At 64.9% G+C, this 41,443-nt stretch carries 39 protein-coding genes (1 of these 39 running past the window's edge); 19 read left to right on the top strand and 20 right to left on the bottom strand.

Annotated elements, in window-relative coordinates:
• The 4 genes from KBI52_RS25175 to KBI52_RS25160 form a co-directional block, all read right to left on the bottom strand.
• A partial coding sequence (locus KBI52_RS25175; protein WP_210812113.1) for an ATP-binding cassette domain-containing protein occupies window positions 1-209 on the bottom strand: 209 nt, incomplete at its 3' end.
• Window positions 210-215: 6 nt separating this feature from the next.
• A complete protein-coding gene (locus tag KBI52_RS25170; RefSeq protein ID WP_210812112.1) occupies window positions 216-1,535 on the bottom strand; it encodes an amino acid ABC transporter permease in 1,320 nt (439 codons plus the stop codon).
• A gap of 8 nt (window positions 1,536-1,543) precedes the next feature.
• On the bottom strand, window positions 1,544-2,755 hold the full coding sequence (locus KBI52_RS25165; RefSeq protein WP_173950351.1) for an amino acid ABC transporter permease: 1,212 nt from the start codon (window positions 2,753-2,755) through the stop codon (window positions 1,544-1,546).
• Between the two features lie 136 nt (window positions 2,756-2,891).
• Entirely contained in the window at window positions 2,892-3,911 is a 1,020-nt protein-coding gene (locus tag KBI52_RS25160) for an amino acid ABC transporter substrate-binding protein (protein WP_173950350.1), read from the bottom strand.
• A 231-nt stretch (window positions 3,912-4,142) separates the two neighbouring features.
• Between KBI52_RS25160 and metC the strand changes: the two genes are divergently transcribed.
• Window positions 4,143-5,339, top strand: coding sequence for a cystathionine beta-lyase (metC, locus tag KBI52_RS25155; RefSeq protein WP_210812111.1), 1,197 nt, complete (start codon window positions 4,143-4,145; stop codon window positions 5,337-5,339).
• A 23-nt stretch (window positions 5,340-5,362) separates the two neighbouring features.
• Here the strand turns inward: metC and KBI52_RS25150 are convergent, their stop codons facing one another.
• From KBI52_RS25150 to KBI52_RS25140, 3 genes are read right to left on the bottom strand one after another with little or no spacing between them, the layout of a single operon-like run.
• Entirely contained in the window at window positions 5,363-5,728 is a 366-nt protein-coding gene (locus KBI52_RS25150) for a lipid-A-disaccharide synthase N-terminal domain-containing protein (protein WP_173950348.1), read from the bottom strand.
• Window positions 5,728-6,462 carry a glycosyltransferase family 2 protein gene (locus KBI52_RS25145; protein WP_173950347.1) on the bottom strand — a complete coding sequence of 245 codons (735 nt, stop codon included), beginning with the start codon at window positions 6,460-6,462 and terminating at the stop codon, window positions 5,728-5,730. Before KBI52_RS25145 ends, KBI52_RS25150 begins: the two co-directional genes overlap by 1 nt.
• 46 nt (window positions 6,463-6,508) lie before the next feature.
• Complete coding sequence (locus KBI52_RS25140; RefSeq protein WP_210812110.1) at window positions 6,509-8,218, bottom strand: glycosyltransferase family 39 protein; 1,710 nt, start codon at window positions 8,216-8,218, stop codon at window positions 6,509-6,511.
• Window positions 8,219-8,408: 190 nt separating this feature from the next.
• Between KBI52_RS25140 and KBI52_RS25135 the strand changes: the two genes are divergently transcribed.
• Entirely contained in the window at window positions 8,409-8,699 is a 291-nt protein-coding gene (locus KBI52_RS25135; protein ID WP_173950345.1) for a hypothetical protein, read from the top strand.
• A 14-nt stretch (window positions 8,700-8,713) separates the two neighbouring features.
• Window positions 8,714-9,883, top strand: coding sequence for an RtcB family protein (locus KBI52_RS25130; protein WP_247654644.1), 1,170 nt, complete (start codon window positions 8,714-8,716; stop codon window positions 9,881-9,883).
• Between the two features lie 24 nt (window positions 9,884-9,907).
• Here KBI52_RS25130 and KBI52_RS25125 read toward each other — a convergent pair whose 3' ends face one another.
• Both KBI52_RS25125 and KBI52_RS25120 read right to left on the bottom strand, forming a co-directional pair.
• Window positions 9,908-10,339, bottom strand: coding sequence for a hypothetical protein (locus KBI52_RS25125; RefSeq protein ID WP_173950344.1), 432 nt, complete (start codon window positions 10,337-10,339; stop codon window positions 9,908-9,910).
• Between the two features lie 202 nt (window positions 10,340-10,541).
• Window positions 10,542-11,258 carry a sigma-70 family RNA polymerase sigma factor gene (locus KBI52_RS25120; RefSeq protein ID WP_210812109.1) on the bottom strand — a complete coding sequence of 239 codons (717 nt, stop codon included), beginning with the start codon at window positions 11,256-11,258 and terminating at the stop codon, window positions 10,542-10,544.
• A gap of 183 nt (window positions 11,259-11,441) precedes the next feature.
• Here KBI52_RS25120 and xylB point away from each other — a divergent pair, with 183 nt between their 5' ends.
• The 8 genes from xylB (at window position 11,442) to KBI52_RS25080 (ending at window position 21,498) form a co-directional block, all read left to right on the top strand.
• Window positions 11,442-12,911: a xylulokinase gene (xylB, locus tag KBI52_RS25115; protein WP_262265560.1), complete on the top strand. Its 1,470-nt coding sequence runs from the start codon at window positions 11,442-11,444 to the stop codon at window positions 12,909-12,911.
• Window positions 12,912-13,168: 257 nt separating this feature from the next.
• Window positions 13,169-14,698 (top strand): sugar ABC transporter ATP-binding protein, encoded by a 1,530-nt coding sequence (locus tag KBI52_RS25110; RefSeq protein WP_210812108.1) that lies wholly within the window; start codon window positions 13,169-13,171, stop codon window positions 14,696-14,698.
• Window positions 14,695-15,726, top strand: a complete 1,032-nt coding sequence (locus KBI52_RS25105; RefSeq protein ID WP_173950340.1) for a ribose ABC transporter permease — start codon at window positions 14,695-14,697, stop codon at window positions 15,724-15,726. The genes KBI52_RS25110 and KBI52_RS25105 overlap by 4 nt, the downstream gene beginning before the upstream one ends.
• Before the next feature lie 127 nt (window positions 15,727-15,853).
• The gene (locus KBI52_RS25100) at window positions 15,854-16,789 is read left to right on the top strand and encodes an ABC transporter substrate-binding protein (protein WP_210812107.1); all 936 of its coding nucleotides are present in this window, start codon (window positions 15,854-15,856) and stop codon (window positions 16,787-16,789) included.
• 76 nt (window positions 16,790-16,865) lie between these two features.
• Complete coding sequence (locus tag KBI52_RS25095; protein WP_285892607.1) at window positions 16,866-17,561, top strand: L-ribulose-5-phosphate 4-epimerase; 696 nt, start codon at window positions 16,866-16,868, stop codon at window positions 17,559-17,561.
• Between the two features lie 48 nt (window positions 17,562-17,609).
• Window positions 17,610-19,214, top strand: a complete 1,605-nt coding sequence (locus KBI52_RS25090; protein ID WP_173950338.1) for a ribulokinase — start codon at window positions 17,610-17,612, stop codon at window positions 19,212-19,214.
• Between the two features lie 53 nt (window positions 19,215-19,267).
• Window positions 19,268-20,218: a carbohydrate kinase gene (locus tag KBI52_RS25085; RefSeq protein WP_210812106.1), complete on the top strand. Its 951-nt coding sequence runs from the start codon at window positions 19,268-19,270 to the stop codon at window positions 20,216-20,218.
• 17 nt (window positions 20,219-20,235) lie between these two features.
• On the top strand, window positions 20,236-21,498 hold the full coding sequence (locus KBI52_RS25080; RefSeq protein WP_210812105.1) for an AGE family epimerase/isomerase: 1,263 nt from the start codon (window positions 20,236-20,238) through the stop codon (window positions 21,496-21,498).
• Here KBI52_RS25080 and KBI52_RS25075 read toward each other — a convergent pair.
• Window positions 21,489-22,424, bottom strand: a complete 936-nt coding sequence (locus tag KBI52_RS25075; protein ID WP_210812104.1) for a ribokinase — start codon at window positions 22,422-22,424, stop codon at window positions 21,489-21,491. The genes KBI52_RS25080 and KBI52_RS25075 overlap by 10 nt on opposite strands.
• A gap of 417 nt (window positions 22,425-22,841) precedes the next feature.
• Here KBI52_RS25075 and KBI52_RS25070 point away from each other — a divergent pair, with 417 nt between their 5' ends.
• A complete protein-coding gene (locus tag KBI52_RS25070; RefSeq protein ID WP_210272488.1) occupies window positions 22,842-23,576 on the top strand; it encodes a PhoH family protein in 735 nt (244 codons plus the stop codon).
• Between the two features lie 152 nt (window positions 23,577-23,728).
• On the opposite strand, the gene KBI52_RS25065 is transcribed toward KBI52_RS25070, so the two are convergent.
• On the bottom strand, window positions 23,729-24,316 hold the full coding sequence (locus tag KBI52_RS25065; RefSeq protein ID WP_247654643.1) for a cold-shock protein: 588 nt from the start codon (window positions 24,314-24,316) through the stop codon (window positions 23,729-23,731).
• Window positions 24,317-24,540: 224 nt separating this feature from the next.
• On the bottom strand, window positions 24,541-25,695 hold the full coding sequence (locus KBI52_RS25060; protein ID WP_210812102.1) for a putative zinc-binding metallopeptidase: 1,155 nt from the start codon (window positions 25,693-25,695) through the stop codon (window positions 24,541-24,543).
• Window positions 25,696-25,911: 216 nt separating this feature from the next.
• Here KBI52_RS25060 and KBI52_RS33515 point away from each other — a divergent pair, with 216 nt between their 5' ends.
• On the top strand, window positions 25,912-26,040 hold the full coding sequence (locus tag KBI52_RS33515; protein ID WP_256439515.1) for a hypothetical protein: 129 nt from the start codon (window positions 25,912-25,914) through the stop codon (window positions 26,038-26,040).
• 670 nt (window positions 26,041-26,710) lie between these two features.
• Window positions 26,711-27,097 (top strand): response regulator, encoded by a 387-nt coding sequence (locus KBI52_RS25055; protein ID WP_173950332.1) that lies wholly within the window; start codon window positions 26,711-26,713, stop codon window positions 27,095-27,097.
• An 11-nt stretch (window positions 27,098-27,108) separates the two neighbouring features.
• Here the strand turns inward: KBI52_RS25055 and KBI52_RS25050 are convergent, their stop codons facing one another.
• Window positions 27,109-28,515 carry a cytochrome P450 gene (locus tag KBI52_RS25050; RefSeq protein WP_210812101.1) on the bottom strand — a complete coding sequence of 469 codons (1,407 nt, stop codon included), beginning with the start codon at window positions 28,513-28,515 and terminating at the stop codon, window positions 27,109-27,111.
• A 126-nt stretch (window positions 28,516-28,641) separates the two neighbouring features.
• On the opposite strand from KBI52_RS25050, the gene KBI52_RS25045 reads away from it, so the two are divergent.
• On the top strand, window positions 28,642-29,322 hold the full coding sequence (locus KBI52_RS25045; protein WP_262265559.1) for a TetR/AcrR family transcriptional regulator: 681 nt from the start codon (window positions 28,642-28,644) through the stop codon (window positions 29,320-29,322).
• Between the two features lie 328 nt (window positions 29,323-29,650).
• The gene (locus KBI52_RS25040) at window positions 29,651-30,079 is read left to right on the top strand and encodes an SET domain-containing protein (RefSeq protein ID WP_210812100.1); all 429 of its coding nucleotides are present in this window, start codon (window positions 29,651-29,653) and stop codon (window positions 30,077-30,079) included.
• 272 nt (window positions 30,080-30,351) lie between these two features.
• Here KBI52_RS25040 and KBI52_RS25035 read toward each other — a convergent pair whose 3' ends face one another.
• The 6 genes from KBI52_RS25035 to uxaC all read right to left on the bottom strand — a co-directional run bounded on the left by KBI52_RS25035 (window position 30,352) and on the right by uxaC (window position 37,536).
• Window positions 30,352-31,830 carry a mannitol dehydrogenase family protein gene (locus tag KBI52_RS25035; protein WP_210812099.1) on the bottom strand — a complete coding sequence of 493 codons (1,479 nt, stop codon included), beginning with the start codon at window positions 31,828-31,830 and terminating at the stop codon, window positions 30,352-30,354.
• Window positions 31,831-32,001: 171 nt separating this feature from the next.
• Complete coding sequence (locus tag KBI52_RS25030) at window positions 32,002-32,844, bottom strand: ABC transporter permease (protein ID WP_173950328.1); 843 nt, start codon at window positions 32,842-32,844, stop codon at window positions 32,002-32,004.
• Window positions 32,845-32,849: 5 nt separating this feature from the next.
• On the bottom strand, window positions 32,850-33,761 hold the full coding sequence (locus tag KBI52_RS25025) for an ABC transporter permease (protein WP_210812098.1): 912 nt from the start codon (window positions 33,759-33,761) through the stop codon (window positions 32,850-32,852).
• A complete protein-coding gene (locus KBI52_RS25020; protein WP_210812097.1) occupies window positions 33,761-34,846 on the bottom strand; it encodes an ABC transporter ATP-binding protein in 1,086 nt (361 codons plus the stop codon). Before KBI52_RS25020 ends, KBI52_RS25025 begins: the two co-directional genes overlap by 1 nt.
• A gap of 48 nt (window positions 34,847-34,894) precedes the next feature.
• Entirely contained in the window at window positions 34,895-36,082 is a 1,188-nt protein-coding gene (locus KBI52_RS25015) for an ABC transporter substrate-binding protein (protein ID WP_173950325.1), read from the bottom strand.
• A gap of 50 nt (window positions 36,083-36,132) precedes the next feature.
• The gene (gene uxaC / locus KBI52_RS25010) at window positions 36,133-37,536 is read right to left on the bottom strand and encodes a glucuronate isomerase (protein ID WP_210812096.1); all 1,404 of its coding nucleotides are present in this window, start codon (window positions 37,534-37,536) and stop codon (window positions 36,133-36,135) included.
• A gap of 122 nt (window positions 37,537-37,658) precedes the next feature.
• Here uxaC and KBI52_RS25005 point away from each other — a divergent pair, with 122 nt between their 5' ends.
• The gene (locus KBI52_RS25005; protein ID WP_210812095.1) at window positions 37,659-38,387 is read left to right on the top strand and encodes a GntR family transcriptional regulator; all 729 of its coding nucleotides are present in this window, start codon (window positions 37,659-37,661) and stop codon (window positions 38,385-38,387) included.
• A gap of 68 nt (window positions 38,388-38,455) precedes the next feature.
• Window positions 38,456-39,652, top strand: a complete 1,197-nt coding sequence (gene uxuA / locus KBI52_RS25000) for a mannonate dehydratase (RefSeq protein WP_210812094.1) — start codon at window positions 38,456-38,458, stop codon at window positions 39,650-39,652.
• A gap of 189 nt (window positions 39,653-39,841) precedes the next feature.
• On the opposite strand, the gene KBI52_RS24995 is transcribed toward uxuA, so the two are convergent.
• Window positions 39,842-40,990: an amidohydrolase gene (locus KBI52_RS24995; protein ID WP_210812093.1), complete on the bottom strand. Its 1,149-nt coding sequence runs from the start codon at window positions 40,988-40,990 to the stop codon at window positions 39,842-39,844.
• Between the two features lie 393 nt (window positions 40,991-41,383).
• Here KBI52_RS24995 and KBI52_RS24990 point away from each other — a divergent pair, with 393 nt between their 5' ends.
• Window positions 41,384-41,443, top strand: partial view of an SDR family oxidoreductase gene (locus KBI52_RS24990; protein ID WP_210812119.1) — the start only. The gene runs 825 nt beyond the window's last position; only the first 60 of its 885 coding nucleotides appear in the window; its start codon is at window positions 41,384-41,386; its stop codon lies beyond the right edge, outside the window.

Below are 41,443 nucleotides of genomic sequence, written 5' to 3'. Positions count from 1 at the left end.
CGGTTGATGCAGCGGATCATCGTGGACTTGCCGGAGCCCGAGGGACCGCAGATCACGATTCGCTCGCGGCGCCGCACGTTGAGATTGATGTCGCGCAGGACGTGGAACTCTCCGTACCACTTGTGCACGTCGATCATCTGGACCGCGGCCTCGGCTTTCGGGTCGACGTCGACGGAGCGGATGGTTTGGGATGAAAGTGTCGTTGCCATGTGTGTTTACCGTTTCTGACCAGCCGCAAGGCGCCGCTCGACTCCCAGCGAGTACCGCGACATGCCAAAACAGAAGATGAAGTAGAACAGAGCCGCGAAGGCATAGCCCGTGATGCCGATCGTCGGAGCCGCCCAGTTCGGGTCGATGCGGGAGGCTTCAATAGTCTTCACCAGATCGAAGATACCAACGATGGCCACCAGCGACGTGTCCTTGAACAGGCCGATGAAGGTGTTCACGATGCCGGGAATGACGATCCGCAGGGCCTGGGGCAGGATGATGAGGGTCATCATCTGCGGGTAGTTGAGTCCCAGCGACATGGCGCCTTCGTACTGCCCCTTCGGCATGGCCTGGAGGCCACCGCGGACGACCTCGGCCATGTAGGCGGAGGCGAAGAGCGCAGTGCCGATGAGGGGCCGGAGCAAGCGGTCCACCGTCATGTCGCCCGGAAGAAACAGCGGCAGCATGGTGTTGGCCATGATCAGCACCGTGATCAGCGGCACGCCGCGGACGAACTCGATGAAGATCACCGAGGCCATGCGCACGATGGGTAGCTTCGAGCGCCGCCCCAGAGCAAGGACGATGCCGAAGGGCAGCGAGACCACGATGCCGACAGTCGCGACCAGCAGCGTCACGAGAACGCCGCCCCACAAGGAGGTGGGCACATGGGCGAGGCCGAAATCGATATCGACGACGGCGAGGGTAATGCCGATCACCGCGACGATGCCGCCGCCCATGATGAGGGCGGGACGCATGGCGGTCTTGAGCAGTGCCGCGAAGAAAGCGAACAGGGCAATCACCAGCGCGCCGAAGATCGCAAACCCCATCCAGAAGCGCAGGCCGAAATCGGCATTGCCGCCCGTCAGAAGCACGTAGGAGACGACCGGGAAGATCCAGAAGAAATAAACCGCTCCTAGATCCCTGCGCGGCGCCCTGAGCCATAGCAACCAGGCGACCCCGATGGCCAGAAGCGCGAAGAAGATGTCGACCCGCCACCGCTCGGACACCGTATAGGAGCCATAGATGAAGTAGTTGATCTTGTCCCAGATGAACGCCCAGCAGGCGCCGGTTTCGCTGCCGCCCGTATCGGCCCGGCAGGCAGCCCGATCGGTACCGGTCCAAACCGCATCGATGAACAGAAATCTCACCAGTGGAGGAACGGCGACGTACAGGAGGTAGAACACCACCAGGGTCAGGATGGTGTTGAAGGGGCCGGAAAAGAGGTTCTCACGAACCCACGCGATGGGCCCGCGGGCCAGGTTGGGCGGAGGCAGCGCCTCCACCTGCTTGGCGCGGACGAAACGGGGAATGTCGACGGCGGTGCTCATGCGATCTCCTACCGCTCGACGATCGCCACGCGGCGATTGTAGATGTTCATGATGAACGACGTCACGAGGCTGATTGTCAGGTAGACGCCCATGGTGATGACGACCACCTCGATGGCTTGGCCCGTCTGGTTCAGCACGGTTCCCATGAAGACCTGCACGAGGTCGGGATAGCCGATAGCGACAGCCAGGGAGGAGTTCTTCGTCAGGTTCAAGTATTGGCTGGTCAGCGGCGGAACGATGACGCGCATGGCCTGGGGGATCACCACCAGACGCAGGGTCTGTCCCGGCGTGAGGCCGAGGGAGCCTGCCGCTTCCGACTGCCCCTTCGACACGGCCAGGATGCCAGCGCGGACGACCTCGGCGATAAAGGCGGCCGTATAGGTGACGAGACCCAGGAGCAGCGCCACGAATTCCGGCAGGATCTGCATGCCGCCCGTCAGATTGAACGTTCCCTTGCGCGGCAATTCGAAGGTGATCGGGTTGGCTCCCGTCACGGCAAGGACGATCCAGGTCAGGACGGGTAGGCCGAGGACCAAGCCCAAGGTGACCTTCCCCACAGGGTATTGCCGCCCGGTCTGCTCCTGCTGCGCCTTGGCCCAGCGGCGGTACACGAAGGTCCCGACGAGGCCGATTACAAGGGCCGCAACGACAACCGAGATATTGCTGCCCCAGACGGGCTTGGCCATGAAGAGACCGCGCGAGTTCAGGTAGAACCCAGCGCCCATCTCAAGGGAGTTGCGCGGCTGCGGCAGGGTTCCGAGGACTGCGATGTACCAGAACAGCAGCTGCACCAGCAGCGGGATGTTGCGCAGCACCTCCACGTACACCATGGCAACCTTGGCCACCATCCAGTTCTTGGACAGGCGCGCGATACCGATCAGAAAGCCCAAGATCGTGGTGAAGAAGATGCCGATCGCGGAAACGACCAGGGTATTGAGGAGGCCGACGATGAACGCGTCGCCATAGGTCCCGCCGGCTGCGCTGAACTGGATCAGCGTCTGGCTGATGTCGAAGCCCGCGGTGTTGTTGAGGAAGCCGAATCCCGAGGCGATCTTGGCGCGCTGCAGGTTCTCGACGGCATTCGTAGCGGCGACGTAGAAGAGATAGACGATCGCGAGAACGAGAACGACCTGGTAGAAGATCCCACGGACCTTGGGATCGTATAGGAACGATTTTTTGGGGGGCGATGTCTGACTGACAACGGTTTGCACTGAGTTCATCCTCTGACGGCTTTTTTATTTATGCCCAGCCGTCCTCCCCTGTTCACGGTATGCATAATCCCATGAACGGGCGGCTTTTTGTTGTTCGTGTCTGAGAGGGGCGCCCGGAATGTCCGGACGCCCCATCTTCTTCAGCTTAGCGGATCGGGATGCCGTACTGCAGGCCGCCCTTCGTCCACTGCGCATTCTGGCCGCGCTTGATCTTCAGGCGGGAGCCTTCGCCGACGTTCTTCTCGAACACTTCGCCGTAGTTGCCCACCTGCTTGATGATGCGCACGGCCCAGTCGTTGGTCAGGCCGACGGCCTCGCCGAACTTGCCTTCCGTACCGAGAAGACGCTTGATCTCCGGGTTCTCGGAGGTCTTCATCTGGTCGACATTGGCCTTTGTCACGCCGAGCTCTTCCGCGTTCAGCATGGCGTTGTGGGTCCAGCGGACGATATCGCCCCACTGGTTGTCACCGTGGCGGACGGCCGGGCCAAGCGGCTCCTTCGAGATGATCTCGGGCAGAACGATATGATCGTCCGGAGCCGAGGCGCGCAAACGCTCGGCGTAGAGGCCCGAAGCGTCGGTCGTGAAGGCGTCGCAGCGGCCGGCGTCATAGGCCTTGAACGTCTCGTCCGAGGTGGCGAATGCCACCACTTCGTACTTCATGTTGTTGGCACGGAAGTAGTCGGCGAGGTTCAGCTCGGTGGTGGTGCCCTGCTGGGTGCAGATCGAGGCGCCGTTCAGCTCCTTGGCGGAGGAAACGCCGAGTTTCTTGCGGACCATGAAGCCCTGACCGTCGAAGTAGTTGATCGCCGGGAAGTCGAGGCCGAGCTGGGTGTCGCGCGACATCGTCATGGTGGAGTTGCGGGACAGCACGTCCACTTCGCCCGACTGGAGGGCCGTGAAACGGTCCTTGGCGGCGAGCGGAATGAAGCGAACCTTGGTCGGATCGTCGAAGATGGCTGCTGCGATGGCGCGGCAGAAATCGACGTCCAGCCCGGTCCAGTTGCCCTGAGCGTCCGGCTGGCCGAAACCGGCGAGACCCGTGTTCGAGCCGCAGGTCAGGAAGCCCTTCTGCTTCACGCTGTTGAGCGTCGCCTGGGCGGATGCGCCCGTCGCGAGCAGGCTGGCTGTCAGGCCGAAGGCAATCGATACGAGAGCCTTTTTCATGTTTGTATCTTCTCCCAATAGTTCGACTTGGCTCGGCCGCTTATGGTTATGACCCCCCAGCCGGGCCCCGGATAGACCGGTCCACGCCGCCTCGGCTGAGACGGCATCGGGATCCATCACATTCCATGATTAATCACTGGTCAAGTCTTGATGGAAGGCATTTCTTGCCTGACTTGACGGCAGGAGCTGCCCGGTCTCAGATCGGAATCTCCTCAGCAAGCCCTTGAAGCGATGTCAAAACTCCCTCCAAAGCCCCAAAACCTATCCGAACGAACCCGCCTCGTGCATGCCGGACGGGAGCCGTTCGAGCAGCACGGATTCATCAATACGCCGATCTACCGCGGCTCGACCGTCCTGTATGCGACGACCGACGATCTGCTGCACCGGCGCGGGCGATATTCCTATGGGACGAAAGGGACGCCGACCACCAACTCCCTTGAAGTCGCCTGGACGGAATTGACCGGCGCCGCCGGAACCGTGCTTGCTCCATCGGGGCTCGCCGCCGTTACGGTTGCCCTAATGTCATTCCTGAAAGCAGGCGACCATCTTCTGATGACGGACTCGGTCTACCTGCCGACCCGGCAATTCTGCAACGGCGTACTCAAGAATTTTGGTGTGGAAACCACCTATTACGACCCGCAGATCGGCCCAGGGATCGAGGCTCTCATCCGACCGAACACCACTGCGGTGTTCACGGAGGCACCAGGTTCCCAGTCCCTCGAGATGCAGGACATCCCCGCCATCGCCGAGGTGGCGCACCGTCATGGGGCCGTCGTCCTCATGGACAACACCTGGGCGACCCCCCTGCTCTTCCCGCCTCACGAACGCGGGGTGGACATCGCCATCGAGGCCGGCACCAAATACCTGAGCGGGGGATCCGACCTGCTGCTCGGCATGGTGTCGGCCAATGAGCGCTGCTTCAAGCGCCTGCGTGAAACCTACGATTCCTTTGCCATGTGCCCGGGACCGGAAGACGTGTTCCTGGGTCTGCGGGGCCTTCGCACCATGGCCCTTCGCCTGAGGGAGCACGGGAACCAGGCCTTGGAGATGGCCCGCTGGCTCGAGGCTCGCCCGGAGGTGGCAAGGGTCCTGCACCCGGCTCTCGAAAGCTATCCCGGTCACGAGATCTGGAAGCGCGACTTCAAGGGTTCGTCGGGCCTCTTCTCGGTTATCCTGAAGCCCTTCTCCGACCGAGCACTCGCGGCCATGCTCGACGGACTGTCGCTGTTCGGAATGGGTTATTCCTGGGGCGGGTTCGAGAGCCTTGTGATCCCCTTCAACTGCGCCACCTATCGGACGGCAACCGCATGGGAGCCCGGCGGCCACGCCCTGCGCTTCCACATCGGCCTCGAGGACCTGGAGGACCTGAAGCGGGACCTGGATGCCGGGCTCGCCCGCCTTCGCGAGACGGACGCCAAGGCAGCGTAGATTCTTTCAGGCTCCGGTGACCCTTAAGCTGCCGGAGCCTCCACTTGGGACCCGGAAACTGCCGTAGCGGCAAGTTTTCGCTTCTCTTTCGCGATCAACATCAGGTTGCGAACATAGATGAAGATCGAAAACGCCTGCCCCAAAATGATGACGATGTCGCTGCGGGCGAAGCCGTAGACCAGGGTCATCAGCCCGCCGGAAATCGACAGCATCCAGAATCCGACGGGAATCACGCTCTTTTCTGCCTTCTCGCTCGCGATCCACTGCACAATGAAACGGGCCCCGAAGACAAACTGGGCCAGAACGCCGAAGGCGGCCCAAAGGTCGAACCGGGCGACCACCAGGTCATAGAAATAGAGTCCCAGATCGTGAGAAAGGCGCATTAACATCAGACGATTTCCTGAGCAGCGGGAACGCGGCGGCGGCGGCGGATCAACCACCAGACTCCGGCTAAATCAAGGATGCCGACCCAAAGGCGGTCGAACATCCCGTAATTCGACCGGCCGGCATGCCGGGGCCGGTCGACCACGTCCACATGAGCAATCCGATACCCTTCGCGCTTGACCAAAGCCGGCATGAAGCGGTGCAGGGCATCGAAATAGGGAAGCCGCAGGTAGACGTCGCGTCGAAACGCCTTGAGGCCGCATCCCGTATCACGCGTCCCGTCCTTCAGGATCCTCCCGCGCACGCCGTTGGCGATCCGGGACTGCCATTTCTTATAGGTGCCGTCCTTCCTGCCGACCCGCTGCCCGGCGACGAGGGCGATTTGAGGATCGTCCAGGGCCGCCACGAGCTCCGGTATGAAGGCCGGGTCATTCTGCCCGTCCCCGTCGAGGGTGATAACGATAGGCCCCCGGGCCGCGTGGACGCCGGTCCGGACCGCGGCACTCTGCCCGCAGCTCGCCTCATGTCGAACGAGTCGCAGCCAGGGCCGTGTCGCCCGGGCTTTTCGAACCTCGTCCCCGGTCGCGTCGGTCGAGCCGTCATCCACATAGATCACCTCGAAGGGCGAGAGCGACGCGCAGGCGCGCTCGATCTCCTCCACCAGCGGGAGAATGTTGAGCGCCTCGTTCTTGACGGGCACCACGACGCTGATGCGGGGCCCCGGAGAAAGGTCAGTCATCCGTTACGGGCCATCTCTGGCCGCCTCTTCACAATCGCCATCTAGGCTAGAAGCCCGTCGCATAGGCCGCGATATCGACCCGCCGACCGCTGTTGATATTGAATCCCTGGATCCGGGTCGAGAGGGCGGGCTGCTGCTTCAGACGCGCGTTCTCCGCCCGGAACTCCGTCTCGTATCGTTTCTCCACGAAAACGACCCGGCACCCGCCCCGCCGCAGGAACGCCGACGCCTCGGCCCCTGTCTCGACCATGTCGAGGTTCGTACCGGTCAGGAAGACGAGACTGGGTTCCCGGTAGCCGAGGGTTGCGACCTGCGGGCTCTCGCACGGGACGTTGCGGGCAACCTCGGCCAAACGGTCCGAGATCTTGAGGGAGCGCAGATCGAGCTGCGCGAACCCGAAAACACCGATGGATAGGAAGGCTGCCGAGATGAAGCTGGCCCATAGGGCCGGGACCAGCCGGCTTCTGACGAAGAGCCACCAGGCCCCGAGGGCCAGTACCGAGGAGATCGCGAGGAATGGAAGGGCCCGGAAGGGCGGCATTCCGTCGAAAGCCCAGCCGACCACCGAAAGGCCGATGGTCAGACCGACCGGGATGAATGGAATCAGCACGGTTGCCAGCTTGGCCGCCGGCCGATGCGGTCCCACGAAATGGCGCGAGATGGCCATGACCGTGATGATGGCCACCGCCGGCAGCAGAGGCAGTGTGTAGTGCGGCAGCTTGGTCGGCACGGCCTCGAAAACGATCCAGGAAGGGATGAGCCAGGCAAGCACGAAGGCGACCGGTTCCTCCCGGCGATGTTTCCAGGCAAATGGCACTGCAATGGCAGCCAGGACAGCGCCGGGCCAGAACGTGGCGAAGAACGAGATCAGATAGAAACCGGGGGGCGCCCAATGGTAGCGCTGCGCCGTCCCGACCTTGCCGAGCATGTCGTGCCCGACCGCCTCGGAATAGAAGGCGCCGCCGGTCTTGAGGGCGATGGCGACGAACCACGGCAGCACGACCGCCAGGGTGAAAAGGGCGCCAATCCAAGGCCGCAGCGTGAGAAGCCAACGCGCCGAGCGCTCCTTATACGCCAGGACCGCGGCGGCAAGACCTGCGAACATGATGACCAAGGGGCCCTTGATGAGGATGCCCAAGGCGAACCCGGTCCAGAAGATCAGCAGGGCCCTCCGGGGCAGGACCCCGGCGCCGCGGCTCAGATAGGCCCTCGCGAGCCCACCCATCACAGCCACCGAGCAGGCGGTCAGCATGGCGTCCGTCTTGGCGAGGCGCGCCTCCACCATGAGAATCACGCAGGTTGCCATCAGGGCCGCGGTCAGGAACGCCCCTCGTCGCCCGAAGAACCCCAAAGCGGCCCAGTAGGTCAGCAGAACCGTCGCGATCGCCCCGAGCAGCGATGGGACTCGGTAGAGCCCGATGGTTGTCCGCGCCTCGGACACTCCCAGAGCCTGCCCAATGGCAACGCTCGCGCTCTGCATCCAGTAGATGCCCACCGGCTTCTTGTGCCGGGCCTCGTCCTGGAAGCGGATGTCCACGAGATCGGCGGATTCCAGCATCTGCTTGGAAGCCTGGGCATAGCGCGGCTCGTCCCGGTCCATGGGCTGAAGGGTTGTGAAGCCCGGCAGGAAGCAGACGAGCGACAGCAGGACGAGGACGGCGCAGAGCCGGGCATGGCTCCGCTCGACCACGCTCGTGAGCTGGGCCACGGAGAGATAGCGCAACGACATCCGCGGCTGGGGGACAGAACCGTCCATCGATGACTCCGGGGCGGGCAATCCTGCGTTCTGACGGGATATCCCATCGGCACAGGTCGATCAAACCGCGTGATGTCCCCTAAACCGGAAGGGAAGTCAAATTGACGGATGGTAGCGGGCCGGCTGGCAGGAACACGGGCCGGCGGGCTGGCATTCCCTGGACGGACAGGTTCATTTTGGAGCTTTCGCCGTGACCATGTTTCTCCGTTGGTGCGCCCTTCCCATCCTTATTCTGTCGGCATATCCGGCTGCCGCTCTCGACCAGCCCGTCGTCTGGCGGGACGAGGATACGGGCTGCGCCTACCTGCTCACCCCTCAAGGGGGCATCTCACCCCGGCACCGACGGGACGGGACACTGGATTGCCCGGACGTGGCCGCCGGAACGGGCGTCGTCGAGAACATGGGCAGGGACGTTGCGCGTGGCCTCGATGCCCTGCAGCGCGAGATCGAGCGCCTGCGCGAGCGGTACAACCGCCCCTAACCGGGAGATACATCTTGACGGCAAAGACCCGAATCTTTGGCGAGCATGACGAGAAGACGATCCGGCAGCTGGACCGGTGCATGGAGGTCGGGAGCGCCGCCAAAGGCGTGCTCTGCGCAGACGGACACCTTGGCTACGCGCATCCGATCGGCGGCGTGATCGCCTACGAGGAGCATGTCTCCATCAGTGGGGTCGGGTTCGACATCGCATGCGGGAACATGGCTGTCCGGCTCGACACCCGCTACGAGGAGGTCGCCGCCCAGGCGGGGCGCATCCTTTCTGACATCGGACGCGCCATCAGCTTCGGCATCGGGCAGAAGAACGCCGTCACGGTGGACCATGAGTTGTTCGAATCCCCCCTCTGGGAGGAGGCCGGCGTCCGAGACCTCAAGAAGCTGGCATCGGGACAGCTCGGGACGGTGGGGTCCGGCAATCATTACGTCGACCTATTCGAAGACGAGGAAGGTTATGTCTGGATCGGGGTGCATTTCGGCTCCAGAGGGCTTGGCCACAAGATCACCACGAAACACCTTGCCTTGGTCGGGGCGAAGGACGGGATGGAGGTCGATCCCGCCCTCGTCCATCAGGATAGCGATCTCGGGCGCAGCTACATTGCCGGCGTGAAGCTCGGCGGGCTCTATGCCTATGCCGGGCGCGAATGGGTGGTCGAGCGCGTGCGTCGGATCATCGGCGGCCGGGTCACGGACACGGTTCACAACCACCACAACTTCGTCTGGCGGGAGAGCCATGGCGGCAGGGAGTACTGGGTTGTCCGCAAGGGCACGACGCCGGCATTCCCGCGGCAGCGCGGTTTCGTCGGCGGATCCATGGGGGACAACGCGGTCATCCTGCATGGAATCGAGGGTCCGGAGAGCGCCGACAGCCTCTATTCGACCGTTCATGGGGCAGGACGCCTCTTCGGCCGCATGGACGCTAAGGGCAAGAAGAACAAGGCGGGAGAATGGGTGCGCCCTCCCCGGTTCACCCGCGACGAGATGGATGCTTGGCTGCGCGAAAAGGGCATTCTCCTGCGCGGGGGCGACGTGGACGAGAGCCCGATGGTCTACCGGCGCCTCGACGACGTACTCGCCTATCACAGGGGCACGATCGGAATCGAGCACACGCTCCGGCCGTTTGCCGTCGCGATGGCCGGCCCTGGCGAGTTCGATCCCTACAAGGACTGATCCCGAACCAGGGCGGCCGAGCGGCTAGCGAAACCAGCCGAAATAGAGAGCCCAGAGGCTGGGGGAGCGAATGCCGCGTACCCGGCGTGCAGCTTCATCTGCGCGCATCGATTCGCCGCCATGGCAGGAGCAGAGAACGATATGGGCGTCGTGCTCCGAGATCTCGAAGAAGTCCACGGCATCCCCGAACCTGTCGCTCAGGAGCCCTGCCCTACGGAGCACCGGGTCGGAATAGGCCACCGTCAGGGCGGAGCCGTCGGCGCGCAACGCTCGACGCTGCGCCCTCGGCTTCCACTCAATCTCATCCAGGGTCCTGAGAATACGGTCGGGCTCCTGCTCCAGCAGGTCGACCCAACGGTCGAGACGCTCCCGCTTCGATAGGACCTGCGCTTGAACTTCCTCGGGAATTTTCAGGTCGGCGACGCTACTGAGTTCGGACAGAGGCCTGTGTTCCATGCTCCCCTCCTTGGCAGAAGAGCGGTTTCGAGCACCCACCAGCTCCAAGCTCAACCTTGAAGCCTGTGGAAAAGTTCGAAACAGGAGCTAGTGCGGCCGCCGATATTTTAGGCACCGTGGCGGGAAGGCGCGGCGTGCGGAATCGTCGAGATCCGAACGAGAGTGTCAGGCCAGCCAAAGATCCTCGGCTGGCCCGGTGAGATCAGAGCGCAGCAGAGTGGTCGTGCTCCGCGCGGCTCGTTCCCATCAGCTCGGCGAGCCGGTTGCGGGCCCTGTTGACCCGGCTCTTGATCGTGCCGACCTTCACGCCGAGGGCCTCGGCGGCATCCTCGTAGGACATCCCTTCGGCACCGATGAGAATGATCGCTTCGCGCTGCTCCTGCGGCAGCTTCTCGAGCGCGCTCGAGAGATCCTGAAGCGCCAGCTTATCCTCCTGGTCGGGGATCGCGATCATGCTGGCCGCATGGGTCCCGTCCCCATCCTCGACCTCGCGGCTGGTCTTCCGGTGGGTCGAGTAGAAGCCGTTGCGCAGAATCGTGAAGAGCCAGGCCTGAAGGTTCGTCCCGGCTTCGAAGGTGTCCTGCTTCGTCAGGGCCTTGAGCACGGTGTCCTGAACCAGATCTTCCGCCTGATCGACCTTCCCGGTCAGGGAGAGAGCGAAGGCGCGCAGGTTCGGCAATGCATCCATGACGCCATTGATGAACTCCTGGTCGACGGGCTCGGTATGAGCACGGATGACCTGGGCCACGCGGTCGGCGAGACGGGCGAGGTCGCGCGGCAGCTTCTCCTCCGCGGGATCGCCATAGAGGGCACGCAGTTGCTTTCCCAGATGCAGCCGCACGGCAGCGCTCAGCGCAGCCGCCGAGGTGGGTGCGTCGGGATGGGTGAACTCGGACTGGTTTTTGGAATTCTTTGGCATGCGGAATTATTTGGTGCATGCCGCCGTCATTTAAATATCCGAGCGACATTTCGACCATGAGTTTTTTTCATGGCCACGCCTCTGGATATCATCTCCTGTATGCCCAAGCGCCTAGGCTGGGTTATATGCTCCTCCGAACATGCGGCCAAACCAAGGCCGACGACCATCCAAGGAGCATGCGGCGTGGCTCATTACCTCGGTATCGATGTCGGCACCTCAGCGGTGAAAGCCATTCTTGTCGATGATGCGCAGGCCGCGGTTGCCGAGGCCGACGTTCCCCTCAATGTCTCAAGGCCGCATGATCTCTGGTCGGAACAGGATCCCGAAGCCTGGTGGGAGGCCGTGCAAACCGCGCTTGATCAGCTTCGAGCCCAGGCCGCCACGGCACTCGCCGACATCCGCGGCATTGGCCTCTCGGGGCAAATGCATGGCGCCGTGCTGCTCGACGAACACGATCGATCCCTTCGTCCGGCAGTCCTCTGGAACGATGGCCGCTCATTCCGGGAGGCGCAGGAACTGGCGGACAAGCATCCGGAGCTCTCCCACGCCATGGGCGTAATCCCCATGCCCGGCTTCACCGCTCCGAAGCTCGTCTGGCTGGCCCGGCATGAACCCGACATCTTTCGGGCCGTGCGCAAGGTGATGCTGCCCAAGGATTATATCCGGTTCAAACTCACCGGCGAGATCGTGACGGACATGTCCGATGCGGCCGGCACCTGGTGGCTGGACGAAGCCAAGCGCGATTGGTCCGATGCCGCACTGGCGGCGACCGGCCTCACCCGTGACCACATGCCGAGACTTGTCGAAGGCTCACAGCCCTCCGGTACGTTGCGCGCCGATATGGCTGGGCGTTGGGGGCTGCGAAACGACGTGGTGGTGGCAGGCGGCGCAGGCGATGCCGCTGCCGGCGCGGTTGGGCTCGGTGCCATCGAGGATGGCTCGGCCTTCATCTCTCTCGGGACCTCCGGGCAGCTTTTCGTCACCACCCGGGACTTCAGCCCGGCGCCGGAGGCCGTGGTTCATTCCTTTTGTCACGCGGTCCCGGGACGATGGTTTCAGATGGCTGCAATGCTGAATGCAGCAAGCTGCCTGGCGTGGGGCGCCCATCTCCTGAAGAGGGACATCGGCGAATTGGTCCGGGAAACCGAAGCCGCGTATCGCAAGCCCTCCGCTGTTCTTTTCCTGCCCTACCTCGCCGGCGAGCGGACCCCGCACAACGACCCCTACGCGCGCGGCGTCTTCTTCGGTCTCTCGCCCCAGACCGACCAGACCGATCTGGTGCAGGCCATCCTGGAAGGTGTCGCGTTCAGTTTTGCCGACGCGAAGCAATGCCTCGAGCAGGCTGGTACGCCCCTCACCTACGCGGGCATGATCGGCGGCGGATCCCGAAGCGTCTTCTGGGCCAGAATTTTCGCGAGCGTCCTGAACGTTCCCATGCTGCGCTATCGGGGCAGCGACAAGGGACCGGCCTTCGGCGCCGCCCGCCTTGCACGGCTCGCCGTGACCGGGGAAATACCTGAAGCCGTCTGCACGCCGCCCGACATTCTCGAGACGATTGAGCCCGACTCACGCCTCGTTGAACTCTATGGTCCGCGGATCGAGGCTTTTCGTAGCCTTTATCGCGCATTGAAGCCGGAATTCACGCGACACTGACAGAACCTAGAGCAACCCCCATCATCGTTACAATGTAGCTATGACATCTGTTCGGTGACGCAGACGACTGTCAATGCACGCGAAAAGTTGTGGGCTGTCGTCCACGGCTAAAAAGGAGGGATTGAAACGCGATTGAAATGAAGCATTTAGGGCAGTCACAATCCCTTCTGATCCGGTCCAACTTTTGGCATGATAGAGTCTTCAGAATTCAAGGCTGAAAACTGCCGCTTGAACAAAGCGCCTTTAGGGAAACGCTCATGACAGGATCCGCTCCGATCCTCGAGATGAAGGACATCTCCAAGACGTTCCCGGGCGTGAAGGCACTCTCGAACGTCTCCCTCACCGTGTATCCCGGCGAGATCCATGCTCTCATGGGAGAGAACGGCGCCGGCAAGTCGACGCTGATGAAGATCCTGTCCGGCGCCTACCAGGCCGATTCGGGCGGGGAGATCCGGATCAACGCGCAGCCCGTTACGATCGACGGACCGCTGACGGCACGCCACCACGGCATCTCCATCATCTATCAGGAGCTCTCACTCGCCCCCAACCTGAGCGTGGCGGAGAACATGCTGCTCGGGCGGGAGCATACGTCGGGTCCGATGGTCGACCGTCGCTCCATGGAGAAGGCCTGCCAGACGGTGCTGGAACGTCTCGGCGTGCACTTCAAGGCGACCACCAAGGTCAGCGAATTGTCCATGGCTGAGCGGCAGCTCGTGGAGATCGCCCGCGCACTCATCGCGAATTCCCGCATCCTGGTCATGGACGAGCCCACGACCTCCCTATCCTCCCGCGAGACCGAGGCGATGTTCGCCCTCGTGCGGCAGCTTCGGGCGGAAGGGCTCGCCATCATCTATATCAGCCATCGGATGGCCGAGATCTACGAGCTGGCCGAGAGGGTCTCGGTGCTCCGCGACGGCTCCTATGTCGGCACGCTCGTGGGCGACGAAATCTCGGCCGAACGCCTCGTTCAAATGATGGTCGGCCGGGACCTCTCATCGTTCTACAAGAAGGAGCACGACGCCCACCAGAGCCGCGGCCCCGTGATGTTCGCCGTTCGCAACATGGGTGACGGTGTGCGCGTGCACGATTGTTCGTTCGAGCTGCATGAGGGCGAGGTTCTCGGTATCGCGGGCCTGGTCGGAGCGGGCCGCACCGAACTCGCACGCCTCATCTACGGAGCCGATCCTCGTACGAGCGGCGAGGTCTTCCTGCAAGGCAAGCGTCTTTCGATCAACGAGCCGGAGGACGCCATCGAGGCCGGTGTCGTCTATCTAACCGAGGATCGCAAGAACCTCGGCCTCTTCCTCGACCTGACCGTCCGGGACAACGTGAATGTGAACGTGCTGAGCCGCGATGCGCGCACGGGCGGCGTCCTGAACCTGAAAGCCGCCAAGCAGAGAGCAGCGGCGGCAATCCGGGCGCTCGGCATTCGTGTAGCAGGCGACGTGGTGCCGGTCGGCAGCCTCTCGGGCGGCAACCAGCAGAAGGTCCTGCTGTCGCGCCTGCTTGAGACGAAGCCGAAGGTCCTCATCCTGGACGAGCCCACGCGCGGCGTCGACATCGGGGCCAAGTCGGAGATCTACCGTCTGATCGACAGCTTGGCCCGCAACGGTGTCGGAGTCATCGTGATCTCCAGCGAGCTGCCGGAGATCGTCGGCATCTGTGACCGGGTGCTCGTCATGCGAGAGGGCCGGCTTGCCGGCGAGGTCGGCGGAGCCGGTCACCCGCCCGTGACGCAGGAAAACATCATCACCATCGCGACAGGTGTAAGGGAAGCGGCCGAATGACATCCCCGAACGAGTCCAGCGCCGGCATGCAAGCGACCGGAGTCAAAGGCGCCGATGCGGCGCAGCAAAGCCTTCAGCGCCGCCTCGCCTGGCGCTCGACCCTGCAGGCCATCGGCATGCTGCCGGTGCTCATCATCCTGGGTATCGTGTTCGAGCTCATGTCCGGTCGGTTCCTGAGTTTCCAGAACCTCTCGATCGTGATGCAGCAGGCCTCGATCAACACCGTGCTGGCGGCTGGCATGACCTTCGTGATCCTGACCGGCGGCATCGATTTGTCCGTCGGCTCGATCCTGGCCGCTGCCGCCATGGTGGCGATCCTGGGCTCCCTGATCCCGGAATGGGGCATGCTCGGAATTCCCGCTGCCCTTCTGGCGGGTTTGGGCCTTGGCCTGGTGAACGGTGCGCTCATCGCCTTCGCGAAGCTGCCGCCCTTTATCGTGACCCTGGGCTCCCTGACCGCCGTGCGCGGTTTGGCACGCCTTCTCGGCGGGGACACGACCCAGTTCAATCCGCAGCTTCCCTTTGCGTTCATCGGCAACGGCACGCTGTTTGGCCTGCCCTGGTTGGTGTGGATCGCCTTCGCGGTCGTGATCATTTCCTGGTTCATCCTTCGAAGAACGGTTCTCGGCGTTCATATCTACGCGGTCGGCGGCAACCCGGACGCCGCGCGCCTGACCGGCATCAAGGTCTGGGCGGTGCTGCTCTTCGTCTATGCCTTTTCGGGGCTGGCGGCGGGTCTCGGCGGCGTCATGTCGGCGGCACGCCTTTTCGCCGCGAACGGATTGCAGCTTGGGCAGTCCTACGAACTCGATGCCATCGCGGCCGTGATCCTCGGTGGCACCAGCTTCGTGGGCGGCATCGGGTCGATCTGGGGCACCCTCATCGGCGCGCTCATCATCGCCATCCTGTCGAACGGCCTGATCCTGGTGGGCGTCTCCGACATCTGGCAGTTCATCATCAAGGGGCTCGTGATCATCGGGGCCGTGGCGCTCGACCGCTACCGCCTCAAGGGATCGGCGCGCACCTGATCAAGGAATACCAGCGCCCGTCTCGGGCGCTCGTATATGCGATCCCCGGAAGGCAAGCACAGGTCCCGGGGGCGCGGAGCCTAAGACACCCGTAAGGGACACTTGCAAAGGATACTTGGAGGAACCCATGGCACTTTCCCGTCTCACACTCGGCCTTGCCGTCGTTGCCGGCCTGGCCGCTCCGGCCCACGCCAAGGACGTCAAGAACGTCGGAATCTCGGTCGGCCTTCTCGGCAACCCGTTCTTCGTCGCGACCATCAAGGGCATTGAGGCCAAGGCCAAGGAGATCACTCCCGGGGCGAAGATCACGTCCGTTTCGGCGGACTACGACCTGAACAAGCAATTCACCCAGATGGACAATTTCACGGCGGCCGGAACGGACATCGTGATGATCAACGCGGTCGACCCGAAGGCCATCGAGCCGTCGGTCAAGCGCGCCCAGGCGGGCGGCATGGTCGTGGCCGCGTTCGACGTGGCGGCTGCCGGTGCCGACGTCACGGTGATGACGGACAACGTCAAGGCTGGCGAGCTCGCCTGCCAGTACATCGCCGACCATCTCAAGGGGAAGGGCGACGTCCTCATCGTGAACGGCCCGCAGGTCTCGTCAATCACGGATCGCGTGAAGGGCTGCAAGAACGTCTTCTCCAAGTTCCCGGACATCAAGGTTCTCTCGGACAACCAGGACGCCAAGGGCTCCCGTGAAGGTGGCTTTGCCGTGGGTCAGAGCCTGCTGACCCGCTTCCCGAAGGTCGATGCCGTGTTCGCGATCAACGATCCGACCGCCATCGGCATCAACTTGGCCGCCAAGCAGCTCAACCGCAACGAGTTCATCATCACGGCGGTCGACGGGGCACCGGACATCGAGACCGAGCTGAAATCGGGCAACTCCCTGATCAAGGCCTCGGCCTCCCAGGACCCCTACGTCATGGCCGCCCAGTCCTATGAGCTCGCGGTCGGCATCGTGAACGGCAAGAAGCCCGAGAAAAACGTGATTCTGCTCGAGCCGAAGCTGATCACGGCCGACAACATCAAGGACTACAAAGGCTGGCAGGCCGTCCGCTGATTTGATTTGACATTCGGCGGCCACGGCGCGAGCTGTGGCCGCCTTTTCCGTTCATGGGCCATCAGGAGCCGCCCCGATGTTGAAGCAGCTGCGCGAGCAGGTTCTGGAAGCCAATCTGGAAGTGGTGCGCCGCGGCCTGGTCCTTTACACGTTCGGCAACGTGAGCGGCATCAGCCGCGAGGACAACCTTGTCGTCATCAAGCCGAGCGGCGTGCCCTACGAGCGCATGAAGGCCGACGATCTCGTCGTCGCGGATTTCGACGGCAAGGTCGTCTGGGGCGAGTTGCGCCCCTCCTCGGACCTCGACACCCACATCCACCTCTATAAGTCCTTTCCGCAGATCGGCGGCGTGGTGCATACCCATTCCGAACACGCAGTCGCCTGGGCGCAGGCCTGTCGTCCAATCCCGGCACTCGGCACCACCCATGCCGATTATTTCTACGGTCCGGTCCCGATCACGCGGGAGCTGACGGCCGACGAGATCAGGAACGATTACGTCCGTGCCACGGGCGTGGCCATTACGGATGCTTTCGGCAACCGGGACCCCATGGAGGTGCCGGCCGCCCTCGTGGCCGGCCACGGCCCCTTCGCATGGGGCAGAACGCCCGATGATGCCGTTCACAACGCGGTCGTTCTGGAAGCCGTGGCCCGCATGGCGATGTACACGTTCTCGCTGCAACCGAACGCGCCCGGGGTTTCTCAGGCTCTCCTCGACCGGCATTACTTCCGCAAGCACGGCGCGACCGCGACCTATGGCCAGGCTGAGAAGTAACCTCGTGCCTCCGTTTCAACTGCTTACACCCCGCTCCGGGAGATAAAAATGGCCGTCGTAGCCGGTGTCGATTTCGGCACCCTGAGTGTCCGGGTCACCCTCGTCGACGATCGCAATGGCCCACTCGGCCTCGCCACGGCCGAGTACCCGCTTCACCGGAAGCGCGAGAACCCCGACCACGCCACCCAGGCCCATGCCGATCACATGGATGCGCTCGCCCGCGCCATGCGCGGTGCCCTCGATTCCGCTGGCATCAAGGGAGAGGACGTAGCGGCACTTGCCATCGACACAACCGGCTCCAGCGTGGTCATGGTGGGTGAGGGACTGGAGCCGCTCGACGAGTATTACCTCTGGTGCGACCACCGGGCGAAGGCGGAAGCCGAGCAGATTACCCGCCTCGCCCATCAGGAGGGCCTCGAAGCGATCGAGTGGTGCGGCGGCGTCTATTCGCACGAATGGGGCTTTTCAAAGCTGCTGCACTGGCTGCGCCACAACCCGGACAGGCGCGACCGCCTCGTCACGGCGCTGGAGCATTGCGACATGGTGGCCGCGACCTTGACCGGTGTCACCGATCCCGCTCGCCTCAAGCGGAGCATCTGCGCCATGGGCCATAAATGGATGTGGAACCCGCGTTGGGGAGGCCTGCCCCCGCAGGACTTCCTGTCCAAGGTGGACCCCCTATTCGACGGAATCCGCGAGAAGCTTGCCGGCGACTATGTCACGTCCGACGTCGTGGCCGGGCACCTCACGCCCGCCTGGGCGGGGCGGCTCGGCCTGAAGGCCGGCATCCCGATTCCAGTCGGAGCCTTCGACGCCCATTGGGACGCCATCGGGGCAGGCTGCCGGGTCGGCGATGTGGTGAACGTGGTCGGCACCTCGACCTGCATCATCGCGATGGCCGAGAATACGAGCCTGATCGAGGGCGTGTGCGGCGTCGTGCCCGGCAGCGTCGACCCCAAGCTCGTCGGCATCGAGGCGGGGCTGTCGGCCACAGGCGACATCTTCGAGGCGATCGCCCGGCGGGCCGGCACGAACGTCAAGGATCTGTCGAAAGGCCTGGAGCAGTACAGGTCCGGCCAGACCGGCCTGCTGCGCCTGACCTGGGACAACGGCGACCGCACGGTTCTCGTCAAAGCGGATCTTGGGGGCATCACCCTCGGCTGGAACCTGTTGCACACCGCGCAGGACGAGCTGTTCGCCGCTATCGAAGGCACTGCCTTCCACACCCGCATCATCCTGGAACGCATGGCCGAGGGCGGGGTACCGGTCGAGAGGGTCATCAATGCGGGCGGCATCCCGCAGCACAACGCGGTGCTGAACCAAGTTTACGCAAATGTGCTCGGCCGACCCGTGCTGGTGCCGAACGGCATCCCGACGGGCCTAGGCTCCAGCATCTTCGCGAGCCTCGCTGCCAAATCGCATCCGGATCTCGACAGCGCTCAGGAAGCGATCTGCCTTCCCTTCCGCACCTTCGAGCCGGATCCGGCAGCCCACGCGATCTACGAGCAGCTCTTCGCCCATTACCGGACCCTCTATTTTGGCTTCGGGGGCGTCTCTGGACCGGTCTCGCTGGATCATATATTGCGCGACCTCAAGCGGATCGCGGCTCTTCCCTCTCAGCCCGTTCCGCCAGATGCTATGCCCGACCCTTGACCGGGCAAGGCAGGCGTTCATGACTGTCATTGCGGTGTTGTTCGGAGGCTTTGATGATCCTGGTATGTGGCGAAGCCCTGATCGACCTCTTCATCGGGGCATCCTCTCAGACCGGCTTTCCGGCAGAGGCCGTTGCCGGTGGGTCGCCCTTCAATGTCGCCATCGGGATCGGCCGGCTCGGGCGCCCTGCGGCGTTCCTGTCCACCCTGTCGGACGACGTGTTCGGCACGTTCCTGGCCGGAAAGCTCGCCGAATCCGGGGTGAGCCCGGACTACATCCAGCGCTGCCCGAACTACACGACGCTGAGCGTGGTCGCGACCGACGCGTCGGGGCAACCGCAATACTCCTTTTACGCGCCCAATAGTGCCGACCGAGCTCTCACGCCCGAGGCTCTTCCCACCGAACTGCCGGCGAACGTGAGCGCCATCGCGGCCGGCTCATATGCCCTCGGCGTCGAACCGATCGCGAGCGCCATCGAAACCCTGCTGCGCCGGGAGGCCGGATCGCGTGTGATCTCGCTCGACCCGAATGTCCGGCCGCGCGTCGTGGGCGACTTGGCGATTTATCGCGAGCGCTTCGAGCGCCTGCTTGCCCATGCCGATATCGTCAAGGCGAGCGACGAGGACGTCGAAATTCTCTATTCCACCCACGATCTCGCCGCCGCAGCCCACGACTGGCTTCAGCGCGGCCCGAAGCTCGTTATCGTGACCCGCGGCGAGAAGGGACCTCTGGCAGCTTTCGGCGACAGGATCGTGGAACGCCTGGCTCCCAGGATCGACGTGGTCGACACGGTCGGTGCCGGCGACACGTTCCATGCCGGTCTGCTCTCCTGGCTCGACGCCAACAATTTGCTCACGCCTCAAGGAATCGCCGGATTGACCGATGCGCAGGTCACGGCAGCCCTCGATTTCGCCGCCGCGGCGGCTGCGATCGTCTGCACCCGCCGCGGCGCCAACCCTCCCTTCTGGGCCGAGGTCGAACAATTCATGGCGGCACGCGCCTGATCACAACGGAACCTGTTATGACGATGTCCCAGCCCGTCCTTCCTCCCGTCGGCCCGACCTGGCGCTCCAACCGGTTCCACCGGAAATGGCTCTTCGAGCAGGCCAACAACCTGTTCGGGTTCTTCCAGCACGGCATCATCAACCCGGCCGGCGGCTTTTTCGATCTCGACGATGCAGGTCAGCCCATCGAGACGGCCAACCCGGTCAGGCAGATCCACAATACCACCCGGATGGTGCATTGCTTCGCCATCGGCACTCTGCTCGGCCGGCCCGGATGCGACGCGATCGTCGATCATGGCATGAACTACCTTTGGAATGCCCATCGCGACGCCCAGCACGGCGGCTATGTCTGGTCGCTCGACAACGATGGTCCTAAGGACGACACGAAGCAGGCCTATGGACATGCGTTCGTGTTGCTGGCTGCGTCGAGCGCCAAGGTCGTCGGTCATCCGCTCGCAGATCGTCTGATCCAGGACATCACCAAGGTCCTCGAAGAACGGTTCTGGGAGGAGCAGCACGGCGCCGTGACCGAGGAGTTCTCCCGGGACTGGCAGCCGTTGAGCCAGTATCGCGGCCAGAACTCCAACATGCACCTGACCGAGTCGCTCATGGCCGCCTTCGAGGCTACCGGCGATCGGAACTATCTCGACAAGGCGGAGCGCATCGCCGGGCTGATCATCGGTCGTCACGCCGCCGCTCTCGGCTATCGTGTCGCCGAGCATTTCCATTCGGATTGGAGCCTGGACAAGGAGTACCGTGGGTACGACGTATTCCGTCCTTACGGCACCACGCCGGGGCACTGGCTCGAATGGGCGCGCCTCGTCCTTCAGCTCTGGACGCTCGGGGGCAAGAGGCATGCCTGGATGCCGGAGGCCGCCCGCGAGCTGTTCCGGCAGTCGATCGAGCTCGGATGGGACAAGGACAAAGGCGGCTTCTTCTATGCGCTGGACTGGGACGATAAGCCGAGGCTCCCCCAAAAGCTCTGGTGGCCCTGTGCGGAAGCCATTGGCGCTGCCGCTTTCCTGAACGAGCACAGCCCTGGCGACTTCCACGAGCAGTGGTACCGCCTTCTCTGGGGCTTCGCCAATCGCCACCTGATTGACCATCGGCAGGGCGGCTGGCGGCCGGAGCTCTCGGAGGACCTCAAGCCGGGAACGACCCTTTTCACCGGCAAGCCCGATCTCTACCACGCCCTGCAGGCCTGCCTGATCCCCCTGTTCCCGGCGGCCGGCAGCCTGACCAAGGTCATCCCCGAGGGCAGCGCCAGCCCTCAGTCCTGAGCGAGGTGCCGGTCCAGAGCCTCACGCAGGGGCAGTCCCGCCTGTGCGCCGGCCGTGAGGCAGGACAGGGATGCGGCGGCGCAAGCCCGTTCCATCGCCCGGCCGATCTCCAGTCCCTCGTCCAGTCCATTGGCCAGAACACCGACGAAGGTGTCACCCGCGCCGGTCGTATCCACCGGGGTGATCGGGCGTGCCGTCACATGGGTCTGAGCGCCGTCCGGCGCGATGGCATAAGCGCCGCGTGCACCTGCCGTGACGATGCAGGTCGGCCCGAACGAGCGGGCGATTGCCGATCCGGCCTTGAGGAAATCGTCCCCTGCCGGCTCACCCACGATACCGGCGATCGAGAGAGCCTCGTGCTCGTTGACCACGAGCACATCCGTGACGGCCAGGAGTTCGGACATGGTCGAGCGCTCCCCGACCGCCGGCACGGGCGCGAAGTTCCAGACCACCTTGACGCCGGCGCGGCGCGCCCGCGCGGCGACATCAAGATTGTCGGCGATCGGCACTTCCATCTGGAGCACCAGAACGGAAGCCTTCGACAAGAGGGATTCGGGCAGATCGGATGAACGTAGCGCCATATTGGCGCCGCTGGCGACCGTGATGGCATTCTCTCCCGTCTCGTCGACGGTGATGAACGCGCAGCCGGTAGGCTCGTCGGTGACTCTGATCGTGCTGACGTCGACCCCATTCTCCTCGAGGTTCTTGAGGCAGGCTATCCCGAAAGGATCGTTGCCGACCGCGCCGGTCATAGCGACCTCCATGCCCCCTCCGCGGCTGATCCGAGCGGCGGCGACGGCCTGATTGGCTCCCTTGCCGCCGAAGAAGCTGTCCGCCCGGCGCGACAGAACGGTCTCTCCCGGACGGGCGATCCGCTGGACCCGCGCGACGAGGTCCATGTTGATCGAGCCGAATATGATGATCATTCCGCAAAGCCTTTGTTTTCGGCGATTTCCTTATCATTCGAAGGGCCGAAATGGCGAGTGTCCGCAGTGCCGGAGTGCTCTCGGAGGCTCCCGATCTGAGCCATCCACAGCTATTTCCCTCCTGTACCCTACAGAGGGATTATGCCCTGGAACCAAGCAGGCTGCCTCAACATTTGACTCGCAGGTAGGCGTAGCAGCGGTAAACTGTCATCAGAATCAAAGATAGTTTGCCACTGGCAGCTAGAAGAACAGGCTTTGATGGGCAGGCAGGTTGATCCTCACCGTCCGGATCGCGGATATCCACCGCCCGCAACGACTCGCTCTCGAATCCACCCCTCTCCCGGAAGTTCCCCCAGACGCCTCTGCGCGGCGCCTGGATAGGTCTCTGTGCGCAGTTTCAAAACCCGGAGTTGGTCATTGAGCAAGCATCATGAGAAGCAGAGACGCAAGACCCGCCGCTCCCTCGAAACAGCGCAGGTCTTCGACCTCACGGGATCAAAATTCCAGGCCGAGCGCAGCCTCCCTCCCATCAAGCCGCTCAATGCAACCCAGGACGAGTATCTCGACGCCCTGAAGAACAGTGCCCAGGTCGTGGTCCTCGGCCCGGCCGGTACCGGAAAGACCTGGATCGCGGCCACTTATGCAGCCGATCTCTTCCGCCAGCGGCGTATCCGGAAGATCATCCTCACCCGTCCCAACGTCCCGAGCGGCCGATCCCTGGGGTTCTTTCCCGGCAGTCTCGAGGAGAAATTCGGTCCTTGGGCGGCGCCCGTGATCGAGGCGATCAAGGAGCGGATCGGCTCAGCCGCCTATGAGATCGCCGTCAAGAACGGCGACATCGAGATGGTGCCTTTCGAAGTCATGCGGGGGCGGTCCTGGCGCGACGCCTTCATCCTGCTGGACGAAGCGCAGAATGCCACGCCGGCCGAAATGAAGACCTTCCTCACCCGCATAGGCGAGGACTGCACCGTGGTGATCAATGGGGATGTGAGCCAGTGCGATCTGCGCGAGAGCTCGGGCCTGCGCACGGTCATCCATCTGATCAAGTCGCAGATGCTACCGGTTCCAATCATCGAGTTCACGCTCAATGAGATCGTGCGGTCCGGCGTCTGCGAGATGTGGGTGCGGGCCTTCGAAGAGGTCCATTGCTAAGGCATTGATCCCAAAAGCGGACCTCGCTTTTGGGATCATCCCTGCCTTGCCGGGGCTGGACCGTATTTCATCCATGCCAAAGCCGGGCCCCTTTCCGCCCGATCAGGCGGAAGGAGACCCGGCTCAGCTTAGGTCGAGAAAGACGGAATGCGTCAGGCGAGTTCGATTGCGCCGACCTCGGGGCCTTTGCGGCCCTCGACGATCGCCACCCGGACCGCTTGCCCCTGCTCGAGCTGGCTGAGGCCCGCGCGTTCCACGACGGAGATGTGCAGGAACAGGTCCTTGCTCTCACCTTCAACGGACACGAAGCCGTAGCCCTTCACCGAGTCGAACCACTTGACGGTGGCCGGCACCTCCGGCGGGCCGCTGACCGGGCGGGTGCTCGGACCGCCGCTGGGACGGCCGAAACCGCCGCCTGACTGGCCAGGACCGCCCGACCGCATCGGCCGCGGCGCGCGTGCCCCGCGCGGGGGCTCCGGCTCGGCCGTGCTTGCGTCGACGCTGACGATTTCCTGGACCTGCGGGCCCTTCTGGCCTGCGCCAACCCGGATGACAAGGGTCGTGCCCGATTCGAGTGCGGTATAGCCCGCAGCCTCGACCTGCCGGACGTGCAGGAAGGCCTCGCCTGACCCATCGGTCATTTCGACGAAACCAAATCCCTTTTCGGGATTGAACCATTTCACCCGCGCTTCCGTCTCCGGTCCGGACGCTGGAGCGCCGTAGGATGTCTGCTGCCGCATGGGCCGTTCATAAGATGTTGGTGGAGCGAAATCGCCCCAGTGATCTTCGGGTTGACCGCCAAATTGACGTCGGCGATCACGGTGATCATTTCCCCGGCCCATCAGGACTGCCTTCTAAAGTCTCAAGTTTCGTAAACGCTATAGGCGTAACGCCCCCAACCATTGAGGGCAAGAAAATAACTACTCACACCTAGACATTTCACGCAAGGTCTCAAAAGAGCGTGTCATGCGGATTGTGGGGCGCCGACGCGAGAATTCAGCCCTCCGATCACGGCTTTCAGAATATGATCGCCTTCTCCCTCCCCGGGCCCGCGGCCGCTCCAGGCATGAATGCGCTCGTGGATGAAGCCGAGTTTGGCGATCACGGCCGGGGCGAGCACGAAGGGGTAGAGATCCGGCTGCCCCATGCTGCGGTTCAAAGAGTTCACGGCGAAGGTCAGGGGCAGCCAGGCGGTGATCAGACGATTCAGGTCCGTCTCGCTGTGGGGGTCGAAATCGATCTCCGCCGCTAGTTCCGAGCCGCGACGGATTCCGGGGCGCACCTTCAATCCGAAGGCGCTCGCGGTCTCCAACGTGTCGACGATATGGAGATAGTGCGCCCAGGTCTCGGCGAAATCCTCCCAAGGATGGGAGGCCGCATAGGCACTGACGAATTCGTCCTGCCAGTCCTCCTTCGGGCCCCGGGCGTAATGGACCCGCAGGGCCTCGCCGTAATCCCGCCGCTCGTCCCCGAAAACCTGGCGGAATCGGTCCAGGCTGGGATCGTTCCGGACCAGAACGTTCCAGAAATAGTGGCCGATTTCATGCCGGAAGTGGCCGAGGAGGGTCCGGTAAGGTTCTCCCATTCCGTGGCGTCGCCGCTCCCGCTCGGCATCGTCCGCCTCGGCGATGTTGATGGTGATCAGGCCATTGTCGTGCCCGGTCAGGATCGACGGACCATCGGGAGACTTCTCGGCAGGGTCCGCCAGAAAGTCGAACGTGAGCCCCTGCGGGTCCTCGCTGCGCGTTGCCAGCGGCAGGTCGAGCCTGAGCAAAGTGTAAAATAGACGCCGTTTCGCGGTCTCCAGCCGGCGCCAGCGTTCGCGATTCTGCTCGAGCGCGAGGTCCGGTACGGTGCGATTGTGCCGGCAAGCCCGGCAGTAGGATCCATCGCCATCGGCGGATATCAGCCAGTTGCACGCATTGTGTTCTGCATTCGCGCAGAAGCGGACAGGCGTGTCGGGCTGCGCCAGAGCCGTCCAGCCCCCCTCGCGACCGGGTTCCAAAGCGCTGATCTCCTGAATCGAGGGCAGGTACCCGAGCCGGCGGCCGCAACTTTCGCAGCGACTGTTCTCGAAATAAAGTGGCTGACCGCAGGCCTGGCATTCAAAGAGCTTCATGGAACGACCTGCCGCTTCCCGTATCCGCCACATCCGGGCTGGCGAGCCCCGACGGCACTTCAACGGCAACGGCCGGTGAGCCTGTTGGTTCGCAAGTCTTTGCACCGTCGTCAGCGCTTCACTGCTCATAATTTAAGCTTCCTGGATGCAGCCTATCATTTCATCATTCCCGGACAGCGACCTCATTGTCCGGACTATCCAGAAAAGGGACGGCTCATGACACCTGTTGCCAAGCAGGCGACGCAGGACGGCACGTTCACCGTCTATCTCGGCGACCGCCCCGTTGCCTGGGGCCTGACCAGCCATGCCGCGGATGCCCTGATGGAGAGGCTGCTGCGGCGCTGAAGGCGCGCTCGCCCCGCCCATCGATGCGATCCGGACCGGAGGTCGCGGGAGCCGATGCCGACTGCTGCAGGCAAATGGAAGATCGATGGATGTTGGTGTCACCAGTTCTGGTGAGTCGACGAGAGATCCAGCTGCCACCATCCGGTCTCCATGGGCCGTTGTCAGCGCCCCGCCGCCCCCCAACGGATGCGGCTGAGAGGCCTCTGGACGGCGCCGGGCTCCGGCGAACCGGTGCGGGCGTTCCAGAAACCCGCTCACCCTCGATAGGCTGCTGGTCGTTCGCGTCACGTTATCGTGAGGCCCGCGCACCGCGTCGGCAGCAGGAGGCCCTCAAAGATCTTGGACAGGTCAGCTTCCGGAACGAATTCTTGCAACCAGGTCGCGAATTCGGGCAGTTCAGCATCGGCGCGCAGATCACGCGCCCTATCGACCGGCCGGGCACAAGGGTTGCACCAGTCGTTCGCTCAGAAATTGTACGCCGGCGAGGTGTATAATCAGCCTCCGGCGGGGCCCTTTACTTCGCCGCCTCGCCCGCATTACGATGCTTTCTTAGGCCATACTAACCTAAGATAGTGAAGGCGTGTCAAACCGTCGATTATAGTTGTTGCATCTGATTCGCTTAACGACGTCGCAAGGCGCAGTGTCAGAAGCAATGTGGCTTGGAGGGGCTATGTTCGAGGGTCGCACAAAGCGGGTCCTGATCGTCGAGGACGAGGCGATGATCTCGATGCTGATCGAGGACATGGTTCTCGATTTCGGATGCGAGGTCGTGGGCCCCGCAGCGCGACTGGACCATGCCCTGACCCTCGCGCTCCAGGCCGACATCGACATCGGCATCCTCGACATCAACGTGGACGGAACCGTCGTCTTCCCGGTCGCCGACGTCCTGCGCTTTCGCGGAATCCCGTTCATCTTTTCGACCGGCTACGACTTCCGCTCGCTCCCGGAGCGGTTCCGCGAATGCCCGGCCCTGTCGAAGCCGTTCTCCTACGATAATTTCGCCGACACGCTCCGCACGACGCTGGCCGGCACGTCCGACGCGACCGAAATCGCCTGACGCGTCCGCGCTCACGACATCTGCGTGACCGCCCCCTGGAACGGATGGCGCCGCTCGACCGACATCTCCGCCTCCCGTCTCGGTCGCAGCGTGACCTTCATCATCGGGTCGGGCATGGCGTCCGATCGCGCCCGCAGCCTGACGGCCTGCAGCAGCACCGCCATGATGGCGACCGCCTCCATGGTGGCGAACGCGCTGCCGATGCAGATGCGCGGCCCCGCGCCGAACGGCAAATAGGCATAGCGATGCCGGGCTTTCGCCGGCTCGGGCGCGAAGCGCTCCGGATCGAACCGCGCAGGATCGGTCCAGAGCGCGGCATGATGATGGACCGCATGGATCGGCACGATGACGACCGCGCCTTCCGGCACGCGGAAGCCGCCGAGCGCGAAGGAGCGCGTCGCCGTGCGCGTGATGATCGGGGCCGGCGGATAGAGCCGCATCGCCTCCGAGAAGACCTGCCGGGCATAGGCGAGCTGCCCGATGTGCTCAGGCCGGACGGGGCCGCCCTGCGTCACGGCGTCGATCTCCGCGACGACCCGCGCTTCCTGCTCGGGATGGCGGGCCAGCAGAAGGAACGTCCAGGCCAGGCCCAGCGCCGTAGTCTCGTGTCCGGCCGTCACGAAGGTGAGCAGGTTGTCGGCGATCTCCTCGTCGGTCATCGTCCGGCCGCTCTCCGGGTCCGATGCGGCGAGAAGCAGCGCCACGAGATCCTCGCGCCCGTCCGGGTTTCGGCGCCGCTCGGCGATCATCCGGGTGACGGAGGAGCGCAGGTACGCGGCCGCGGCCGCGGCGCGGCGACGGCCCGGATAGGGAAGCCAGTCGGGCAGATCGAGAATGCTCAGCGCGAAGACCCAGCCGGTCGGCTTGAGATAGTCGGTGATGCCGCGCTCCACCCGCGCCACGTCGATCTCGCCCGGCCCCGACATCATGGTGTCGACGATGATGTCGAAGGTGGTGCGCATCATCTCCCGGCCGATGCCGACCGACGCGCCGGCCCCGGGCGCGAGCCAGCGCTCCCGAGTCTTCTCCGCGGCGGCGATCATGGACGGCAGCAGGCCCAGGAGCTTCTCGTGCCGGAACGCGGGCGCCACCGACTGGCGCTGCCAGCGCCAATGGGCGCCGTCCGCCGTCAGCAGCCCCCGACCGAGGGCCGGGCCCAGGGCTCGCCGGACGTCCTCGCCCTTGTTCAGCGCATCGGCATTGCGCACCAGGGCCTCGTGGATCAGGGCCGGATCGGCCAGCAGGATGCGCCGGCGTCCGGCCACCTGGGAGTACACGACCGGCTCGCGATAGATTTCCGGCGGCAGCGCCTGCAACGGGTCCCGCACCAGGGCGGGCACCACCGAGAGCGGCGAGCGGCGGCTCACCGCGACGCCGGGGCACTGATCCGAAATCCACGGAAGGGTCTCGATGCTCATGAAGGTTCCTCTCGCACGGCCCGGCCTCGATGCCGGCCCGCGCCGGCTTATAAGGTACTCACCTTAGACCGCTTGCGATTTAAGGTGAGCACCTTATATGCGCAAGTGCGACATAGAGGATCAGCCGTGATCGAGCCAGGAGCGACCCCGAGGGCGAAGCGGAGCCGGAAGGCGGCCGGCACGCGCGACCACGTGATCACGGTCTCTCTGTCCCTCTTCAATGCGCGCGGGCCCGACCGGGTCACCACGGCGCAGATTGCCGAAGCGGCCGGCATCAACGAGGGCAATCTCTACTACTACTTCAAGACCAAGCAGGCCCTGATCCTGACCATCTTCGACCGCTTCGAGGAATCGGTGGACCAGCTGTTGAACCGCAGTCCGGGCGCGGGTGCCGACTCGGCCGCCTATGTGGCGTTCCTGACCGAGTGGTTCGAGATCGTGTGGACCTATCGTTTTCTCTACCGGGACTTCATGGGCCTCATCGCCATGGCGCCGGAGCTGCGCCGCCGCATCCGCACCATCAGCGACCGCATTCGTTCGCCCGTCCGGCAGCTCATCGGCCACATGCGCGGGGCCGGATTGATGGAGCTGTCCGACGACGCGCTCGATGCCTTGCTTCACAATCTGTGGATCGTGTCGACCTACTGGGTGGTCTATCTCGATGTGCAGGAAGGGGTGCGGGCCATCAAAAAGGCGCATCTCGAATGGGGCCTCAGGCAGGTCGCGAGCCTGTTTCAGCCCCACCTGACGGAGGCGGCGCGCCACTGGCTCGCCGCGCAGGCGGACCAGGGTCGTCCTTCGCTTTAGAACTCCACGTCATCACCGGCCTCATGCCGGTGATCCCGATCGATGAGCGCGGCGATGTTCCATATCGGGATGGCCGGGACAGGCCCGGCCATGACGTGGAGAGGGTGTAGCGCACACCGGACGACCACCCTCCCCGTCATTACCGGGCTTGTCCCGGTGATCCCGCTTTCATGAAGCGCCGCGGCTCACCCACAAGGGGCGCCGGCACGTGGCTGGCCAGGATGCCAAAATTGTCCTCTGGATCTGGAGAAGATCGGCCACCGACCCAATATCATCGCTCCGCGTTTGCCGCTATGGAGCACTCGTGTCCCCTGGAGCGTCCGACCTCATGAAAACCAAGCCGCCGGAAGGTCCCTTTCGCATCGGACGGTCGCCGACCGGCCTCGGCCTGTTCGCCACCGAGGTGATCGAGAAGGGCTCCTTCATCATCGAGTATGTCGGGCCGAAGATCACCAACGAGGAAGTCCAGCGCCGGCGCAACACGCGCTATCTGTTCGAGATCAGCAGCCGCTGGACCATCGACGGATCGCCACGCTGGAACACCGCCCGCTACATCAATCACGGCTGCCGGCCGAACGCCCAGGCGACGGTGTCGCGGGGCCGGATCCGCATCAAGGCGATCAAGCGCATCAAGCCGGGCGACGAGATCACCTACAATTACGGCAAGAACTACTTTGAGACCTTCATCGAGCCGATGGGCTGCAGGTGCCAGTCCTGCGAGCGCAAGCGCGCGAAGCAGGCGCGCGTTCCGACATAAACGCGGCAGCGAAGGCTCGTGGGGCGCCACGCCCCCGCTCCCGTCATGGCCGGGCTCATCCCGGGCATCCCGATGCTGAAAAACACTGCGCCTCTCGGGTCGAGATCACCGGCACAAGGCCGGTGATGACGTGGAGATTGAACACCCCGTTCGCACCACCTCCCACGTCATGGCCGGCCTTGTGCCGGCCATCTCGATGCGGTGAGGCTCGGCGCTTCAGGAGAGTGGAATCAACGCGACCAGCGCGGTCATGACGGGGAAGACGCGTTCCCCTACTCGGCTGCGAACTCCGCAACGGTGCGCTTCGCGCCGTTCTCGTACAGCCGCGCCAGATTCGCCGTCACGGCTCCCGTGAAGCGCGGATCCTTCGGCAGGTCGTCGCCGAAGATTTCGCGCACGGCGAACAGGGCGCCGGCCAGCACGTCGGCCGAGGGCCCTGCCCGGTCGGCGAGCTCGCGCAGCCGCGCAGCCATGGGATCGCGCACATCGATGGGCGCTCCCTTCTCGTCGACACCCGTGACGTAGCGCATCCAGGCCGCCACCCCGAGGGACAGGCGCGCGATGGACGCGCCGCCCTGCAGGCGGTCGCGGACCGTCCCCAGGAGGCGCTGCGGCAACTTCTGGGAACCGTCCATGGCGATCTGCCAGGTGCGATGCTTCAGGGCGGGATTCTTGAACCGGGCGATGAGCGCCCGCTTGTAGGCGGACAGATCGGCGCCGGGCGGCATGTGCAGGGTCGGCGTGACCTCCTCGTCCATCAGACCCTCGATCAGCCGCACGAAGGCCGGATCCGCCATGGTGTCGGCAACCGTCTCGTAGCCGGAGAGATAGCCCAGATAGGCGAGCGTCGAATGGCTGCCGTTGAGCAGCCTGAGCTTCATGTGCTCGTAGGGCTCCACGTCGGCGACGAACTCGGCGCCCGCCATCTCCCAGGCGGGCCGGCCCTGCGGGAACCGATCCTCGATCACCCACTGCGTGAACGGCTCGGTCACCACGGGCCAGGCGTCCTCGACACCGAGAGCCTGTCCGATGCGCTCCCGGTCCTGGTCGCTCGTCGCCGGCACGATCCGGTCGACCATGGTCGACGGGCAGGACACCTGGTCGGCCACGAAGCGGCCGAGTTCGGGATCGACCAGCTCGGCGAAGCGGGTGAGCACGCGCTTCACCGTACGTCCGTTCGAGGGAAGGTTGTCGCAGGTGAGCACCGTGAAGGGCGGGATCCCGGCCCGCCGCCGGCGGCGAAGCGCCTCGACGATGAAGCCCGGGGCCGAGCGCGGCGTCTTAAGGTAGGCCAGGTCATGCACCACGTCGGGATGGGCCTCGTTCAGGGCGCCGGTGGCCGGATCGTGGCAATAGCCCTTCTCGGTCACCGTCAGGGTGACGATCCTGGTCTGCGGATCGGCCATCGCGTCGAGGAGATCCTCCGTCGCCCGAGGTGCCACGATGACCCGCCGGATCGATCCGATGATCCGAAGCGCCTCGCCGTCCTGCGAGCGGACCGACAGGGTGTAGAGGCCGTCCTGCGGCTGGAGGGCGTCGTAGGTGTCCGGGCTGCGCAGGCTGGCGGCCACGATGCCCCAGCGCGGATCCTGACCGAGCACGTCGTCCGTGTAGACGGCCTGATGGGCCCGGTGGAAGGCCCCGACGCCGAGATGCACGATCCCGGTCTTCAGCGCCCTCCGGTCATAGGCCGGGCGGCGGATACCCTCCGGCAGATCGGCGAGAGAATCATCGTTCAGGCGATCCGGCATCGTGTCCTCGAGGTGTCGGTCATCAGTCTCTGCTCCTGCGCCCTTCGACGATCCTACCACGTCATCACCGGCCTTGTGCCGGTGATCCCGATCATGGAAAGCGCCCTGCTCTTTAAGTCGAGATGGCCGGGACAGGCCCGGCCATGACGTGAGTGGATCCCGGGTGCCCCCTCAATGCGCCGGCTGCTGCTTCGCCCGGGTGACGATCTGCGTCGGGTTGACGAAGCGCAGCGCGATGATGAGCCAGACGAGAGTCGTGACCATGTAGATCACCGCCATGGCGTCGATCGACTGCACGGCCCGTACGCCGGCCGCGAAGACCGCATAATAGAGCGCCACCACGAGGGTCTGGCTCGTCGGGCCGGCGACCAGGAAGGTGAGCTCGAACATGGCGATGGTCCGGACCAGCACCAGCAGCAGGGCCGCCAGGATGCCCGGCAGGAGCAGCGGCAGGAGCACGTGGACGAAGAGCTTGAACGTGTTGGCCCCGAACACCCGCGCGGCCGCCTCGATCTTCGGGTCGATCTGCTCGATGAACGGGATCATGACCAGGATCACGAACGGCACGGTCGGCACGAGGTTGGCCGCCACCACGCCCCAGAACGTGCCCGCAAGGCCGGTCTGGTAGAGCACGGTCGCGAGCGGGATGCCGAAGGTGATCGGCGGGATCATCAGCGGCAGGAGGAACAGCAGGATGAGAAGCCGCTTGCCCGCGAAGTCGCGGCGGGCGAGCGCATAGGCGGCCGTCACGCCGAGAGCGCCGGAGATGAACACCACGGCGGCGATCACCTGGAAGGTGACCATCAGCACGTCCCAGAGCTGGAACTCGCTCCAGGCGGAGGAATACCAGCGCGTGGTGAAGGCCACCGGCAGCCATGTGCCGAGCCAGCGGGTGGCGAACGAGCTCGTCACCACGGTGGCGATCATGGCGAACAGGTTGATGACGAAGAAGCCGACCAGGAACCAGATGGCCGCAGCCCAGAGCTTGGACCCGAGTGTCGTGTCGCGGATCATCGGCTTTACCCTTTCGCGCCGGAGGCAGGACCGCGGTAGAACAACCCGCGGGAGGCGAGCACCGCCACCACGATGGCGAGCTGCACGAAGCCCATGATCATCGCGATCGCCGACGCCATGGAGTAGTCGTATTCCTCGAAGGCCGCCGTGGCCGCGGCGATCGAGATCACGCGGGTCACGCCCGCGGGTTCGCCCAGCAGCACCGCCGACGGGAAGACCGAGAAGGCCTGCACGAAGGACAGGCAGAACGTGATGGCGAAGCCCGGCATCAGCAGCGGCAGGTAGACGTGGCGGAAGCGCTGCCAGGCGCTGGCGCCCAGCGTCGCGGCCGCCTGCTCGAGGGCCGGGTCGATGCCGGTCACGTAGGACAGGGTCAGCAGGAAGGTGAACGGGAAGCCCGTGATCACCAGGGAGGCGAAGACGCCCCAGTAATTGTGCACGAGCTTCAGGGGCTGCGAGATCAGCCCGAAGGTGATCAGGGTGCGGTTGAACCAGCCCTGCGGCCCGAGATAGTTCAGCAGGCCCTCGGCCACGAGCACGGTGCCGAGGGTGATCGGCAGGACGAGGATCGTGGTCAGCAGGCGCTGGCGCCGCATCAGGCGCACGCGGAACGCGATCGGCACCGCCAGCAGCAGGTTGATCAGCGTGACGGGGATCGCGAGCCGGAGCGTGTTGGCGATCGTGTCATACAGGAACGGGTCCGAGAAGAAGCGCTTGTAGTTGGCCAGCCAGTCGCCGCCGGCCTTCGGCTCGAAGGACAGAACGAACCCGAACGCGAACGGATAGACGAAGAGGAGCAGGCTGAAGATCGCCGCCGGAACGACGAGCAGCGTCACCGCGTCGAAGCCTCGCGCGGCGAGGCGCTGGCGCAGGCTCGGGCCGTGCTCAACGGGGGTCGCGGGAGCAAGGGCGTCCATCACTGCCTCCCCTGGATCGGCTCCGCGAAGACGAGAACGCGCCCGTCATCCGCCCGCAGATGCACCTGCGAACCGGGCTCGACCGGCTGGTGCGACCGGAACACGAAGTCGAGACCGCCGGCCGAATGGGCGGTGCCGACGAACTCGCGTCCGCGGTACTCGATGGTGTCGACGGTGACCGCGATGGCGTTCGGCCCCGCCTCCCCGACCATGAGGTCGTCCGGCCGGATGGCCGCGAAGGCCGTGGCACCGGCGGACAGGGTCTCGCGGGCGACGCCGCTGATCCGCGCGCCCTCCACGTCGAGGACGGCCCGGGCGCCCTCGGTGCCGACGACCTTGCCTTTCAGCTTGTTGCGGAAGCCCATGAAGTCGGCCACGTCGAGATGGCCCGGCGCCTCGTAGAGCTCCTTGGGCGTGCCGACCTGCCGGACCACGCCGTCGCGCAGAACCACGATGCGGTCGGCGAGCGACAGGGCCTCGTCCTGGTCGTGGGTCACGTAGATGGTCGTGGCCCCGAGCTCGTTGTGGATGCGCCGGATCTCGGCGCGCATCTCGAGGCGGAGCTTTGCATCGAGATTGGACAGCGGCTCGTCCATGAGCACGAGCGGCGGCTCGATGACGATCGCGCGGGCGATCGCCACGCGCTGCTGCTGGCCGCCGGAGAGCTGGCCCGGCAGCTTGTTCTCCTGGCCCTGCAGGCGCACGAGGCTGAGCGCCTCGTCGACCTTGCGGTCGATCTCGGCTTTCGGGGTCCCGCGCATCTTGAGCCCGAAGCCGATGTTCTGGCGCACGTTGAGATGGGGAAAGAGCGCGTAGTTCTGGAACACCATCCCGAACCCGCGCTCCTCGGGTCGCAGGGTGTCGACCCGGCTCTTGTCGAGCCAGATCGCCCCGCCGGTCACAGGCAGGAGACCCGCGATGCAGTTCAACGTCGTCGACTTGCCGCAGCCCGACGGCCCGAGCAGCGCGATGAACTCGCGCCGCCGGATCGTGAGGGAAACGTCGCGCAGGGCGTTGAGCGCCCCGAAGTCGCGGCTCACGCGATCGAGCCGGACTTCGTCGAACTGGGAAAGGGCAATGGTCATCGCGGGTCCTTGTTGTCGTCTTGTCTGCGCGGTCTTGCTTGCGCGGACTTACTTGCGCTTGCCGCCGCCGACCTGCTCGTCCCACAGGCGGAAGGCGACCACCATCTGGTCGGGCTGGAGCGGAAGCTCGATCGGGTTCTCGGCGATCCACTTCTCGTATTCAGGACGGCCGAATTCCTTGATCGCCGCCTGGCTCTCGGCGGGCGCCATATCGAGGGTCACGCCCTTCACGGCCGGGCCCGGATAGAAGTAGCCCTCGTCGTAGGTGTAGGCCTGCTGCTCCTTGGTGAGCAGGAAGCTCATGAGATCGAGCAGCACCGCGAGCTTCTCGTTCGGCAGGCCCTTGGGCACGCACATGTAATGGGCGTCCGCCACCCAGTGGAAGCCCTTGAGCGCCGCCACCTTGGCCTCCTTCGGCACGACCCCGAGGACGCGCGGGTTGATATCCCAGCCGGTGGTCGACACGGTCATGTCGCGGGAGCCTTCGCCGAGCTCCTTCATCACGGCGCCCGTGCCGGACGGATAGTACTCGATGTTCTGGCCGAGCTCCTTCAGGTAGGCCCAGGTCTTGTCCCAGCCCTTGGCCGGATCCTGCGGGTTGCTGTCGCCCAGGATGTAGGGCAGGCCCATGATGAAGGTGCGGCCCGGGCCGGAATTGGCCGGACGCGCATAGAGGAAGCGGCCCGGATTGGCCTTCGTGTAGGCGAGCAGCTCCTCCGCCGTGGTCGGAACATTCTTGACCTTGTCGGGCATGTACTCGAGCAGCGGGCCGGACGGGTAATAGGTCACGACGACGCCCTGCCCTTTCGCCAGACCCTGCATCTTGGCGGCGGCCGGCTGATAGATGTCGTCGAGCTTCGGCAGGGAATTCGCCTGGCCGGGGACGAGGTCGACCCAGAGCTTTTGCTCGATACCGGCGGAGAGCGCGTCCGTGCCGGTGAGCACGAGGTCGATGTCGACCCGGCCCGCATCCTGCTGCGCCTTGATCTTGCCGGCGAGCTCCGGCGCCGTCGCCTTGGTGAAGGTGATGCGCGAGACGAGGTTGGGCTTCGCTTTGCGGTAGTTCTCGATCGCCTTCTGGGTCAGCGCCAGGTTGCCGGCCACGTCGATGATGTTGAGCGTCACCGGACTCGTGGGCAGGGTCGCCTGCGCGAAGGCCTTTCCGCCGAGGGTCGCAACGCCGGCGGCGCCGGCGACACCGCCGACGAAAGTCCGCCTGGTGATCAGGTTCGTCATGTCTTCCTCCCGTTCTGTGCGACATGGCTCATGGTCGGCCATGTCCCGTGTCACAGCTTGTAGGCCTCTTTCGCGAGGCGATAGGCGAGATCGTAGGCCACCTCGTGCGCCTCGCCCTCGTCGAGGCGGTGCGTCGTCACGAGGTTGGCGAGATAGGCGCAGTCGACCCGGCGGGCCACGTCGTGCCGGGCCGGGATCGACAGGTAGGCGCGCGTGTCGTCGTTGAACCCGACCGTGTTGGAGAAGCCGGCGGTCTCCGTCGTGAGCTCGCGGAAGCGCCGCATGCCCTCGGGCGAATCGAAGAACCACCAGGCCGGGCCGAGCTTCAGGGCCGGATAATGGCCCGCGAGCGGCGCGAGCTCGCGCGAATAGCTCGTCTCGTCGAGTGTGAAGAGGATGAGCGTGAAACCGGGCTCGTTGCCGAACCGGTCGAGCAGCGGCTTCAACGCCCGGACATAGTCCGTCTGCAGCGGGATGTCCGCCCCCATGTCGCGGCCGAAGCGCCGGAACAGGGCCGCGTTGTGGTTGCGGAAGGAGCCCGGATGGAGCTGCATGACCATGCCGTCCTCGACGCTCATGGCGGCCATCTCGGTGAGCATCTGCGCGCGGAACAGCTCCGCGTCCTCGGGTCCGGCATCGCCGGCCACGACCCGGCGGAACAGCGCCTCCGCATCGGCCGGCGAAAGGTCGGCCGTGCGCGCCGTCGGGTGGCCGTGATCGGTGGAGGTCGCGCCGTACTGGCGGAAGAAGGCGCGCCGGTTGCGGTGCGCGTCGAGATAGCCGTTCCACGTGGCCGTGTCGCAGCCGGTGATCTCACCGAGGCGCACGAGGTTTTCACGGAAGCCCTCGAATTCGGGATCGATCACCGGATCGGGACGGTACGCCGTCACCACCCGCCCCGACCAGCCCGAGCGCCGGATGGTCTCGTGATGCTTCAGCGGATCGAGCGGGCTCTCCGTAGTGGCGATCGCCTCGATGCGAAAGCGCTCGAAGAGCGCGCGCGGACGGAACTCCGGCGTACGCAGGGCCGCATCGATGCGGTCGTAATAGGCATCCGCGTTCGTGGCCGACAGCCGCTCGGTGAAGCCGAACAGGGTCGCGAAGGTATGATCGAGCCAGAGGCGTGTGGGCGTGCCGCGGAAGAGATGGTAGTGGGACGCGAAGCGGCGCCAGATCGCCCGCGGATCGCGCTCGACCGGGCTGCCGTCCTTCGCCGCGAGCCCGAGCTCCTCCAGGCGCACGCCCTGGCTGTAGAGCATGCGGAACACGTAGTGATCGGGAATGACGAAGAGCGTGGCGGGATCCGGGAACGGTTCGTTCTCCGCGTACCAGCGGGGATCCGTATGGCCGTGCGGAGAAATGATCGGCAGATCCCGCACCTGCGCATAGAGCCGGCGCGCCACCTCGCGGCTGGCGGGATCGACAGGAAACAGCCGGTCCGGATGGATCAGCATGGCGTACTCCCTCGGGCTTCGTCCGGCCCATTTCCGGACCGGCTGCAAGCGCCTCATTGAGCAAACCTTAAGACGATCCACGCTCCTTTGCAATGGTCTACTAGTATGGTAGTGTGCCACTTATGACCAATAGACCGACCCTCGCGAAGATCGACGTCAGCCGGGAGCCCATGGCCCGGCAGGTCACGCGCGCCCTTCGCCAGGCCATCGTCAGCATGAAGTTCGCACCCGGCGAGATGCTGTCGGAGCAGGATCTCGCGCAGCGATTCGGCGTGAGCCGTTCGCCCGTCCGCGAAGCGCTGATCAAGCTGAGCGAGGCGGGGCTGGTCCGTGTGCTGCCGCAGCGGGGCACGCAGGTGGTGAAGATCTCACGCGCGGCCGTCGAGGATGCCCGCTTCATCCGCGTCGCGGTCGAATGCGCGGTCGTGCGCGAAGCGGCCCTGAAGGCCTCTCCCGTGCTGATCGCGGAACTGAACGCCAGCCTGGCCCGGCAGCGGCGCGCCCAGCGGGCCACCTCGTCGGACGATTTCATGGCGCTGGACGAGGAATTCCACCGCCTCTTGGCGGAAGCAGCCGGACGGCCGGCGGCGTGGCGCATGATCGAGGACGTCAAGCCGCAGATGGACCGGGTGCGCTATCTCGACGTGAAGCAGGCGACCCCGCGCCATCTCATCGTCGCGCAGCACGCGGAGATCGTCGACGCCATCAAGGCGTCCGATCCCGTCGCGGCCGAGACAGCCATGCAGCAGCACCTCAGCGAGATCCTGCGCTCCCTGCCCGAACTCGCCGCGAAGCACCCCGACCTCTTCGAGGCCGAGGCCAGTGCCCTGCCGGAGGTGCTCAGCGCGTGACCGCTTCCAGACAAGAATTCGCCCCCTCGGCCGACGCCCCCGTTCGGCCCCACCCCTGAGAGGCAAGCATGGAACAGACCTGGCGCTGGTTCGGTCCCGACGATGTCGTTCAATTGTCCCACATCCGGCAGACCGGCGCGACCGGGATCGTCACGGCCCTGCATCAGATCCCTTATGGGGTGATCTGGAGCGTCGAGGAGATCGAGAAGCGTAAAGCGCTCATCGCCGCCGATCCGTCGCTCGGATTGCGCTGGAGCGTGGTCGAGAGCCTGCCGATCCACGAGCGCATCAAGATCGGCGAAGGCGACCTGACGTCCCTGTTCGACCATTACCGCCAGTCCATGCGCAACCTCGCGCAATGCGGCGTCACGACGATCTGCTACAATTTCATGCCCGTGGTCGACTGGACCCGCACCGAACTCGCCTACCCGCTTCCGGGCGGCGGCACGGCCCTGCGCTTCAACATCCATGAATTCGCAGCCTTCGACTGCTACATGCTGGAGCGTCCCGACGCGGAGGCGGATTACTCGGCGAGCGTGCTGACGCGCGCGAAGGAATGGCATCTCCGCTCGTCGGAAACCGACCGACGCAAGCTCCTCTCGAACATCATGGCGGGTCTGCCCGGTGCCTATGACCGCTACGACGTTCCGGGCCTGCGCGTCATGCTGGACCGCTACCGGGACATCGACGCCGCGGCCCTTCGCGAGAACCTGGCCCACTTCCTGCGCGAGGTGATCCCGACCGCGGAAGAGGTGGGGATCCGCATGTGCATCCATCCCGACGATCCGCCGCGCCCGCTCATGGGCCTGCCCCGCATCGTGTCCAACGCGGACGACATCGCCTTCATCCTGGATGCTGTCGATGCGCCGGCGAACGGCCTCACGCTCTGCAGCGGGTCGCTCGGAGCCAATCCGGTCAACGACGTTCCGGCCATCGCGAAGCGCTTCTCGGACCGGATCTGGTTCGCGCATCTGCGCAACGTGGCCAAGGATCCCGACGGCTCCTTCATGGAGGCCGATCACCTGGGCGGCGACACCGACATGGTGGCCCTCGTGACGGTGCTGCTCGAGGAGCAGAAGCGCCGCAAGGTTGCCGGTCATCCGCACTGGCGCATTCCGATGCGACCGGACCACGGGCACGAGCTTCTCGACGACGTGGGCCGTCCCACCCATCCGGGCTATCCGATCATCGGCCGGATGAGAGGGCTGGCCGAGCTGCGCGGCGTCATGCAGGCGGTCTCGGCCCTGCGCGGTCTGCCGCTTTAGGGTTTTCGTCTTCACCCCACCATATCTGGAACCGCCCCTTCGACGTCATGGCCGGCCTTGTGCCGGCTATCCCGATTGTTTGAAGCACTGCGCCTCACCGTATCGAGATCACCGGCACAAGGCCGGTGATGACGTGGGAAGGAATGCATCGGCTCAGCGCATGACACTCGCACCAGCCCCGCGCCCAACCTATCCGAGCAGATTCCGCAATGTCCGCATGAACACGCGCGCGCCGATCCCGATCAGGTCGTCGGGGAAATCGTAATCGGGGTTGTGCAGGCTCGGGTAATCCTTGCCGGCCCCGAGGAAGAACATGGCCGCCGGCGCCCTCTGGCCGAAGCGTCCGAAATCCTCGGAGGCCCGCAGCGGAAGCTCACCCTCGTCATGCGGCACGCCCTCTTCGTCCAGCGCGCGGCGGAGATGGGCCACGGCCTCCGGTGCGTTCTCGCAATGCTGGAAGATGTCGTCGTGGGAGATCTCGACGCTGAGCCCCCGGTTGCGGGCGGCGCTCAGGACGAGATGTTCGGCGCTCACGCACAGATCCTCCATGCCGGCATCGGTCATCGTGCGCAGGGTCGCCCAGATCTCGGCCCGTGCCGGGGCGACGCCGAAAGCCGGCTCGCCGATCTTTACATGGGTGACGGTGACCATCGCGAAGTCGCTGTCCAGCGGACCGCCATGACCGAGCGCCGTGAGCGCCGGCATCAGCTCGGCCACCACAGGCACGGGCGACAGGCCGGTCTCGGGCATCGACGCATGGGCGGTCTTGCCGTTCAGGACGATGCGCATGCCTCGCGACGCGCAATTGACCGGCCCTTCCGCCAACGCGACATGCCCGAAGGGCAGCCCGGGGAGATTGTGCAGGGCGAATGAGAAATCAGGGCTGATCTCGCGAAAGCGCGGGTCGGCCACGACGGCGGCGGCTCCGGAGCCGTCCTCCTCGGCCGGCTGGAACAGCAGGACGGCCCGGCCGCGCTGCGGCCGCTGGCGTCCGAGCGCGCGTGCGAGACCGGCGAGGATCGCCGTGTGTCCGTCGTGCCCGCACAGATGACCCTTGCCGGGCGTGGCCGAGCGGTGGGGCGCATCGGAGATTTCCTCGATCGGCAGCCCATCGAGCTCCGAGCGAATCAGGATGGTCGGGCCCGGTTCCCTGCCCTCGTAGACCGCCGCGATGCCATGCCCTCCGAGCCCGGAGATGATCCGGTCCGGACGCGTCGGCGCCAGGAACGCCCGCACGCTGCCAGCCGTCTGAACCTCCTCGCGGGAGAGTTCGGGCATGCGATGGAGCTTTCGCCGAAAAGCCACCAGATCGACCATGTCCTCGTTGGTCAAAACCATGGATCGCCTCCATGCCGGAGTTCGATGGGAGCAGAGCCGCTCGACCGATGACAGCCCGGCCTGTTTCGGCTGCCCGTTATGGCCCGGACGACCCGCCCTGATCAAGCCGTCGAAAAGTCGGGGTCGGGGAACGGAAGAACGGTCACGAATTCTGCGGGGTTGTCTTCGTCTCTCTCCGTCATCACCGGGCTTGTCCCGGTGATCCCGGTTGTCGGAAGCGCCGCGCTTCATCGGATCGGGATGGCCGCCACAGGGCCGGCCATGACAGGTGGGTCAAGCCGGTGGCTCCGGGTTCCAGGTCACGCCGACCCGTCGGGCGGGCGATTGCCGGGTCTGCCCGGTCGCGCTAGGGTCCGACCGACGACCCCTTGCATGGCAACACTTATTCATCTCATGAATCTGTTCGTTTTCGGTCTCGGTTATTCCGTCCGCCAGTTCATCGGCCTTTACCGC

The organism is Microvirga sp. HBU67558 (assembly GCF_018069605.1).
In the GTDB taxonomy this organism is placed as follows: Bacteria; Pseudomonadota; Alphaproteobacteria; order Rhizobiales; family Beijerinckiaceae; genus Microvirga; species Microvirga terrae.
This window is presented reverse-complemented; position numbering and strand designations above follow the sequence as displayed.

What these genes read in the sequence shown, in the direction of transcription:
- KBI52_RS25030 (WP_173950328.1), bottom strand. Translation starts at nt 32,844, where the DNA reads ATGATCCGCGACACGACACTCGGGTCCAAGCTCTGGGCTGCGGCCATC.
- KBI52_RS25100 (WP_210812107.1), top strand. Translation starts at nt 15,854, where the DNA reads ATGGCACTTTCCCGTCTCACACTCGGCCTTGCCGTCGTTGCCGGCCTG.
- uxaC (WP_210812096.1), bottom strand. Translation starts at nt 37,536, where the DNA reads ATGCTGATCCATCCGGACCGGCTGTTTCCTGTCGATCCCGCCAGCCGC.
- KBI52_RS25110 (WP_210812108.1), top strand. Translation starts at nt 13,169, where the DNA reads ATGACAGGATCCGCTCCGATCCTCGAGATGAAGGACATCTCCAAGACG.
- KBI52_RS25065 (WP_247654643.1), bottom strand. Translation starts at nt 24,316, where the DNA reads ATGCGGCAGCAGACATCCTACGGCGCTCCAGCGTCCGGACCGGAGACG.
- KBI52_RS25005 (WP_210812095.1), top strand. Translation starts at nt 37,659, where the DNA reads ATGACCAATAGACCGACCCTCGCGAAGATCGACGTCAGCCGGGAGCCC.
- KBI52_RS25085 (WP_210812106.1), top strand. Translation starts at nt 19,268, where the DNA reads ATGATCCTGGTATGTGGCGAAGCCCTGATCGACCTCTTCATCGGGGCA.
- KBI52_RS25050 (WP_210812101.1), bottom strand. Translation starts at nt 28,515, where the DNA reads ATGAGCATCGAGACCCTTCCGTGGATTTCGGATCAGTGCCCCGGCGTC.
- KBI52_RS25025 (WP_210812098.1), bottom strand. Translation starts at nt 33,761, where the DNA reads ATGGACGCCCTTGCTCCCGCGACCCCCGTTGAGCACGGCCCGAGCCTG.
- KBI52_RS25170 (WP_210812112.1), bottom strand. Translation starts at nt 1,535, where the DNA reads ATGAGCACCGCCGTCGACATTCCCCGTTTCGTCCGCGCCAAGCAGGTG.
- KBI52_RS25020 (WP_210812097.1), bottom strand. Translation starts at nt 34,846, where the DNA reads ATGACCATTGCCCTTTCCCAGTTCGACGAAGTCCGGCTCGATCGCGTG.
- KBI52_RS25105 (WP_173950340.1), top strand. Translation starts at nt 14,695, where the DNA reads ATGACATCCCCGAACGAGTCCAGCGCCGGCATGCAAGCGACCGGAGTC.
- KBI52_RS25080 (WP_210812105.1), top strand. Translation starts at nt 20,236, where the DNA reads ATGACGATGTCCCAGCCCGTCCTTCCTCCCGTCGGCCCGACCTGGCGC.
- KBI52_RS25015 (WP_173950325.1), bottom strand. Translation starts at nt 36,082, where the DNA reads ATGACGAACCTGATCACCAGGCGGACTTTCGTCGGCGGTGTCGCCGGC.
- KBI52_RS25090 (WP_173950338.1), top strand. Translation starts at nt 17,610, where the DNA reads ATGGCCGTCGTAGCCGGTGTCGATTTCGGCACCCTGAGTGTCCGGGTC.
- uxuA (WP_210812094.1), top strand. Translation starts at nt 38,456, where the DNA reads ATGGAACAGACCTGGCGCTGGTTCGGTCCCGACGATGTCGTTCAATTG.
- KBI52_RS25075 (WP_210812104.1), bottom strand. Translation starts at nt 22,424, where the DNA reads ATGATCATCATATTCGGCTCGATCAACATGGACCTCGTCGCGCGGGTC.
- KBI52_RS25055 (WP_173950332.1), top strand. Translation starts at nt 26,711, where the DNA reads ATGTTCGAGGGTCGCACAAAGCGGGTCCTGATCGTCGAGGACGAGGCG.
- KBI52_RS25060 (WP_210812102.1), bottom strand. Translation starts at nt 25,695, where the DNA reads ATGAAGCTCTTTGAATGCCAGGCCTGCGGTCAGCCACTTTATTTCGAG.
- KBI52_RS33515 (WP_256439515.1), top strand. Translation starts at nt 25,912, where the DNA reads ATGACACCTGTTGCCAAGCAGGCGACGCAGGACGGCACGTTCACCGTC.
- KBI52_RS25145 (WP_173950347.1), bottom strand. Translation starts at nt 6,462, where the DNA reads ATGACTGACCTTTCTCCGGGGCCCCGCATCAGCGTCGTGGTGCCCGTC.
- KBI52_RS25150 (WP_173950348.1), bottom strand. Translation starts at nt 5,728, where the DNA reads ATGTTAATGCGCCTTTCTCACGATCTGGGACTCTATTTCTATGACCTG.
- KBI52_RS25035 (WP_210812099.1), bottom strand. Translation starts at nt 31,830, where the DNA reads ATGCCGGATCGCCTGAACGATGATTCTCTCGCCGATCTGCCGGAGGGT.
- metC (WP_210812111.1), top strand. Translation starts at nt 4,143, where the DNA reads ATGTCAAAACTCCCTCCAAAGCCCCAAAACCTATCCGAACGAACCCGC.
- KBI52_RS25095 (WP_285892607.1), top strand. Translation starts at nt 16,866, where the DNA reads ATGTTGAAGCAGCTGCGCGAGCAGGTTCTGGAAGCCAATCTGGAAGTG.
- KBI52_RS25040 (WP_210812100.1), top strand. Translation starts at nt 29,651, where the DNA reads ATGAAAACCAAGCCGCCGGAAGGTCCCTTTCGCATCGGACGGTCGCCG.
- KBI52_RS25120 (WP_210812109.1), bottom strand. Translation starts at nt 11,258, where the DNA reads ATGCCAAAGAATTCCAAAAACCAGTCCGAGTTCACCCATCCCGACGCA.
- KBI52_RS25160 (WP_173950350.1), bottom strand. Translation starts at nt 3,911, where the DNA reads ATGAAAAAGGCTCTCGTATCGATTGCCTTCGGCCTGACAGCCAGCCTG.
- KBI52_RS25165 (WP_173950351.1), bottom strand. Translation starts at nt 2,755, where the DNA reads ATGAACTCAGTGCAAACCGTTGTCAGTCAGACATCGCCCCCCAAAAAA.
- KBI52_RS25125 (WP_173950344.1), bottom strand. Translation starts at nt 10,339, where the DNA reads ATGGAACACAGGCCTCTGTCCGAACTCAGTAGCGTCGCCGACCTGAAA.
- KBI52_RS25140 (WP_210812110.1), bottom strand. Translation starts at nt 8,218, where the DNA reads ATGGACGGTTCTGTCCCCCAGCCGCGGATGTCGTTGCGCTATCTCTCC.
- KBI52_RS24995 (WP_210812093.1), bottom strand. Translation starts at nt 40,990, where the DNA reads ATGGTTTTGACCAACGAGGACATGGTCGATCTGGTGGCTTTTCGGCGA.